This window comes from Microcoleus sp. Pol1C5, from assembly GCF_036701115.1.
Classification (GTDB): Bacteria; Cyanobacteriota; Cyanobacteriia; order Cyanobacteriales; family Microcoleaceae; genus Microcoleus.
This window is the reverse complement of record NZ_JAUBQE010000020.1, coordinates 57,672-112,818: the sequence shown is the minus strand read 5'-3', so window position 1 is coordinate 112,818 and position 55,147 is coordinate 57,672. Positions and strand designations below refer to the sequence as shown.

At 45.1% G+C, this 55,147-nt stretch carries 52 protein-coding genes and 1 tRNA gene (1 of these 53 running past the window's edge); 28 read left to right on the top strand and 25 right to left on the bottom strand.

What is annotated here, in order from left to right; genetic code table 11:
- Window positions 1-108: 108 nt before the first annotated feature.
- The 4 genes from QUA23_RS13440 to QUA23_RS13425 all read right to left on the bottom strand — a co-directional run bounded on the left by QUA23_RS13440 (window position 109) and on the right by QUA23_RS13425 (window position 4,518).
- Window positions 109-1,233 (bottom strand): site-specific integrase, encoded by a 1,125-nt coding sequence (locus tag QUA23_RS13440; RefSeq protein ID WP_333079680.1) that lies wholly within the window; start codon window positions 1,231-1,233, stop codon window positions 109-111.
- Window positions 1,234-1,315: 82 nt separating this feature from the next.
- Window positions 1,316-1,389 (bottom strand) — tRNA-Asp (locus QUA23_RS13435).
- A gap of 56 nt (window positions 1,390-1,445) precedes the next feature.
- Window positions 1,446-2,573, bottom strand: coding sequence for an esterase-like activity of phytase family protein (locus QUA23_RS13430; RefSeq protein ID WP_333093877.1), 1,128 nt, complete (start codon window positions 2,571-2,573; stop codon window positions 1,446-1,448).
- 85 nt (window positions 2,574-2,658) lie between these two features.
- A complete protein-coding gene (locus tag QUA23_RS13425) occupies window positions 2,659-4,518 on the bottom strand; it encodes a TM0106 family RecB-like putative nuclease (protein ID WP_333076443.1) in 1,860 nt (619 codons plus the stop codon).
- Between the two features lie 95 nt (window positions 4,519-4,613).
- On the opposite strand from QUA23_RS13425, the gene QUA23_RS13420 reads away from it, so the two are divergent.
- The 3 genes from QUA23_RS13420 to QUA23_RS13410 all read left to right on the top strand — a co-directional run bounded on the left by QUA23_RS13420 (window position 4,614) and on the right by QUA23_RS13410 (window position 6,638).
- Window positions 4,614-5,771, top strand: coding sequence for an aminotransferase class V-fold PLP-dependent enzyme (locus QUA23_RS13420; RefSeq protein WP_333076442.1), 1,158 nt, complete (start codon window positions 4,614-4,616; stop codon window positions 5,769-5,771).
- A 238-nt stretch (window positions 5,772-6,009) separates the two neighbouring features.
- Window positions 6,010-6,234, top strand: coding sequence for a DUF2281 domain-containing protein (locus QUA23_RS13415; protein WP_333076441.1), 225 nt, complete (start codon window positions 6,010-6,012; stop codon window positions 6,232-6,234).
- Window positions 6,234-6,638 carry a type II toxin-antitoxin system VapC family toxin gene (locus QUA23_RS13410; protein WP_333076440.1) on the top strand — a complete coding sequence of 135 codons (405 nt, stop codon included), beginning with the start codon at window positions 6,234-6,236 and terminating at the stop codon, window positions 6,636-6,638. The genes QUA23_RS13415 and QUA23_RS13410 overlap by 1 nt, the downstream gene beginning before the upstream one ends.
- Before the next feature lie 120 nt (window positions 6,639-6,758).
- Here QUA23_RS13410 and QUA23_RS13405 read toward each other — a convergent pair whose 3' ends face one another.
- The 4 genes from QUA23_RS13405 to QUA23_RS13390 all read right to left on the bottom strand — a co-directional run bounded on the left by QUA23_RS13405 (window position 6,759) and on the right by QUA23_RS13390 (window position 10,461).
- Entirely contained in the window at window positions 6,759-7,127 is a 369-nt protein-coding gene (locus QUA23_RS13405) for a DUF433 domain-containing protein (RefSeq protein WP_333076439.1), read from the bottom strand.
- A gap of 12 nt (window positions 7,128-7,139) precedes the next feature.
- Entirely contained in the window at window positions 7,140-7,697 is a 558-nt protein-coding gene (locus tag QUA23_RS13400) for a hypothetical protein (protein ID WP_333076438.1), read from the bottom strand.
- 9 nt (window positions 7,698-7,706) lie between these two features.
- Window positions 7,707-9,098 carry an AAA family ATPase gene (locus tag QUA23_RS13395; RefSeq protein WP_333076437.1) on the bottom strand — a complete coding sequence of 464 codons (1,392 nt, stop codon included), beginning with the start codon at window positions 9,096-9,098 and terminating at the stop codon, window positions 7,707-7,709.
- A 121-nt stretch (window positions 9,099-9,219) separates the two neighbouring features.
- Window positions 9,220-10,461 carry a ferrochelatase gene (locus tag QUA23_RS13390; RefSeq protein ID WP_333076436.1) on the bottom strand — a complete coding sequence of 414 codons (1,242 nt, stop codon included), beginning with the start codon at window positions 10,459-10,461 and terminating at the stop codon, window positions 9,220-9,222.
- Window positions 10,462-10,515: 54 nt separating this feature from the next.
- Between QUA23_RS13390 and QUA23_RS13385 the strand changes: the two genes are divergently transcribed.
- The 3 genes from QUA23_RS13385 (at window position 10,516) to QUA23_RS13375 (ending at window position 12,343) form a co-directional block, all read left to right on the top strand.
- Window positions 10,516-10,659: a hypothetical protein gene (locus QUA23_RS13385; RefSeq protein WP_333093876.1), complete on the top strand. Its 144-nt coding sequence runs from the start codon at window positions 10,516-10,518 to the stop codon at window positions 10,657-10,659.
- A 381-nt stretch (window positions 10,660-11,040) separates the two neighbouring features.
- The gene (locus tag QUA23_RS13380) at window positions 11,041-11,625 is read left to right on the top strand and encodes a hypothetical protein (RefSeq protein WP_333076435.1); all 585 of its coding nucleotides are present in this window, start codon (window positions 11,041-11,043) and stop codon (window positions 11,623-11,625) included.
- The gene (locus tag QUA23_RS13375) at window positions 11,618-12,343 is read left to right on the top strand and encodes a DUF3120 domain-containing protein (RefSeq protein WP_333076434.1); all 726 of its coding nucleotides are present in this window, start codon (window positions 11,618-11,620) and stop codon (window positions 12,341-12,343) included. Before QUA23_RS13380 ends, QUA23_RS13375 begins: the two co-directional genes overlap by 8 nt.
- A gap of 80 nt (window positions 12,344-12,423) precedes the next feature.
- On the opposite strand, the gene QUA23_RS13370 is transcribed toward QUA23_RS13375, so the two are convergent.
- Window positions 12,424-12,894: an aspartyl protease family protein gene (locus tag QUA23_RS13370; RefSeq protein ID WP_333076433.1), complete on the bottom strand. Its 471-nt coding sequence runs from the start codon at window positions 12,892-12,894 to the stop codon at window positions 12,424-12,426.
- A gap of 123 nt (window positions 12,895-13,017) precedes the next feature.
- Between QUA23_RS13370 and QUA23_RS13365 the strand changes: the two genes are divergently transcribed.
- The gene (locus QUA23_RS13365; protein ID WP_333076432.1) at window positions 13,018-13,866 is read left to right on the top strand and encodes an alpha/beta hydrolase; all 849 of its coding nucleotides are present in this window, start codon (window positions 13,018-13,020) and stop codon (window positions 13,864-13,866) included.
- Between the two features lie 108 nt (window positions 13,867-13,974).
- Complete coding sequence (locus QUA23_RS13360; protein ID WP_333110393.1) at window positions 13,975-15,186, top strand: pentapeptide repeat-containing protein; 1,212 nt, start codon at window positions 13,975-13,977, stop codon at window positions 15,184-15,186.
- Window positions 15,187-15,534: 348 nt separating this feature from the next.
- Here QUA23_RS13360 and QUA23_RS13355 read toward each other — a convergent pair whose 3' ends face one another.
- The 3 genes from QUA23_RS13355 to ggt form a co-directional block, all read right to left on the bottom strand.
- Complete coding sequence (locus QUA23_RS13355; RefSeq protein ID WP_333076430.1) at window positions 15,535-15,669, bottom strand: hypothetical protein; 135 nt, start codon at window positions 15,667-15,669, stop codon at window positions 15,535-15,537.
- Window positions 15,653-16,531: a choice-of-anchor L family PEP-CTERM protein gene (locus tag QUA23_RS13350; RefSeq protein ID WP_333076429.1), complete on the bottom strand. Its 879-nt coding sequence runs from the start codon at window positions 16,529-16,531 to the stop codon at window positions 15,653-15,655. Before QUA23_RS13350 ends, QUA23_RS13355 begins: the two co-directional genes overlap by 17 nt.
- Before the next feature lie 498 nt (window positions 16,532-17,029).
- Window positions 17,030-18,760: a gamma-glutamyltransferase gene (ggt, locus tag QUA23_RS13345; RefSeq protein WP_333076428.1), complete on the bottom strand. Its 1,731-nt coding sequence runs from the start codon at window positions 18,758-18,760 to the stop codon at window positions 17,030-17,032.
- 906 nt (window positions 18,761-19,666) lie between these two features.
- Between ggt and QUA23_RS13340 the strand changes: the two genes are divergently transcribed.
- Entirely contained in the window at window positions 19,667-20,758 is a 1,092-nt protein-coding gene (locus QUA23_RS13340; protein ID WP_333076427.1) for a glycosyltransferase family 2 protein, read from the top strand.
- Window positions 20,759-21,256: 498 nt separating this feature from the next.
- Window positions 21,257-22,024: a DUF1350 family protein gene (locus QUA23_RS13335; protein ID WP_333076426.1), complete on the top strand. Its 768-nt coding sequence runs from the start codon at window positions 21,257-21,259 to the stop codon at window positions 22,022-22,024.
- A 15-nt stretch (window positions 22,025-22,039) separates the two neighbouring features.
- Here QUA23_RS13335 and QUA23_RS13330 read toward each other — a convergent pair whose 3' ends face one another.
- Window positions 22,040-22,558, bottom strand: coding sequence for an anti-sigma regulatory factor (locus tag QUA23_RS13330; protein ID WP_333076425.1), 519 nt, complete (start codon window positions 22,556-22,558; stop codon window positions 22,040-22,042).
- 431 nt (window positions 22,559-22,989) lie between these two features.
- Here QUA23_RS13330 and QUA23_RS13325 point away from each other — a divergent pair, with 431 nt between their 5' ends.
- Entirely contained in the window at window positions 22,990-24,126 is a 1,137-nt protein-coding gene (locus QUA23_RS13325; protein WP_006632014.1) for a PP2C family protein-serine/threonine phosphatase, read from the top strand.
- 56 nt (window positions 24,127-24,182) lie between these two features.
- Here the strand turns inward: QUA23_RS13325 and QUA23_RS13320 are convergent, their stop codons facing one another.
- The 4 genes from QUA23_RS13320 to QUA23_RS13305 all read right to left on the bottom strand — a co-directional run bounded on the left by QUA23_RS13320 (window position 24,183) and on the right by QUA23_RS13305 (window position 26,403).
- On the bottom strand, window positions 24,183-24,509 hold the full coding sequence (locus QUA23_RS13320; RefSeq protein WP_041623653.1) for an STAS domain-containing protein: 327 nt from the start codon (window positions 24,507-24,509) through the stop codon (window positions 24,183-24,185).
- A 240-nt stretch (window positions 24,510-24,749) separates the two neighbouring features.
- A complete protein-coding gene (locus QUA23_RS13315; protein WP_333076424.1) occupies window positions 24,750-25,454 on the bottom strand; it encodes a helix-turn-helix domain-containing protein in 705 nt (234 codons plus the stop codon).
- Between the two features lie 44 nt (window positions 25,455-25,498).
- On the bottom strand, window positions 25,499-26,047 hold the full coding sequence (dps, locus tag QUA23_RS13310; protein WP_333076423.1) for a DNA starvation/stationary phase protection protein Dps: 549 nt from the start codon (window positions 26,045-26,047) through the stop codon (window positions 25,499-25,501).
- Between the two features lie 95 nt (window positions 26,048-26,142).
- Window positions 26,143-26,403, bottom strand: coding sequence for a sulfiredoxin (locus QUA23_RS13305; RefSeq protein ID WP_333076422.1), 261 nt, complete (start codon window positions 26,401-26,403; stop codon window positions 26,143-26,145).
- A 344-nt stretch (window positions 26,404-26,747) separates the two neighbouring features.
- Here QUA23_RS13305 and QUA23_RS13300 point away from each other — a divergent pair, with 344 nt between their 5' ends.
- The gene (locus QUA23_RS13300; RefSeq protein WP_333076421.1) at window positions 26,748-27,230 is read left to right on the top strand and encodes a type I restriction enzyme HsdR N-terminal domain-containing protein; all 483 of its coding nucleotides are present in this window, start codon (window positions 26,748-26,750) and stop codon (window positions 27,228-27,230) included.
- On the opposite strand, the gene QUA23_RS13295 is transcribed toward QUA23_RS13300, so the two are convergent.
- Both QUA23_RS13295 and QUA23_RS13290 read right to left on the bottom strand, forming a co-directional pair.
- Entirely contained in the window at window positions 27,221-28,213 is a 993-nt protein-coding gene (locus tag QUA23_RS13295) for a restriction endonuclease (protein WP_333076449.1), read from the bottom strand. The genes QUA23_RS13300 and QUA23_RS13295 overlap by 10 nt on opposite strands.
- A 133-nt stretch (window positions 28,214-28,346) precedes the next feature.
- A complete protein-coding gene (locus QUA23_RS13290; protein ID WP_333076420.1) occupies window positions 28,347-29,006 on the bottom strand; it encodes a DUF1345 domain-containing protein in 660 nt (219 codons plus the stop codon).
- A 217-nt stretch (window positions 29,007-29,223) separates the two neighbouring features.
- Here QUA23_RS13290 and QUA23_RS13285 point away from each other — a divergent pair, with 217 nt between their 5' ends.
- A complete protein-coding gene (locus QUA23_RS13285) occupies window positions 29,224-29,478 on the top strand; it encodes a hypothetical protein (protein ID WP_333076419.1) in 255 nt (84 codons plus the stop codon).
- Between the two features lie 82 nt (window positions 29,479-29,560).
- On the top strand, window positions 29,561-30,631 hold the full coding sequence (locus tag QUA23_RS13280; RefSeq protein WP_333076418.1) for an Hpt domain-containing protein: 1,071 nt from the start codon (window positions 29,561-29,563) through the stop codon (window positions 30,629-30,631).
- Here QUA23_RS13280 and QUA23_RS13275 read toward each other — a convergent pair.
- The gene (locus QUA23_RS13275) at window positions 30,615-30,740 is read right to left on the bottom strand and encodes a hypothetical protein (protein ID WP_333069419.1); all 126 of its coding nucleotides are present in this window, start codon (window positions 30,738-30,740) and stop codon (window positions 30,615-30,617) included. The two genes, QUA23_RS13280 and QUA23_RS13275, sit on opposite strands and share 17 nt — an antisense overlap.
- 120 nt (window positions 30,741-30,860) lie before the next feature.
- Here QUA23_RS13275 and QUA23_RS13270 point away from each other — a divergent pair, with 120 nt between their 5' ends.
- From QUA23_RS13270 to QUA23_RS13240, 7 genes are all read left to right on the top strand, one after another.
- Window positions 30,861-31,325, top strand: a complete 465-nt coding sequence (locus tag QUA23_RS13270; protein WP_333069417.1) for a Fur family transcriptional regulator — start codon at window positions 30,861-30,863, stop codon at window positions 31,323-31,325.
- A 152-nt stretch (window positions 31,326-31,477) separates the two neighbouring features.
- Window positions 31,478-31,603, top strand: coding sequence for a hypothetical protein (locus QUA23_RS13265; protein WP_333076417.1), 126 nt, complete (start codon window positions 31,478-31,480; stop codon window positions 31,601-31,603).
- 456 nt (window positions 31,604-32,059) lie between these two features.
- The gene (locus QUA23_RS13260) at window positions 32,060-34,276 is read left to right on the top strand and encodes a hypothetical protein (protein WP_333076416.1); all 2,217 of its coding nucleotides are present in this window, start codon (window positions 32,060-32,062) and stop codon (window positions 34,274-34,276) included.
- A gap of 47 nt (window positions 34,277-34,323) precedes the next feature.
- Entirely contained in the window at window positions 34,324-36,318 is a 1,995-nt protein-coding gene (locus tag QUA23_RS13255) for a DUF3685 domain-containing protein (RefSeq protein ID WP_333076415.1), read from the top strand.
- Between the two features lie 161 nt (window positions 36,319-36,479).
- Complete coding sequence (locus QUA23_RS13250; RefSeq protein ID WP_333076414.1) at window positions 36,480-36,965, top strand: CRR6 family NdhI maturation factor; 486 nt, start codon at window positions 36,480-36,482, stop codon at window positions 36,963-36,965.
- A 303-nt stretch (window positions 36,966-37,268) separates the two neighbouring features.
- Window positions 37,269-38,801 carry an NAD(P)/FAD-dependent oxidoreductase gene (locus QUA23_RS13245; RefSeq protein ID WP_333076413.1) on the top strand — a complete coding sequence of 511 codons (1,533 nt, stop codon included), beginning with the start codon at window positions 37,269-37,271 and terminating at the stop codon, window positions 38,799-38,801.
- A 308-nt stretch (window positions 38,802-39,109) separates the two neighbouring features.
- The gene (locus QUA23_RS13240) at window positions 39,110-40,324 is read left to right on the top strand and encodes an FAD-dependent oxidoreductase (protein ID WP_333076412.1); all 1,215 of its coding nucleotides are present in this window, start codon (window positions 39,110-39,112) and stop codon (window positions 40,322-40,324) included.
- 146 nt (window positions 40,325-40,470) lie between these two features.
- On the opposite strand, the gene QUA23_RS13235 is transcribed toward QUA23_RS13240, so the two are convergent.
- Window positions 40,471-41,343 (bottom strand): pentapeptide repeat-containing protein, encoded by an 873-nt coding sequence (locus QUA23_RS13235; RefSeq protein WP_333076411.1) that lies wholly within the window; start codon window positions 41,341-41,343, stop codon window positions 40,471-40,473.
- A 1,015-nt stretch (window positions 41,344-42,358) separates the two neighbouring features.
- Here QUA23_RS13235 and QUA23_RS13230 point away from each other — a divergent pair.
- The 3 genes from QUA23_RS13230 to QUA23_RS13220 all read left to right on the top strand — a co-directional run bounded on the left by QUA23_RS13230 (window position 42,359) and on the right by QUA23_RS13220 (window position 43,437).
- On the top strand, window positions 42,359-42,622 hold the full coding sequence (locus QUA23_RS13230; protein ID WP_333076410.1) for a helix-turn-helix transcriptional regulator: 264 nt from the start codon (window positions 42,359-42,361) through the stop codon (window positions 42,620-42,622).
- Window positions 42,619-42,921: a hypothetical protein gene (locus tag QUA23_RS13225; protein WP_333076409.1), complete on the top strand. Its 303-nt coding sequence runs from the start codon at window positions 42,619-42,621 to the stop codon at window positions 42,919-42,921. Before QUA23_RS13230 ends, QUA23_RS13225 begins: the two co-directional genes overlap by 4 nt.
- A 132-nt stretch (window positions 42,922-43,053) precedes the next feature.
- Window positions 43,054-43,437, top strand: a complete 384-nt coding sequence (locus QUA23_RS13220; RefSeq protein ID WP_333076408.1) for a hypothetical protein — start codon at window positions 43,054-43,056, stop codon at window positions 43,435-43,437.
- Between the two features lie 88 nt (window positions 43,438-43,525).
- On the opposite strand, the gene QUA23_RS13215 is transcribed toward QUA23_RS13220, so the two are convergent.
- The gene (locus QUA23_RS13215; protein WP_333076448.1) at window positions 43,526-43,738 is read right to left on the bottom strand and encodes a DNA methyltransferase; all 213 of its coding nucleotides are present in this window, start codon (window positions 43,736-43,738) and stop codon (window positions 43,526-43,528) included.
- A gap of 24 nt (window positions 43,739-43,762) precedes the next feature.
- On the bottom strand, window positions 43,763-44,590 hold the full coding sequence (locus QUA23_RS13210) for a site-specific DNA-methyltransferase (RefSeq protein ID WP_333076407.1): 828 nt from the start codon (window positions 44,588-44,590) through the stop codon (window positions 43,763-43,765).
- Window positions 44,591-45,020: 430 nt separating this feature from the next.
- Between QUA23_RS13210 and QUA23_RS13205 the strand changes: the two genes are divergently transcribed.
- Together QUA23_RS13205 and QUA23_RS13200 are read left to right on the top strand one after the other, a co-directional pair.
- Window positions 45,021-45,590, top strand: coding sequence for a heme NO-binding domain-containing protein (locus tag QUA23_RS13205; protein WP_333076406.1), 570 nt, complete (start codon window positions 45,021-45,023; stop codon window positions 45,588-45,590).
- The gene (locus QUA23_RS13200; RefSeq protein WP_333076405.1) at window positions 45,587-46,978 is read left to right on the top strand and encodes an ATP-binding protein; all 1,392 of its coding nucleotides are present in this window, start codon (window positions 45,587-45,589) and stop codon (window positions 46,976-46,978) included. Before QUA23_RS13205 ends, QUA23_RS13200 begins: the two co-directional genes overlap by 4 nt.
- A 151-nt stretch (window positions 46,979-47,129) precedes the next feature.
- Here the strand turns inward: QUA23_RS13200 and surE are convergent, their stop codons facing one another.
- Both surE and ltrA read right to left on the bottom strand, forming a co-directional pair.
- On the bottom strand, window positions 47,130-47,807 hold the full coding sequence (gene surE / locus QUA23_RS13195) for a 5'/3'-nucleotidase SurE (protein ID WP_333076404.1): 678 nt from the start codon (window positions 47,805-47,807) through the stop codon (window positions 47,130-47,132).
- 289 nt (window positions 47,808-48,096) lie between these two features.
- The gene (gene ltrA / locus QUA23_RS13190) at window positions 48,097-49,944 is read right to left on the bottom strand and encodes a group II intron reverse transcriptase/maturase (protein WP_333076403.1); all 1,848 of its coding nucleotides are present in this window, start codon (window positions 49,942-49,944) and stop codon (window positions 48,097-48,099) included.
- Between the two features lie 1,177 nt (window positions 49,945-51,121).
- Here ltrA and QUA23_RS13185 point away from each other — a divergent pair.
- Entirely contained in the window at window positions 51,122-53,215 is a 2,094-nt protein-coding gene (locus QUA23_RS13185) for a carotenoid oxygenase family protein (protein WP_333076402.1), read from the top strand.
- A 145-nt stretch (window positions 53,216-53,360) separates the two neighbouring features.
- Window positions 53,361-55,147, top strand: partial view of a carotenoid oxygenase family protein gene (locus tag QUA23_RS13180; protein WP_333076401.1) — the 5' portion only. Its footprint extends 295 nt past the window's final position; the window shows 1,787 of its 2,082 coding nt (coding positions 1-1,787); its start codon is at window positions 53,361-53,363; its stop codon lies off the right edge, out of view.

Genomic DNA, 55,147 nt, shown 5'->3' with positions numbered 1-55,147 from the left:
TCAATTGCCGGTGAACCCCAGCTCATTGGTGTTAGCTGGGGCGGCAAGCGCGTAGCTTGAGGTAACCCAATGATTCGTAATCGAACGATCGGGTTTTGCGATCGCTTGTTAGTCTGGCAGTTGAACTTGATTTATCACCCTGCCGTAATGTTGCAAAATCATCCGCCCGTCTTTATGACCCGCAATTGCTGCCACTTGTGGAATTGTTGAGCCAGATTCGAGAGCTTTAGATAATAAAGTATGGCGAGTGGCGTAGGGCTTGCGGTAGGGAATTTCCAGTTGTTCGAGTCCTGGCTTCCAATATTTGCAGCGGAAATTACCGTGATCAATCTCGCAACCTTTGGCAGACTTAAAAACTAATTCGTTGTCAAGTTTTTCGCTATCTCCAATTTTTAAAAATAATTCATAAATCCGATCGCTCATTTTGAGAATGCGGCGGGACTGCAAAGTTTTTGGCCGCTTCGCAACTTTTTTATAACCGCCCCGCTCGCGGCTGACGCTTTGCTCGATCGCGACAATGCGCTTTTCTAAATCGATATCCTTCCAGCGCAGTCCGACTGCTTCGCCGGTTCGCACCCCAGAAAAAAGTAAGAATTCTACAAAAGGTCCGTAACTGGGGTGCTTTTGGTAAAAATATTCGATAATTTTCACAACCTCTGCAGAGTTAAAAGGAGCTTTTACGGCTTCTGTCTTTTCCTCTTCTTCCCAAGTCTGCGATCGCGTTTCCACTCCTGCCAGCGGATTTTTAAAAATTATCTTTTGCTCGATCGCCCACGTTACGCATTTTTGCAACATACTTGCGCGGCGGTTGAAAGTTGAAGCGGCTAAATCTGTGCGCTCAATCAGCCAGTCAGTTTCTGACACGTAGGGATTATCTGCTTTTACAATCATTGCCCTCACGCAAGCGTAGTGATCGGCGGCAGTAGCCTTGCTTAGCTTTAACGATGCAACGAAATTGTCCCAAATTTCCAGCCAGCGGAGTTTGCTGGTTTTTATTGATTTTGCTTCGGTCGCGTTGTGGTTGCAAAATTTGTGCCTGTATTTTTCCAAAGTCGGATCGAAAGCGCCAGCCAAAATATCGTTAACAATTTTTGTGCCGATCGCGGCGACTAAATCGCGATCGCGTTTGCTTTCCCATTTTCCACCTTTGAGCGGAGAAAAAGAAAATCGATCGCCCCCTACAGAAAATCGCACGATAATTCCTTGTCTATTTTGTTGCGGTAAAATTTCCATTTTGGCTGCAAGTTGGCTGCAAACTATTATTTTACTAGAATAGTCTACACCCTAAAAACCTCAAACCCTCATGGAGAGAGAACGGGACAGACGGGGCTCGAACCCGCAACTTCCGCCGTGACAGGGCGGTGCTCTAACCAATTGAACTACTGTCCCTCGTTTTGCCGTTTTTTCAGGCACAATTTCTATTATGCCTATAACTTCACCTTTTGTCAAGAGGTTTTTTGAACTTTTATTTGGAAGCCCAAAATTTGAGTCTCTTGCAGGGGACTGAAGTTGTTGTCGCTCACCAAAATCAGACCTCTGCTAGCATCCGCCAGGGCGGGGCCAAATGTCAACCCCTCAATGTTGTCTAGGGGAATTTTCAGCGTTTCCAAATCCAGCAGCAGCCGTTTTTGAGCGGGAGAAACCTCGCTGAGACGGCTTTTGAGGCTTTCGAGTGCTTCAATACGATCGCCCTTTTCCAGAGAAATCTCAAATAGTTTAACAGTTACTCCGGTTTCCAGGGAGAAAGCACGCTCTAAACTCAGCAAGCGGTTATCGTCGATCGCCAACAAATCCACTAAACCGTTGCTAGTTAATTTTCCCACAGGATTCGCACCAGGGGGTAGCGGTTCGGTGATGTAGAGAAACGATGCTTCTGGATTGCCGCTCGCCGCATCGTAGCGCAAAATCCGGCACGGGCTCCCGGTTTCCAGGGAAGCTACGGCGCCATCTTGAACCAAGGCGCTTTCGGTGGCTGTGAATAGGTATTTGCGATCGGGCGTTAAAGTTAAACTTTCAAATGATAGATTGTTGCGGATGCCTTTACTGCCTTTGTCGTCGGGCAAAAATAGGTCAGAAATTGGCAGCGTTTTCAGCAGTTTACCATCGAGGGAGAACTCTTTAATAAAAGGATTTATTTGGCGATCGACATCTCCCTCAGAAGAAACAAACACGCTATTGCCAGTAAAAGCTATCCCTTCCGGATCTAAACTTAATTCAGGAAAACCTTTGCCGTTTTCATCTAATAAAGTAGTGACACCAGTAAAAGTAATTTGCTCTTTTTCGAGTTTGCCAGATTGCAAGTTAATGTTGAGAGTATAGAAGCGCGCCGGAGCCTTGCTGCTGCGGTCATCAGAAATGGCATAATAAACTTGTTTCTCGGCATCATAAGTAATGCCCGAAAGTCCGCCAATTTCCGTTCCCTGAAACGGAGAACCTGTAGGAAATATTGCTCTGCCGATAAAATCTATTTTCGTAACGGCGAAAGATTTGGCTGACTGGTTTACCCAAATAGCAACAGTTGCTGCCATCAAAAAACAGACAATAAATATAGTTGCTTTTCCTAGCTTTCGCATTTTACCAATAAATACATTATTACCTATCTTCCTCTTCCCTTTCTTCCTTCGCGCCGCGACGAAAGCGGTTCATTAAATCAGAAAATCACGGCTCATGATTTAGCAAAAAATTGGTCAACCAATCTTTAACCACATAAGTAGCACGACAGTCGTCCTCATTGTAGCGGACGATCGCCTCCAAGAGCGATCGATCGCCAGTTTTGAGCCAATCGTCGTACCAGCAGACGCACTGAGCACCATTAGCCTTAGCATCTCGCCAGTCAAAACCCAGCCAGCGGGCAATGGGTTTGAGTGCGTAACTTTCCACCGGCATAATCGCCTTTTGCGTCACTTGTTTGTGAATATCTACAAACCGTTTCAGCACAGGTTTCCACAAATAAGCTGGAGTATTGTAAAGTTTAGCCAGCCGCTTAAAAGTCTTGACTTCGTAGTCGCAAAAATGGAAAATCGGAGCAATGGGATAAGTCCACATTAATTCTAAAAATTGCTCCCAGATTGCACCTTCCTCTGCTGCTGATTCTGCTAAAAAGCCGTGGAATTTTTCCGTATTGTTGGATCGGTCAACAACTAAGACTCCGTGGAGGTAATCTAAGTTTAACTCGGGTTCCGCTTCAATGTCAAAGTAGAGTTCGATTGGGGCGATCGGCAAAAAGACAGATTGGGAATACGGAATTGGTTTCTTGCGGAGAATTGGTGCAGGTATAGAAGATGTGGCAGGTTTATTTTCTGTAGTGTTTCCCAGTACAAGATTAACTGTTGCTAAACTCTTCTCGGCAACTTCTGGTATGGTTATAAATTGATTAACTTCTGGCTCTTCTCTTATTCTTTCTTTCCTCACACCTCCATCCGTTAAATTTGTTAAATCCCGTACAGTGTTCGCTGCCGAACTTCTATCCGTTACATCCCCTACATTGCTCGTTGCCGAACTTCTATCCGTTACATCCGTTACAAAATCCGTTGCCGAACTTCCTTCTTCCCGCAACAGCGGTTGATTTAGCAAATGCGATTTAGCTTGCTGCACCACATCAAAAGCAACTCTGTCGGGGAATTCTGGATACTCAGCTAGCAGTTCGGAACTAGCATTAGCGAGAGCTTCTACATCAGTAATTTCGAGAGTTTTTAGTCTAGCATAGCGACTGGCAGTAACTCCCGGCAATAAGGAAAGATGTTTAATAGATTCGGCTTCGGCGTGACAGAGAGTATACCAACCGCAAAGATTGCACTTTTGCCGGGAAATGAACACCTCGGGTTTATCCCGATTTTCTATCATCTGAATGCAGTTGTCTAAAATCTCGAACATCTGAGGAGTTCGTTGGTCGAGATTCACCTGCCACCACCCTTTTTTTCGCAGCATCAGCCACGCAGTCTCGGGCCTTGTTTCCTGTACGGAAGCTAAAACTTGGGCGTGAAAAGCTGCGATAATTTGATACTCTTGTTTTGGTCGCTTGCTAAGCCAAATATCCGCAGTAATATAACTCCAATCGCCAAATTTTGATTGTCCCGGCTGTTTGATTAATAAATGGGGGCGGCCGATCAGGGTAATGTTTGAAGAGTGAAGATTGGAGGATGAAAGATGAACGGGAGTTTCGGGGATTTCGCCAAATTCGGGGAAATATTGACTGTCAATTCCTACCATAGAAGTTGTTGCGGCGTTGGTTTGGCCGAATTCGCCCTGGATCAGAACTCCTCGGTAAATGCGATCGACCCCTTGCTGCATTAAACTCAATGTAGCGGCCGCGCCGGCTTCCCAATCCCCTCTAGGATAATATGGTTGTTGATAAGTCTCGTTTTCCAAAGCTTGCTGCTGGTATGCCGCGCTGTCGCGCATCAGTTTCAGCAAAAAGTCGCTGGGGGGATCTAGTTGTTTCCAGTCTCCGCAGGTGTCTAAAAATGCTCGGAGATGGCATCGCTGATAGGAAAGTAGCAGTTTGTCAGTTATTAACATTTAGTATTCGCAAGGCATAGAGTATCAGGCAAAAGGTATAAAATTCACAGCATTAGTTATTCAATATTAACGCTATCAATAATTCCCCAAAAAAAATGACAAAGGACAATCACCGGCAACAATTCCCAGCTTTGGCCAATAAAGCTTATTTTAACTACGGCGGACAAGGGCCGCTGCCTGAGCCTGCTTTAGAGGTGATTTATGAGGCTTACAAACGGGTGCAGCTTGGGGGGCCGTTTTCGGGGGAGGTGGGGGCTTGGGTGGTTCAGGAGGCGATGCTGACGCGACGTGCGATCGCATCTGAGTTGACGGTACCTCCTGAAACCATTGCCCTAACTGAAGATGTCACCGTCGGCTGCAATATTGCGCTGTGGGGCATTGACTGGAAAGCAGGCGACCATTTGCTGCTTTCTGATTGCGAACACCCCGGCATTGTAGCTAGTGTAATGGAACTTCAGCGCCGTTTCAACATTGAGGTTTCGTTTTGTCCGTTGGCGGCTACTTTGAATGAAGGTGATCCGGTGGCGGTGATTGCTGATAGTTTGCGGCAAAATACTCGCTTGTTGGTTATCAGTCACATTTTGTGGAATACTGGCCAAGTTTTGCCTCTGGCTGAGATTGTGAAAGTATGTCATCAAACCGGAGTCAAAGTGTTAGTTGATGCGGCTCAATCAGTGGGGGTTTTGCCTTTAAATTTGATTGAAGCTGGGGTTGACTTTTATGCTTTTACTGGTCACAAATGGTGGTGCGGCCCGGAAGGTTTGGGGGGGCTTTATGTGAGTGCAGAAGGTTTGGCCGATTTGCATCCGGTGTTTATCGGTTGGCGGGGAATTGTGACGGATGCTAATGCTAAAGTCCTTGGGTGGAAGTCTGGAGCGCAGCGCTATGAAATTGCGACTTCGGCTTATCCTTTGTATGCGGGTTTGCGGAGTGCGATCGCCCTGCAACATGAATGGGGTAAGATCGAGGAAAGGTATGCAGAAATTTGCCGTTTGAGTAAGTATCTCTGGAAGCGTTTGTCGGAACTTCCCGATGTGGAATGTTTGCGGACATCTGCGCCGGAAGCGGGTTTGGTTTCGTTTCGATTAACGAATGGGATGCCGCACAAAAAGCTTGTCGATTTGTTGGAGAAACAGGGAATTATGGTGCGGACAATTCTTAATCCTGATTGTGTGCGGGCTTGTGTTCACTATTTGACCACTGAGGCGGAGATTGATAAGTTGGTTGGGGCGATCGCCATTCAATTAGTATAGCCGGAGCTGGTTTATCTATAGTCCTGGACGCACGGGTAGTCATAAACCTGGTTTTTGCGATAATACTTGGTTACAGCCATTTAACCGGGCAAAAAACCCGGTTTATGCAGGTTGTGATGCGGAAGTTTCGTTACATTTACTTAAACAGTGATGCTAGCCTAGATTTCGCAGGCGACTGAGCTTTATACTAAAAGCAGACCGTATTCGGATACCACTAAATTAAGGAGGAAAACAAACAATGAATTTAGAGCAAGCTGTTTTAGATAAGTTGCGGACATTGCCCCCGGATAAGCAGCAAGAAGTTTTAGATTTTGCTGAATTTCTTCAAAAAAAAATTCAGCCTAAACGACCGCTAAAGAGTGTCAAAGGGTTGTGTGCCGACTTAAAAGTAGATATTACGGAAGAAGACATCGCCCAAGCCAGACAAGAAATGTGGGGAAATTTTCCCAGGGAGATTGTTTGATGCCCTCAGTCGTAGCAGATACCCATACCCTAATTTGGTACATTTTTGAACTGCCAAGATTGTCGCCAGCAGCATTAATAGCATTAGAACAAGCGGTTAACGAGGGAAATTTTATCTACTTTTCCGCAATTACAATTGTAGAAATTGCTTACTTGATTGAGCGAGGGCGTTTGGCAGGCGAGGTGCTGACACGAGTTTTAAATGCTGCGGACGATCCAAATGTGGGGATTATGCTAGCACCTTTAGATCGCAATATCTCGGCAACTATTCAACAAATTGACAGGGCAACGGTTCCTGATATGCCAGACAGGATTATTGCGGCTACTGCTTTATCTTTGAGTCTTCCGTTAGTTACTCGCGACGCAAAAATTCAAGCGTTAACCACTATTCAAACAATTTGGTGAGTATAACAGGAAACTTTTTTCGTTCCCTACAGTAATACCTTCGGGTGCGTCGCTCCCCGTAGCTATTTCAACTAGCAGGAAAATCTCACAGCAAGGCACCATACAAATAGCAATATTGTGTCACCACACTTCGTTCCCCATAGCAACTCCACTGTCAATCTCATTATGAAGATTCTCAGGCGCGATCGCCTCAACCAACTCCTCAAGGGAATAACGCCGACGAGTTAAGGGTTCGATAATTTGCTCAGCGTCAATAGAGGCATCTATTTCCGGAGAGTGGGCGGCATAAAAAGCGAGAACATCGTTCACTTGAGCTTCACTTAAGTCATACTCAGCGGCAATTTGGTTTGGGGAAAAACCCCATTTCTGGGCTGCGATGACTACTGTTTGCGCCCGCAAGCGAGTGCCGCGCAAAACGGGTACGAGTTCGCCATTAGCGCCGCGCACATAGGTGATTTCAGGAAAAGCGCGATCGTCATTCTGTTTCATGGAAAATTGGTATTAATTAACGGTTAAATAATCGGAAACCAGGGGAATTTTTGCTTTCCCAATTCCACATTTTAAAGTAGTCAAAAAGTTTAGGCTTATAGGCTTCTTTGTCTTCCTGTATTCCATGATAGCCTTGGCAGCTTTTAAGGGATCAACCTGGCCAAAACTAGGCTGTTGAGCTTTGATGCGCTCTAGTGCTTCCTGTATTTCTTGCTCGGAAGCGACAACGATGTTAGTTGCTACTGTAGGCGGAGTAATAACCAGCCCAGCTTCTATTTGTACCTGTGCCAGCATTGACTCATCAACAATGATACACCAGACGAAATCCTTTTTAGCTAAACGGGCTCCATCTAATATCTGAGTATTAAAAACAGATTGGTAGTTGTCTTGCTCTAATAGCTTAACTACAACAGGCAAAATGTTTTTTTCAGTTTTACTCAACTGCTCTGCTATGGCTTCGATTTGTTTGGTAGCTACATTTGACTTACCCTGAATAAACTTACACGGTAATTGCAAAACTTGTCCCAGTGGAATGTCAGTTGAGAATTCTTCTTCTTGAAAAATTGCCATAATTACCTGCTAATTATCGATAAAGTTGTGTTCGAGAAATACCTCTTGGGCGAGGTTTTTGTATAGTTTAGTAATGGGGGATTTGTGCCAGCAAATTACTGGTGCTTGTGAAAATTCTGCAACTTTAGCCTGAGCGTAAATTTTTAACTCAGTCTTGTATGGCTTTCCGGTAAAGTTTAGTTGTGTGATTGTATTGTCGATGTGTGTCTGGAGAATGCTGCCCTTTTCAGCCGGACAATTGCTGAACACTAGACCAAGGTTCCAGGGAGAAACAGGGAATTTCCCATTCTGACCACTCAAATTTCTCAATTTAGGAATTAACCTGTCAACTCCTGCTGCATGATGCAGTGATTTTTTGTCATAATCCACAGGGATTAAAATAGTATCGCAAGAAGCGAGCATCCCCGCTGACAAGACATCTGGTGTAGGGGAGGCATCAATGAATATGTAGTCATATTCGTCACTCAGCAGATTAATAATTGTCTTGATACATAACCTTTTGAGCGAGTCGGGAAAGTTAGTGTTATCTCGAAAACCTTTTAAGTCGTCTGTCTCTCCCGGCAGAACTGACAAGGAAAAAGGCTTGCTGTCAGTGGTAGGGAAATTGCGGACTTGGACGGCACTGCTCAAAATATCCTTGGCGATTTTTTCCTCTCTAAATTGAATTTTATTACTGGAATCTTTCAAATAGTTCTTAACTAGAATCTTGGCTTTCAGCCCTCGGGTTAAATCAGTTTGCGGATCTAAGTCAATCAGCAAAACTTTCTTGCCTTCTGTAGCCAGTGCGGCGCCTATATTGATAGTATTAGTTGTCTTTGCTACGCCTCCTTTCTGATTCCAAATTGCTGTTACTAAAGCCCGCTGAGTAGTCAAGCAATACTCTAATTGATGCAAAAGCTTAGGAAAAGTTGCTGCTGTCACTTTGAGGACGGGAGTTAAAGGAAAAACTAGCCCGTCAACTCGCCGCCAAACTTGAAAGAAATCACCATTAAATACCCATCCGTAAGGAGCTAGAGACTGAGACTGCACTACTTTTGTCTTGTCGAGGTACTGCTTAATGCCATTATTCCTTGCGCTAATGGGGTAGCCTACTGCCTCTTTATAAAGGTTTTGCTGCTGGCAAAAATCGGAAAATCCTTGCTCTGGAGCGTTATAAAATAATTGAGTACGCTTTTTAATTTCAACGACTATTCTAGGTGGCTCGTTTAATTTGTTATATATTAAGTAATCTGGTTTTAAGCCTGTTCCAGAACCTAAACTTCTAGTTGTTATCTGGTCGAAATTAAGACCTATAGCATCCCAGATCAAGGGCATTAAGTTCATTGCCAGATTGGCTTCTGAGTAGTTACTCGGTAGAGATTGCCAGCGATTTATTACTAGGTCAGTAAGACTGCTTCCCATTTTTCTCTAACCCCAACAAGATTGTGGCTGCCATTATTAAGTTTTACAGTACCATAAATAAGCAAAAAATCGCCCTTGCTCTAAAAAAAGCAAAGGGCGATCGACTTTTTAACTCAACTAATTAATGACTGTGCCCGTGCCCGTGAGAATGGCCGTGCCCGCCATGAGAATGACCGTGTTCACCATGAGAATGTCCACCGTGAGAATGACCATGATCTCCATGAGAATGCCCGTGTCCTTCATGAGAATGACTGTGTTCGCGCTGCGCCGAAGCCAAACTCGGATTAACAGCAACCGCAGTCTCACTCAACAACGCTTCAATCTGCGGATTTGCCCACTCTGCCGCCATTTTCAGAAACTCTGGATGGTCATTTACGCAAGGTAATTTGCGGTAAGTAACTCCTTGACGCTGTTTCTGCAAAGACTCAATAATGTGGTCAACATCTAACAATGTTTCGTGATTTTCTGTCGCAAATCCGATCGGCATAAAGACGATCGCAGTTGCACCCAAATCGATCAAATTCTTCGCAGCCAACGTCGCATCCGGCTGCGTCCATTCAATCAGCGGTGTGTCGTGATTCAGCCAACCCACCGAAATCAAAGGATAGCGATACATCAAACGTTCCCGCACGCGATCGTACAAAGCTTGACTTTCCACAATACCCGAAGTAAAGCCCTTCGCCTTGTGCGGACAACCGTGATTCATCAGCACAATCCCAATCTGAGAAGGCAAATGCGCTACAGCTAAATCGTTCTTAATTTCCTCTTCAACCAAACGCGCCATCAAATCGATGTAAGCAGGTTCATCGTAAAAAGAAGGAATGTAGCGCTGTCCTTTTACCCAATGTTCCTTACCATCAAAGGTTTGTGCTAAAGCTTTATTCACCTGTTCGACTGCAATGCCGCTGGTAAAAACAGAATCAACAACCAACAGCGGATAAATCAGAATTTTGTCAAATCCTTCTGCTTGAATTTGAGGGATTACTTGTTCCGGCAAAAACGGCGCGCAAAAGTTAAAAGCTTTGAACACTTTTACTTTATCGCCCCATTTCTCCTGTAAATTCTTTTCAATCCCGGCGCGCTGCTGTTCAAAAATTGCATTGTGCGGCGAAACGAATTGACCGTGTTGGTGACTCCACTCGTGCAAGTCAAAGATTGCTAAAATCTTCGCCAGCGGCGGATAAATCCAAAGCGGTACTGGCGCAAACTTTGCCGTCAGTAAGTTTAAAGCTTGTTCGTTGTAGTTGGCAAAATCGTCGTAGCTTTCAACTTCGCCGTAACCCATCAGCAATACAGCAACCCGATCGTTACTTGCGGGTGCTGCAGATGTTTTGGACTCAATTTTTTCTGGAGAAGCAACCACTTTGTATTCCTCAATTTTATTTATTCTAAGATATCCAGGCAGGATGAAGGGTGAATGGGAAATTTTTCATTGTTTGCGATCGCACGACTGACGTGCGCGGGGCTGATTCCCGGTTTCTTGGCCCATACTTCCCGGTCAAACCTCTTATTTATCCTAGAAACCGGATTGATGAGCATCAGTCCTAAGTCGGTTTTTTGACCCTGACCCGAAATTCGTAGGGCAGCTAAGCTGGCAGGCCTCTAATTTTCACAATCCTGTTTCTTTAAACTTTTGTGGGGTCGGCTTCGACGCCGCCAGAAAAGTTGAATCTAAATACAGAACTGCTTAAAACTAGAATCAGGCTTTGCTAAGCTTGACAGGGAATGGGGCTGGGGGGGGTAAGTTTTATGTTTTCTTAAGACTCCCTGACCTTGCCTCAGATTAATGCGGTTTGGAGCGTTCCCAGCTTTTAACTTGGGGGGATACTCTTCAAACTTGACTCTATTATAAGTTTAACACCCTATCCCCAGGGGTAGTATATGATATAGTAGGCATATGATAAAGTTATGTTGCGAACTATATTAACTTTCTTGACGAACTATGAGACTGGTAATTTGCCCCGGAGTCCACGAACCAAAGCTAACCGACTGTTTCCTGGCAGGACTTTCGGGGCTTTGGGGACTGGCAGCCGATCGCCAAAACCAGCAAATAGTCGATCGTGTCAAGATTTTTCCCGCTCATAAATATCCGCCTTTTTCAGCTCTAGACATATTGCACTTTTTGTGCATCGAAGAGTTAGCAGGAGAAAGTCTAGTATTTGTCAGCTTTTCGGCAGGAGTAGCCGGGGCGATCGGGGCGGCTTGGATGTGGCAGCAACTCGGCGGCAAAGTCGGGGCTTTTTTTGCCTTAGACGGTTGGGGAGTACCCCTGGGGGCCAATTTTCCCATCCACCGAATCAGCCACGATCGCTTTACGCACTGGAGTTCGGCAATTCTCGGTGGCGGTGGAGAAAGCTTTTATGCAGATCCGGCGATCGAACATTTGGATTTATGGCGAGCTCCCCAAACGGCAAAAGGCTGGCACGTCAGCCAAACCGCCGCCGGCATTGAGACTGTCGCACCCACAACCGCAGCAAAATTTTTAGTCCACCTATTGAAACAATACGGAGTCCAATCAGTTGTTTAATCTTAATTTAGTATCATCCGCGATCGCACCTATTGCCACCATTGCCCGCCTCGACAATTCTGTCACTTCAGGCACAACAAACAGCATCAAACAGTGGTTGATATTTAGCGCCTCTGCATTTTTAGTCTCAATTCCAGTCTTCGTGCAAGCACCGTTAGTTCGCTTGTATCCAACCATCAGTTTGCTGTCAACTATCCCCTGGTTCGTTCTGAGTTTAATTCTCATTTTCCGCCCCAAAACCCAACTTTGGGGAGATTTATTATTAGGATTTGCCGGATGCTGGCTGGCAGGTTCTATCTATTGGGGGTGGTTTAGATGGGAACCAATTTTACATCTACCTATAGAAGCAATTGGCTTGCCTTTTGCTATTTGGTGCTTGGGCAAATCTTGGGGAAAAGTGGGCGGCTATTTTTATTTAGGTTCGCTCTTGGGCACTGCGATTACTGATTTATATTTTTATTTAACTGGGTTGATGCCCTACTGGCGGCAAGTGATGCACGCGGAACCGGAATTAGCTATGCCGATTTTTCAAAGTGCGATCTGTCAAATCGAAACTCCTTGGGGCATAGGTTGGGCTCTCGTTTTAATCGCTGTGTTGCTAACAGTCGGTTTGCTGAGTTTGCGCGGCACGCAACTGCACTGGCGCGCGTTTAGCGGCGCGGTGTTAAGCACGCTTTTGGTAGATGGTTTATTTTGGCTGGCTGCTTCTGCTGCTTAATATTTATGATTAGTTTCTATATTTGTCTCATTTTTTGAGATTCCCGACTTCTTTAAGAAGTTGGGAATCTGGGTCTTTTTTTAGCAGCCGCCTGTTAACTTGATATAAGTCACTGAATAATTAGGATTAGTAGGATTCCCGATTAACCGCTGATTCCTACAATCGACAAGCAAATCTAACTTCTCCAAAACCACCTGACCAATCAACACTTCATCACCTGTTACCAGAGCATCCTCGGTAGTCCTACGCCCCTGAATTTCAATTAATATAGCCTCGGTTACTCCTAGGGTTTCCTGACGACCATCAGCATACTTAACAAGCTGCTGTCCTATAATTGGTAAACCTAGTTGCTGTACCATCTCTGCTGAAATTACTAGGTAAACCGATCCTGTATCTACTAGAGCTTCTGTTTCACACTCAGGCAACAGCCGAGGCGCGAGCAACCCCCGACTAATTAGAGCTTCATCTATGGCATTGGTCAGCTTTACCTGAGTCTTAACTGCCCCCATGTTCTTAATTCCATCCAATTCTAATTTATTTAATTCTTTCATATTAAATTTCCTTTTAATCTTTTGCTGCTTACATTATACGACTTCGGCTAACTGAGACGCGATCGCCCCTCATTCCTATATGATTTAAAATTATCATCACTCAAAACTCAAAACTACTTAATCATGGCTTTCATTTCAATTCGCGGTGTAGAACATTATTACGAGTGGATAACGGCAGATAACACGGCCCAACCTAGCGGGAAACCAGTGATGGTATTTCTGCACGGCTGGGCGGGCTCAGCGCGCTACTGGGAAAGCACGGCACGAGCTATTGCTGATGATTTTGATTGTTTGCTTTACGATATGAGAGGTTTTGGTCGATCGCCCTTGCCAAAAGAGCATCCTGAGTCAAGCTACGAACTCGAAACCTACGCCCGCGACTTAGCGGAATTATTAGAATCTCTGAATTTAAGCCGCGTCTTTCTCAATGCTCACTCCACAGGTGCCTCAATTGCTACTTTATTTCTCAACCTTTACCCCGAAAAAGTAGAAAAAGCAATTCTCACTTGCAGCGGGATTTTTGAATACGATGAAAAAGCCTTTACAACTTTTCACAAATTCGGTGGATATGTGGTAAAATTTAGACCGTCTTGGTTGGCATCGATCCCCTTTGCCGATCGGCTATTTATGGCCCGGTTTTTGCGCCGTTCCCTGCCCACAGAGGTCAGTCTGGCGTTTCTCAAGGATTTTTTAATGGCAGACGAGCAAGCTGCTATAGGTACAATGATGACGGCCGTCAGCAAAAGAGCAGCCGAGGAAATGCCCCAAGAATTTGCGCGGCTGACTGTTCCCACACTGCTTGTGGCCGGAGAATTCGACCAAATTATCCCCGCCGTCATGGGAGAGCAAGCAGCCTCTCTCAGCAAAAAAGTAGAATTTGTTATAATTCCGAATACGGCTCACTTTCCGATGCTGGAGGATGCCGCAACATACTTGCAGCGAATTCGAGAATTTTTGCCAGCAGCGGCTTAGCTGAGTTATTGTTCATCTAATGTACGATCGGACAAGCAAGCTTTGAGAACGGCTTTTGCTCCGATCTTAATTTTTAATTCCTAATTTCTTAAAGCGAAAGGTGGTACAATGAACGACCTCGACCAATACTATAAAGTGCTGGGACTGTTGCCGGGAGCTTCCAGAGAAGAAATTAGCCAAGCCTACAAGGATTTAGCGTTCATTTGGCACCCCGATCGCATCCCCAAAGACAATCCCAGACTACTACAGAAAGCTGAAGAAAAGATTAAGGAAATTAATCAAGCTCGCGAACAATTGCGATCGATTCAACCAAGAGGTCAGAATCAGAACGTTCAGCAAAAACATACTCAGCACAAACACACCCAGCACCAAAACACCCAGCACAAACACGCCCAGCACCAAAACACCCAGCAACAAAACGCTCAGTACAGAAACACTCAGCAACAAAACACCCAGCAACAAAATACTCAGTACAGAAACACCCAGCAACAAAATACCCAGCAACAAAATACTCAGCAACAAAATACTCAGTACAGAAACACCCAGCAACAAAATACCCAGCAACAAAATACTCAGTACAGAAACACTCAGCAACAAAATACCCAGCAACAAAATACTCAGCAACCCAATACTCAGTACCAAAACACTCAGTACCAAAACACTCAGCAACCCAATACTCAGTACCAAAACACTCAGCAACCCAATACTCAGTACCAAAACACTCAGCAACCCAATACTCAGTACAGAAATACTCAGTATCCAAACACCCAGCCACCGCCGGCCACCCCAAAAGAACCCCGCTACTCTTCTGAACCCTCTTCAGGAAAATATGCTGGAAATTATGGAGGAAACTATGGGGGAAACCCTGCAGGGCCCTATTCAGAGGCGTCCCGCTACCAATCGCAGCCACCGCCATCTCAGTCATCTCAGTCTTACCGCCAAGCTGGGCCGCAAGCTCCCGATTTGAGCGGTTCCAACTTCAAAGGAGCTTCCTTAAAAGAAAAGGATTTTTCAGGAAGAAACTTGAGCAATGCAAACCTGAGTGAAGCCGACTTAAGCGATACTTTTCTACACAACGTCAACCTCACAGGCGCGAATTTGCACAAAGCAAACTTGTTCAGGGCCAATTTGTTAGGAGCTTGTTTGATCAATGCCGACTTGAGAGAAAGCAACTTAATAGGAGCCGATTTGAGCGGTGCTGACTTGAGCGGTGCTGACTTAACAGGAGCAAAAATCGGTTACGGCGATCGAGTTATGGTCAAACTTACCCGGACTACATTAACAGGTACAATCTTACCCGATGGTACTGTTCATAGCTAAATTATTTAGTTTTTAGTCAGTGGTTGTAGACGCGGGTTTTACGCGCAATATTTGCTGCAACTCCAAATACAAAAAAATCCGCCCTTTGCGAATTTGGGATAAAAACTTATATTATGTCCGCTAGAAAAACCGCCAGAAAATTGGTTCGTAGTGAGGGCATTCGTCGTCATAGTTTTATGAGGACTTGCATTCCTCGCTGCGTACCCATAATGGTTAAATTACTTGACATGATATTACGCGATCGCGATCGCACAAACCGAGTTTTTTACCCGGTTTAAGAACTACAACGAGGTCTTTTCGTTCATCAAACCCCGTTTCTGTCTCCAACACGGCTAATCGAGATTCATATTACAGCAACCGCCAAAATGGTTCCTGTTCTGTTTCTTCCTTCTTCCTTCTTCCTTCTTCCTTCTTCCTTCTTCCTTCTTCCTTCTTCCTTCTTCCTTCTTCCTTCTTCCTTCCGTTATTAATTAATTCCGCCACGGCGATTGCGTAACTTTCGTCCAGCAGCCAGCATAGCGCCTCCCGCCATCAAACCTCCCACAGTCATAGGTTCGGGAACCGGCTCAGGTTCAACCGTCCCCACAGAACCGCCTTTAATAAATACAGCAGAATCTAACTTGCCGTCGCCCACATCTTTAATGCGAATGCTCAGAACATTCGTCTGATTTTGCTTGAGCAAACCCTCAAAACCTAAAACTTTAGTAAAACCGTCCAGCTTAATGATGTTAGCAGCAATACCTGTGAAACTTGGGTTGTCAATATAGTCGGGGTGATCTTTAGAGCGATTATATGGATCGGGAACAAGATTATTAATCGTAACTGTTTTTCCGTCGCTCAATTTTGCCAAATTAATGCCGTTCAGCAGCAGTTCAAAATCGTCATTATATTTAGAACCGCCGAACTCAGGAAACTCCTCAGAAGCAAATACATATTGAAAGAACAACTTTTCAACCGTGCTATTAGCAAAAAAGCTGAGGTTTAGCTGAGTCAGATCCCCCTTTTCACCATTAGGACCAAAGTCCGTGCTTAAATCGCTGTCCTGTGTCGTGAAGTTATCTTTCCGATTCTGACCTGGTATATCGGCGACTCTACCAGTGCTCAGAACAACACCTGATGTCAAACCGAATGGGTCATTAGTGAAAGTACCAAAAGCAGCCGGATTACCCGTGATTGAAACAGAGAAATTACTCAACCCGGCTGTATTAGCCCCCAATAAATTATTTTTTAAAGTCTCAGTGTTATTAGTTGCGCCTACCGAAAATGCCATTGCTGGCGCTGCCAACAAACTCAGAGCAGTAGTTAATGTAGCTGTTAAGGCAGCAATTTTGTGAGTAATTATCATAAATTTTTCCTGGAAGATACAAAACTGATCCTATCCACAACTTAATTTTTACATTATATAACTATTAATGTCTAGTGCCTTTACCATAACTTTACACGTAAGTAAATATACGCTTTTGGTGATTATTTGTTTTGGTAAATGTTGGCAGTTAGTCACCCAATAAACCTCAGCGCAAAAATAGGGATGCAAAAATAAACGTACATAGACGAATAATTTCAGGACTTACGCACTGGAGACAAAAGAAACCGGGTTTTAATACCGTTTGCGAGATCCCAAATGACTAATGACTAATGACTAATAGCTAATGAGTCAGGAAAGATGACCTCGCCCAAAAAACGTATATAAGCGCCCGATTCCTGTCCTAGAGATATCAAAATTTTTGACCCTAGTTCAACATTTCAGATTCATCTTTGGAGTAAATCTCAAATCGTTGAGTCACCGAAGTCTCGCTCCCCTCTAAAATCTAAAATCTAAAATCTAAAATCGACCGACTGTTGACTAAAATCCCCTTGCTTCTCCTTCCCCGCGCCGATCGGCAGCCCCTTCCAACCAACCGTCTGCAGTCAGGACGATCGCATTGGCATTGCCCCAGTCGTCACGTTCGACAATCTGGTGTCCCCGCCGCCGCAACTCCGAAAGCGTCGCAGCCTCAAAACCTCCCCGTTCCACCATCAGGCGATCGGGCTGCCACTGGTGGTGTACCCGAGGTGCAGACACAGCATCGCCGACATTCATGTCGTAAACCAATACGTTCAGTACAATTTGCAACACCGTGGTAATAATCGTGCTGCCTCCGGGAGCCCCAGCAGCCAGACGGAATTGGCCATTTTCGGTCACGATAATCGGCGTCATGCTCGATAAAGGAGTTTTGTCAGGGGCGATCGAATTTGCCTCCCCGCTCACCAAACCAGACGACAAATTCGGCACTCCCGGCGCCGCTGCAAAATCATCCATCTCGTTGTTGAGCAAAATTCCCGTACCCGCGGCCACGGCTCCAGCCCCAAAACCCCCATTCACCGTAAACGTTAAGCTTACTACGTTGCGCTCTTCGTCAACTACCGTGAGGTGGGTAGTTTCGGGAGACTCCCACACAAAGCGGCTCAAAGTTTCAGCGTCAACAGCCTTTACCTCGCTGGAGGGTCTGGCTTTTGACATTTGGATTTGCGGTCGTCTCAATTTGGCATAATTGCTGCTAGTCAAAGCTTTGACCGGTACACTCACAAAATCCGGGTCGCCCAGATACTCAGCCCGGTCAGCATAAGCAATCCTCATGCTCTCCGCCAGCAAGTGCAAAGTATCTGGACTTTGCCTTCCCAACCTCTTGAGATCCGAATCTCCCAGAATATTTAAGATTTGCAACAAATGAACGCCGCCGGAAGAAGGAGGGGACATCGCGCAAATTTCGTAAGTGCGAAAGTTGCCACAAACCGGATTTCTCCAAATCGGCGTATAGTTTTTCAAATCTTCGAGAGTGATAATGCCGCCGTTTTTAGCCATATCGGCGGCGATCGCCCGCGCAATGTCCCCGGTATAAAAACTCTGCGGATTTTGTGCAATCTGCCGCAAAGTCCGCGCCAAATCCCGCTGCACCAAAAGCTCACCCGGCTGGTATAAAATGCCACCACGAGTAAAAACCTCCCGCGCCGCCCGGTTTTTTTTGAACACATCCTGTCGTCGCCCGGTAGCCGTGGTAAACCGCGAACTTACCGGAAAGCCTTTTTCAGCCAGGGCGATCGCTGGGGCCACCACCTGGGCCCAAGGCAACTTACCATACTCGCGGTGCACCGTATAAAGTCCAGCAACAGTACCCGGAATACCAGCCGCCAAATGCCCGTCGCGACTTGCCCTTGGGCGCACCTTACCTTGCTTGTCGAGATACATATCCCGCGCCGCCCGTTTCGGAGCTCGTTCCCGGAAATCCAGCGCTTGCACAGTCCCCGTTTCGGCCCGCCGCAGGAGCAAAAAACCCCCGCCACCGATACCCGCCGAAAAAGGCTCCACCACCGAAATCGCCAAAGCCGTAGCAGCCGCCGCATCCACTGCATTGCCTCCCTGTTGTAGCACGGCCAGCCCCGCAGCGCTCGCCAGAGGGTGAGCTGAAACTGCCATGCCCTGTTTGCTGCGCTGCTGCAGCAAGGTTGGGTGTAGCTGTTGCTGGCAGCCGCCCAACACCAAGACTGTTAGGCAACAAGTATAAATTTGCACTTTGCTCAAGAACTTTGGCAACATTTTTTACGGATGAGGCGAGGATTTTTTATACTATACTTTTAGAAGCATCTTCCCTAAAATCTAGCGGTACTGAGTTCAACCGCAAATAAATTACCTGTGATGGCAGATGGGGAAACCATTTGACCCTGGGAACCTGTCGCGGTACAAGAGGAAGAGAAAAATCAGGGACAGCTTATGGCAATTTAATAATTAAACAAGTTGAAAAAAGCATCTTTTTTGAAAAGCTAGTGATTTCAAAAAAGCTGATAATCGGCTATAAACTGCATTGCTGATTTACGATAGGAAATGCTAAAGAGGCAAATTAGAGAAACCAATATTCACAAATATTATGAATTTTCAAATTATTTTTTTTCCTAGCCTAATTAAGCATTGCCAGTAAATGAAACCTCAAAAATAATTAACTCACACTTTTAGGTGATTGCTATGGTAATGCCACACATAGCAGACTTAGCAGATCAATTTTTTGGAAGTTGTTCGAGTGATGAATTAATCAATAAAATAGGTTTGTAGTCAGGACTTTGACCTCAGTCGCACGCCAGGGGGGTCGGACAAAAAATTTTACGCTCGCCGATTAACTGGCATCGATCTGAGTCAGAAAGTAGGTTTTTTAGTAGATATCTAATTCTCAAGCCAATAATTTTGGGTGAGGCCCAGTTTTTCTGGGTAAGCGGTATTAAAGCAAAAAAATGCGATCGACTTTAGGAAAATTCCAATCCGCCTACCAAACCCTAAATGCCTAGCAACCGAGGTCTGTGTCAGAAAAATTGCCTCCCAAATAGTCTGCACTCCGTCTTTTAACGGCTTTCCCCCCTTATGGTAGATAACACTGACCTCGGTAAACCTGTTATATTGGCAGTATGTAGGCAAGTTTCCTGGCTACAGGTACTTGCACGTAAATGAGCTAGAGTGTCTGCTGAGAGACTATACTTCGGCGAACAACTACCAAACCACACCTTAATGCAAGTTATGAACAGCCAAAAAGTTAGTGTAATCATTCCTGCATTCAATGCTGCCGACACTCTGGCCGAGACAGTTGCCTCCGTACTCAATAACACCCACAAGAATCTCGAAATTTTAATTGTTGATGACTTTTCTACTGATGCTACTGACAAAGTTGCTGCTAAGCTAGTCGAGCAAGATTCTAGAATTCAATACTTCAGGAATCCCCAAAATTACGGGGTTTCTAAGTCGAGAAATTTAATGATAGATCGCGCCACAGGCGAATATGTAGCGTTTATCGACAGCGACGATACCTGGGAACCCAATAAGTTAGAAGTTTGTTTGAAGATGCTCGCAGACAATCCCGAAGTCAAAGCTGTGGCTCACGCTTTGCGATATTTAGACAAGCACGGTAATAAGTTGAGTTATATTCCAACCTATCCTACAACTAAAGCAGAAATGCAGGCGATTAAGGAGACAGGCGAAAGCCCTTGGGTTTTCCCGTCTTCTGTTGTAGTCGATCGCTCCATTATTCTCAAGGAAGGCGGGTTTGCAGAAGATTGGCAGGTAGGAGAAGATACAGAGTTATTTACCAAACTTGCTCAAAAGTATGGCTTGCTAGCGGCGACAGAACCGTTGGGAAATTATCGAATTAGAGGGAACTCTCTCACAGATAAGCATTGGCTGAAAAAGCGTATAGCTTCTGATTGTGTCAAGGAAAACCAACTGCGGCGCTTGCGGGGAGAAAAAGAGTTATCACTCCACGAGTACGAACAGTTATGTTTTAATAATTTGCCGCTTTTGCAAAGGCTTAACAAATTTCGAGAAGTTTTGGCACTGCACTACATGAGAAAGTTGGGACAAAGTTGGTTAAATCGGGAGGTTTTGCCGACTCTTGTTTACGGCGTGGCTACCACAGTGCTAAATCCTCAAGCTACTGTGCACAAGTGGAAATGGATGAAGGCTCACGAAAAGTTGAGTCATCAAACGGCAGAAGGTATGGGTCATTCGCCAGAATTAAACCCCCAGCGATCTTCTGAAATCGGGGGGCTGTCCTAAAGGATGGGGGCTGTCCTAAAGGATGTTATAGTTGTATGCGGGTTTAGTGAAGAAATTAGGTGCTGCCAATAAAGCCGAATCGAAGCCGAGCTCCCAGGGGCTGGTTAATACGCGATATTGGGGTTTTGAGCCGTATTTGACTGTTAACATTCTGTCCGAGCAATTACCCGCACTACTAATTACAAGCGCTTGCAGCCTTGCGCTGAGAGACGATATAAAAATTTTTAAAGTCGCCAGCCGATGTCAGCCTTGATTTATTCTGCCACTAGCTTCAAGCCTATACAGGGCGCTAATAGTAGCGTTCCCGCACCGTGCTACCTTGCTGCGAAAACAGTTACACTAAATATAATAATATAAGTAAAGAGCAAAGTTTTTTGAATGAGAAAATGGGTAGCAAACCCCTTTTTGAAGCAGAAAATAACAGCAAAAATTTAGCAAAAATTATGCTTTCTACCTTCAGAGGACGATCGCCTTTTTATTGGGAATTAGATTGAATTTATGGACTGGCAAGAAGTTTCTGGCAACTGGGTATTAATTCCTTCAAGACCGATCGCGATCGTACATTTTCTCGGCGGTGCATTTGTGGCGACAGCACCGCAACTCACCTATCGCTGGCTGTTAGAAGCTTTGGGGAATCAAGGATATGTTGTAGTAGCAACGCCGTTTGTCAATACTTTGGATCATATTGCGATCGCCCGCGATGTCCTCAACAAATTTGAAAATGCCCTCGATCGCCTGCGCGCCACTAAATTGCTCAAATCTTCCTATCTCCCCATCTACGGCATGGGACACAGCATGGGATGCAAACTCCACCTCCTCATCGGTTCTGTGTTTGACGTAGAAAGGGCAGGCAATATTCTGATTTCTTTCAACAATTATGCGGCATCAGAAGCAATCCCGATCGTGGAGCAAATTTCCCCCGTCTTTAACGTCGAGTTTACCCCTTCCCCACAAGAGACTAATCGCCTCGTCCAAGATAGCTATCAAATCCGGCGCAATCTTTTAGTCAAATTTAACGGCGACAACATCGACCAAACCCTGCTGTTGACCAAACTGCTAAAAGCACGATTTTCCGACATGATTACAGTTCAGACTCTGACTGGCAACCATCAAACGCCCTTGGGGCAAGATGTTAGCTGGCCTGTGGGTCAAATTTTTACACCCTTCGATGCGATCGGGCAGTGGGTCAAACAAGAAGTGTATCGAGAATTAAATGAATTAAAACGGACAATTCTGCTGTGGCTGAATCCGATGTCCCGCGTTTAAAACCCGATGAACCCATTAATCAGAAATTTCCTCTACCGCTTCCAAAATATCATCTTCATTGTTGGGCCTTGAGACAGGAGTATAATTTTTGACAATCGACAAACAATTCCGTCCATCAGCCTTTCTCTCGTAACTAATACTGTCTGCGATGTCTTTAATCAATTTTAGGCCCCGCCCGCCCGGAGAGTGAATATCGACTTTTTCCGAAATATCTTTGATTTTTTTCTCTAAATCAAACGGATCGCCCGAGTCCCAAATTTTAATCTCTAAAGATTCAGCGAACACAGCCACCTGAATGTCAACAGGCAAATCCGCTGGTTTGCCCTTGTGGGCGTGACGCACCGCATTCGTAAAGCCCTCAGCCAAAGCCAACTGACACCTTATCCACACACTTGTAGGAATTCGCGAGTCGTACAATTGTGCAAACCACGACAAAACCCAGCTTAATCCATTCAGACCTGTATTGACTTGAAGATCCGCTTTTTTTAGCATCGGCAACTTTTCAGAACCCTTTAATTCAATCACGCTCACCACACAAGTTCTTCATCGGCCGGTGGGCAAAATACAACGAGACAAAATACAACCAGATAAAATACAACGAGACAAAGTATAACGGCGGCAAAATTGAATGGTAGTTTGAGGATACTAGCTCTGGTGGGCCGTGGATCAATGTCTAATCGAATAATCGGTGAATCACTTTACCATAAATAGCACTTCCATGTCAACTAGCGCCGGTGGCAAATAAAAGTCTATAAAATTTTATATTCTGAGTATAAACTGAGTGAAGTTCGATCGCGCCAAATTTCCATCAAATTTTAACGTAAATTGAACTCAACGACCCGCCGTCAAAAGCAATTACCTCAAAGCGATGTCAATAAACTATACTCAATCTCAGACAAGGGCGCTGACAGGATATATTTTAAATGACCCCCAGACCTTGAAAAACTTGTAGTACCTAAGTGCCCATGTTTCAAATTCTGGTTATTGACGATGATACGGCTGTTCAGGAACTGCTGAGAAGAACCCTGAAAAAACAGGGTTACGAAGTAACAGTAGCAAGTAATGGCGAAGACGGTGTAGCCCAGGCGCAAAAATTGCGTCCGGCCCTGATAATTTGCGATTGGATCATGCCGCGCTTGACGGGCATAGATGTCTGTCGTCGAGTTAAGGCAGATCCGGATCTGTCAACTACACAATTCTTTTTGTTGACTTCTTTGGGTTCGATCGCCGATCGAGTCAAAGGCCTCGACGCCGGTGCCGACGATTTTATCTCGAAGCCGATCGAACTGAACGAATTACAGGCGAGAGTACGCGCCGGATTGCGGCTGCACCAACTCAGCCGAGATTTGAAAATTGCCAAGCAAAGTCTGGAAGCAGAGTTAGCCGAGGCCGCCGAGTACGTGCAATCGCTGCTGCCAGATCCGATGACGGAACCTTTCAGCATCGAAGCAAAATTCATTCCCTCCCGGCAGTTGGGGGGAGATTGCTTCGACTACAACTGGCTAGATGCCGATTATTTGGCGATTTACTTGCTCGACGTAGCCGGTCACGGTTTGCGGGCTGCGCTGCCTTCGGTGGCCGTGCTGAATTTGCTGCGATCGCGCACGCTCCCCAACATAGACTACTACAAACCCAGCGACGTTTTGCGCGCCCTGAACACCACCTTCCAGATGAGCTACCAAAATGACAAGTATTTCACCATCTGGTATGGCGTTTACAACCGCATTTCTCGCCAGTTAGTGTATGCCAGCGCCGGCCATCCACCGGCCGTGTTGATTTCCCAGTCCCCTGCGAGCACCGCTAAAATCCAGCGATTAAAAACCCCCGGAATGCCTGTTGGGATGTTCCCCGACGCCCCCTATGTCGATAATTGCTGCGATGTCGAGGATTTGAGCACTCTCTACATCTTTAGCGACGGGGTATACGAGATCCACCAACCTGACGGCAATATCTGGGGGCTTGACCCTTTCGTAGATTTGTTAGCAGCTTACAACGGTGCAAGTGCCGACCAGTTAGAGCTGGTTTTGAACTACATTCAAAAGTTGAACGCTAAAGCAGTTTTTGATGATGATTGGTCTTTACTCAAGGTAAACTTTGGCTAGCTGACTTCTTGCATTGCATCTGCGACCAAATAGCAAGAAGGCAGCAGTCCAAAGATTTAGTTAGTTGAGAGAATTTTGCTATTAAAAGCATCGCGGGTCTGAAATATCTCGAAAACTCGATCCATGCTGGTGAGTTCAAATAAGATGCGGATTTGCTCGTTGATAGAACAGACAACTAATTGACTCCCAGCGGCCCGGACTGTTTTGAGCGCTAAGACTAAAGCGCCCAAACCAGAACTATCCATAAATGTCACATCAGTGAAGTCTATCAATACCACATCGGCTCCCGCTTCCACTAGGTCGCTAATCTCTTGGCGGAATTGACTTGCCTTGGTGCCGTCTAAAATGCCAGAGGGCTGAATAATTTTAACTACAGGACTCATATTTTGCGGTGGGAATGTCAGAATTTCTAGCCAGACTAGGCTAGTATAGCTGCGAGATGGACTCAGAGCCAAATAAGAGAGGAGGAAAGCCTCAAAGCCTAAGAGCAGGAGAATAGTTTTGAGTGCAAGAGATGGTGCTCGTCGCGGATCGTAACGCCGCTCAGAGTCGCAGCGCTTAGCCAGGAGTGAATTTGGAGATAGGGACAATCTTTGTTCTGCCGAATGCCCTTCTGGTATTAATCAAACTCGGCTAACTTTGGCGCGGTAGAGGAGTTTGTCGCCTTGTCTGTACCCTGTGTAGCGCACTTTGACGGGTTCTCCGGGTTCGGCTGTTCCTTCCATGAGCTGGTGCTGTTGGGGGTTGTAGGGAATCTGGACTCCGACTGGGGCGATCGACTCCACTCCCCAATGCTCCAATAACTGCTCAACTGGCCGCAGCAACGGCAGTAGTTTCTGAGCCCGCAAGTTGTGATTTTCCTGAGCTTTGCTCGCAGCAGTGGGCCACTGCAACATCCAAGATTCTAAAATTTGCACGCTAGATAGCTGGAATTCCTGCATCAAAGATTCTCGCTGCTGTTCGATCGAAGCTTGCAGGCGCTGATATTCTTGTTCTAGGGCTGTCGGTGGTGCCTGTTCTAACTCTACATAGTTTGGCGCCAAGGTTGCGAGCAGTTCCGTTAAGGAAATTTGCAAAGCTTGACTGATTTTGAGCAGGATGTCGGCTCGGGTTTGCAAAGCTAAGCCGCGACGCAGGCGACTTAGCTGGATCTCGGAAACTCCTGCTTTTTGGCTGAGTTCTCGATCGCTCGAAAGCCCCGCCTGTTCGATGAGGCGTTGCAGTTGAGGAGCATAATCTGGAATATTGGCAGTCACGAAAAACTCATCCAAATTAATAAATGGACATATTCTCGATCGTAAACTGTCACGAGCCTTAAGGAAATACATCTGTGGGGCGGGCTCCCGCGCCCACCCCACAACTTTTTTTGTGGCTATTTGACGGCTACTTTTTCGGCGGCGACTGTTGCAGTTGTCGCAGAACCTTGCAAATGCGCTTCTAGGAACCACAAACGCTTGTCAATTGCCCGCGAAATTTCGGTGTACAGATCCGCTGTATCGGCATCGCCGAGTTCGCCAGTTTTGTCGATGGCGACTCGCAGGTGTTTGGCGTAGGGTGCGTAGCGATCGGCCAAAGCCGTCACATATTCTTTCCCATCTAAAATGTCGAAAGGAAACTCTGGCAGGATTGAATCTGCCGCGGCTGTGCGGGCTGTTCCTACAGCCAAACCGCCCAAAGCTGTGACCCGTTCGGCAACCAAATCGATGTATTCTTCGAGTTCTGTTGCCATTTCGTCAAACAGCAAGTGCAACTGGTAGAAGTCCATGCCTTTGACGTTCCAGTGAGCTTGCTTGACTTGAGTTTTTAAGTCCAGAGTCGTTGCCAGCGTGGCGTTGAGCAGCCCGACTACTTGAGAGCGGGTGGCTGCTGACATATCTATGCGGGTGGGGTAAAGATGTTGTTTGTGATTGTTGGTAGTCATAGGTTTTTAGGTTGTTATTAGTGATTGTCGATCGAACTTCTTAGAAAGCTTTGGGCGATCGAATGTTTGCCTGTCGTGAATTTCTATTGAGAGGCTCAGGCTAAGTGCATCTGCAACACGGCACGGGGAGCTCGGCGTACATTACAGCGGATAGTTTCTAAACCGAGACGCTGGCAAGCTTCGTACCGGTGGCAGCCGGAAAATCCGTAATACTGACCATCTACTTCTAGCACGTCGATGGGTTCGTTTAAACCTACCTCGCGGATGGATTCCATGAGGGCGGCTACTTTGGTTTGGTCGTTGACTCGCGGCAGGGGGCGGCGAATCTGGTTGAGGGGTATTTCTTCGATCCTCATGGCGTGGGTCTTTTTTGCTTCTTGTTAAATCATACTCGTAATGACTTCGTTTTAGCAACAAAAATGTCAGGAAATTTTGAGATTGGCAGAACGGGGGCGTGCGATCGCCCGTTTGCTGTAGTGTTTCTGTAGTGTGGGGGATGGAGGGCTAGAGGCTGTGGGTGAAGAAATCAGCATTAAAATTGCTGTCCCATCAACATCAACTTAGTAGATCAATTGATTGTCCGTGTCTTGACGTTTAAATGACCTAATTTGAATGCCCTCAAGTTATAATTTTGTTACGCAAAGCTTAGGCTAGTCGTTGATTTACTGCATCGCCAATAAATTTGCTGCGATATAATGCCATGATAAAAACATCCCAACCAGATATTGTTGTGACAAGCCAAGATGGGGAATATCTGATGATCGTTGAGGTAAAGCCCAAAGACATCAGTATCAACGCTCAACTTATTGCACAGCTTAAAAACAATATGGCATCTATTGGTTGTTCAGTTGGACTTGTCGTAACTGGAGAGCGCGTAATTCTGCTCCGCGACTCCTTAGAAAAGTATAATGGTGAGTCAATTGATGTAGTTGGTGAAGCGAAACTTCCAGATTATTTGCTACCACCGGCAGATGAGCAATGGAAAGGACAACATGGTGTTGAGTTTGAATCACGAGTTCAGCGATGGCTTGAGAAACTGAAACTGACTGCTAGTATGGACAACCTCCCAAATGATTTAAGAAACCTACTTGGCGAACCAATAATTAGCCTTCTCCGAATTGGCGAAGTGAGGGCTGCTGGCCCTAGATGGAGTAAGGTTGCAAACAGAAAAACTTACTGTTGATTTAATTTATCGACAATTAGATTACCAGAATTTAGTACCATCGGAACTATCTCTTTCAATTTCCTCAATTTCATGTAATGTCTTTTCTTGCTATTGAGAAGTGCTATTTCATCTGCCTCTGTGAAATATTTCTCAGTCCAGGCTGGTAGAGGGATAGTGTCTAATCTGAGAATCCCGTTTTCGTACTTAGGTTTTGATTCAAAGGTTTGAGCTTTTGATTTCAGCGCAAGTAAATCTTTGCAGTTCTCCTCGATACTGTCTAAGTGCTTATAAAAATTATGAATATGCCGCATCAATTCATCGCCACTCTGACTTAGAAGTATTCGACACGATATATCTTTCCATACACCACGATTTTGGCTGAGGCATGATTGCCACTTGTTAGATAAATAACCTTCCTCGTTGTGAGCGATAATTTCCTGAAGCAACTCGCAGTCTCGCTGTATCTCTAAACTAAGAAGATATCGAATTGATGCAACTTTCTGTCCCTCTTCTTTTTGCGGGTTTGCAAAGATATGCTCCCATACGCCATAATGCTTAGTGAGCAAATCATAATTATCTGGGTGTGCTAAGTAGCTACAGAGATCCTCCCAAAAAACTACATGAACAGTAAACTTATTTTGTAAGTGACGTTTATTATTTAGATTCCGAATATCATCTTGAATTTTTATGTTTCTTGATACTGTAGTTGCAATCAAATACTCGCTAATTTTAGAGGAAAATGACTCGGCTTTTTTAACCTCGGCTGCGATTGTTTCTACATTGAGCTTATTGTCCCCATAGCATTTACATTGAACGGCAACATAATTATTAGAGCTATTTTGTTGACCGTATATGTCAATACCCTTCTGAGCTTGTCCAGTTCTACCGTACCTTTTAGCATTGGGATCTTTCCATTTTCGTGTGTAAATATCCCACACAATATCTTCAAACTCATCCCAAGACTTAGGTTTAGGCAGATCGCTTGTCGAAGGTGTAGGCATAGCCAATTATGAGTATTTTAAGTGAGGATATAACTATAGTAATACAAGTGTCCTACTGATGGATATAAAATACTTCAAAAAAAATAGGAAGTACGATCCTACCGATAACCTCAACATATGGAACTGAATCCTATCAACTCAATCCAGCAATAATATTGACACTCATAGCCAGAATAGCGGTGTTAAAAAAGAACGACAGCACGCTGTGAAAAAGCACGAGATACCTCGTGGAACGAGAAGTTATCTGCACGTCTGCAACTTGGCAAGTCATGCCAATACCAAAGGAGAAATATAAAAAATCTTTGTAATCTGGTTCCTCGTCGCCCGGAAAATCCAAACCCCCCGCCTGTAAGTAACTGCCGTGCTGCTTGCTGCGGTTTTTGTAGTAGCTGCGAGCATAGTGCATCGTGAAGATAGTGTGTACCTGCATCCAAGACCCAACAATTGTTAGGACAGAAAGCCCCAAGTGCAGAAATAGCAAATTCGGTGACAGACCTTTGGTATCGCGCAGCAGGAAGAAAATGGCTAACAAACTAGCAAAAGCGGCTGCCACGATCGTACTTAAGATTGTTAAGCGGCCAGCATCCAACTGCTGAGCGTGGTGGCGCATCATTTCGGGAGTGCCTTGCAGCATCAGCATCCAAGTTAAAATCAGGAAACTGACCGCGCCCGCGTTCCAGATGCACAGCGTCCGAGTCAGGGGGAGATAGTCAGGTGGCAGCAACACAGCAACTGCCATAGCAAAGAGAAAAGACACAAACACGCGGTGCCGGACGCTCCAGACCCAGTGCATTTTAGATTGGGAAACATTTTTCACAATAATCTACTGTAATTTAGGCACAGTCTGGGTTAGAAAATCTCAACTACTGCCATCTTCGCAGGAACTCCCAAAAAATAGGTATGAATTGGTAACACGCAGCACAGGCAGGATTTTTCATGCCTTTCGATAGATCGATCGACCTCAACCTTCTAGGTAGAGTGGGAGAAAAGATAAATTGTGGCTTGAAATTATGGCATCCTCCCAACCCCTCAAAGGCATTGAATTGATCGACTGCGCCAAAGCTAACGCTCAACAAGGAATCGCCACAGCCGCGAAGCTTTGTGGCTACGGAGGCGACCTCAACACCTTCGAGCGGGAACTGAAACAGGCTTGCCAAGACATCGGCGTCGAAGTCAAGGAGTTAAGCGACTTGATTACGGCTCAGCAGATGATGAAACAAGGAATGGGTATTGAAGTCGCTCCAGATACTCCCTCAGAACTCTAGGCTCAATCTCCACCGCACCAGTTTTAGAGCTAAGATTGCCCCGACACCAGTATTTTGAGTCTGCTAGCTGAGGCAGGCTAGAATGTTTTGCATGGGAGCTTCCGACTCTGGGCAGGAGTCGTGTTTTCTCCCGCGAAGAGGGTGCTTTCTGGAGGGTGCTGAGATTGTTAGGAGGACTGTCGTGTCAGATCAGCAAGACCGAATTATGCGTTTGTTTATAGAGGAGGCTAAGGAGCACCTCGATACTCTAGAAAATGGTTTAGTGGATTTAAAGTCCACTATGAAAGACCCCGAAAGCGTCCAAGAGATGTTTCGAGCCGCCCATTCCGTGAAAGGAGGGGCGGCTATGCTTGGCTTAGATAGTATTAAAACAACCGCTCACCGCTTGGAAGATTGTTTTAAGGTGCTCAAGGACGGGCCCGTCAAGCAGGTTGACCAAACGGCAGAATCCCTATTTTTAAAGGGAGTTGATACGCTTAAGGACTTGCTGGGGCGACTGGAGGGGCCTTTCGGCTTGAGGAATGAAGAGGGAGAAAAACTCGTGCAGCAGGTGATGCCTGTTTTTGCTCAACTGGAAACTCATCTCGATAAATTGGCGTCGGGCAAAGTGCAAGCTGCTGCTGGGTCTGGTACGCCCGCCGCTCCAACAGCGGGCGCTGTGCCGGCGAATTTTGCTGTTGAAGTGATGAGTTTACTCAAAGAAATGTTGCAGGTGTTCAAGCAGAAAGAATCGGCTGCTAGTCGCTCTGAGTTGACGGCTGTGTGCGTTCGCCTCTATAAGTTGGGAGGTAAAATAGAGACTTGGCAAAATTTAGTAAAAACCGCTAGAGCAGCGATCGTTAATCCCAAAAACTCTTATAAAGTCTTAGCTCCGCTGATTATCAAAGAACTCAAGGAAGCTGGCGATTTAGTACAAGTGGGGAAAGTCAAGACGATCGTTCCGAGTAAAAATTTGCTACTTTTGGCAGCAAGCCCAAAACCAGCAGAGGCAAGCGCCCCAGCAGCCGCAGCAGCCCCAGTAGCCGCGTCGAAGCAAGTCGCACTTCCAGCCGAACCGAAGGCGGTAGTCAAGCTTTTGCTCAAAACTTTCAACAAAAAGCAACTCTCGGAAATCGCCAAGTTACTGGTTAACGCCATCAAATCCTCGAACTAGGAGGTGTTGCAGTAGAAGATAGAGTCAAAGCAATATTTGTGAGGCGGATAATTTTCTGGTGGGTGCTGACAGCCGCTCGTTGAGCAGCAACTCGAAAAAATTCACTCATTCGAAATTTTTGACCTCTACCTTCTACTGTTGGGCAAGCCTGCGTTAGAATTAGTGGATATGTAGGCGTGCAATATTGTACCAGAATTAAAAATCGAGCAGGCTTTATAAGGCGGTAGCTGTGAAACCAATTCGTTCATTAGAAGATGCTTTAAACCGCTGTCAGGCGATGGGAATGCGCTTGAGCCGCCAGCGTCGATTTATTCTAGAACTTTTGTGGGAGGCAAAAGAACACCTCTCCGCTCGCGAAATTTACGATCGCCTCAACCAAAAAGCGCATTCGATCGGTCATACTTCGGTTTATCAAAATCTAGAAGCTTTGTCGAGAGAAGGGATTATTGAGTGCATAGAACGCTCGGAGGGACGCTTGTACGGCAATGTCAGCGACTCTCACTCTCACGTCAATTGTATTGATACGGCTCAGATTCTGGACGTTCATGTGGAATTGCCGCTCGACTTAATCGAGCAAATCCAACAGCAAACTGGTGTCAGAATTGTAGACTACCGGATAGATTTCTACGGGTATCGATCGGCAGAGTCCGCCACCCAGGCATCGAGTGTCAGCGATACGCCAAAGGCTTCGTAACGGATAAAGTCGCGGCTGTTGGAAGCAAAACCGAGCTTTGTGCGGGGCCGGTCGGTCGTATAAAATGATTTAAGTATTTTGCTGGGTGCGATCGTTTTTTTTGCCGTCGCCAGCCGGAATTCGGCACAATAGAAAAAAAGGAAAACAAAAAAATGAAACTCGATCGGCAAGTTTGGCGATCGGGAATAAAATTTACGATTAAACCGAAAAAATTAGTTCTAGTCGCTACACCTCAAAGTGTAGAGCAAATCCGGCTTTACTGCCCCTTTATTTTTTAATCCGCTTGGAGTGGAGGATAGTTTGTGTAGGATTGGTTTCAACCGCTGAGTCTGATAAAGGGATTTCTGATCCGGATTTAATATTAGACCTTAGTTTAATCCCTCCCCTACTTCATCTGCAGAGTGAAATCTAAAATCTAAAATCTAAAATCTAAAATCTAAAATTGATGGACTGACGGGGCTTTACACTGTTTTTTCTGCTAAACAGCCCCCGGATCTGTCAATAACTGTGTGATAACTGGTATGATTTACGTGCTTCGAGAGCCTAAAATACTCGGAAGCAACCAGTGGGGCTGGACACGAACCTCACTATAAAACGCCGTAGAGGGAAAGATGACCAGTACCTTGAAGGAAGTTCTCGATCTCCTTAACAGGAGTCAGAAGCCGACATCATAATCTATAGATTTGATGTGGGAGTGTCGCATTCTAGTGCGCATTACAGGACAGGCTGAAGTAATGGCGAGACGACAATCTGACCAATTCCACACACCACCGCAATACAACCCATCCCCTAAACCGACGGCACAGTTCAGTGCAGAGGTGACAGGTGATGCGAGTTCCTCAGTAACGGCGCTGCCGACCGAGGGAAAAAGAACTTTTTGGCAGTGGCAGCTTATCTGGCTGAGTCTCCTGGTGGGATTTGGAGTAACCGGTGCCGCTGCATTTCTGTGGTTGCTGACGATGCCGCCACCGCCGAATTGCCAGCAACTGTCGCCGCTGGCGGCGGACGGAGAGCGACTTTACTGCGCTCAGCAAGCGGCTAAGTCGGGCAAGCTAGAACAGCTAGAATCGGCAATGGCGCTGGTGCAGGCTTGGCCGAAAGAACATCCGCTATACTCGCAGGGTCAACATTTGATAGGGGAATGGTCGAAAGCCATTCTAGGATTTGCCAGAGCAAAAATAGAGAGGGGCGATTTGAAGGGTGCTCTGGAGATTGTGGCGAAAATTCCGAAAACCAGTCCGTCTTACCCAGAGGTACAGGAGGCGGTTACTGCTTGGGAAAAAAATTGGCAGGAGGGCCAAAAACTCTACGATACAGCCCTAGCAGCTTTGAAAAGTGAGGATTTAAGGAAAGCCTGGGATTATGCTCAAGCTCTATTTAAGCTGGAAAATATTTTCTGGAGTCAGAAGCGTTACAACGAGCTGATCCAGCAGATTTCTTTGGAAAGAAACGGCTGGCAGCGCTTGCAAGAGGCTAGAGATTTGGCGAAGGACGGAACTCCGCAAAAGTTCGCTGAGGCGATCGTCCTGGCTCGTAAAATAGACTCGCAGCTTTTTGCCCGCGCTAAAGCTGAGAAGGAAATTGAGGGCTGGAGTCGGACTTTGCTGGCAATGGCTACTAAGCAGTTAGGGGCGAAAGACCTGCCGGGAGCGATCGAGGCTGCTTCAGTGGTGCCGCAGGATTCGCCGCTGTTTGCGGAAGCTCAAGATTTGATGCAGTTGGGTAGGGCTCAGGCAGTGACATGGAACCAGTCGATATCAACTCCGCTGCCGCAACACATTTTTAGCTTGCTGGAAGGGCAGGGGGCTGCTAGCCAAATTGCTCCGGGTCGCCCTCTTTACAAGCAAGCTCAAGTTCAAATTGAAAATTTGCAGGTGCAGTTTCAAGATTTGCTGCGTCTGCAAGTGGCGAGCTCGATCGCTAGTTTCGGTCAGATAGGGACGTTTGCACTCGCGATCGAGCAAGCGCAAACCATCGGACTTAAGCAGCCACGGCGGGTTCACGCTCAAACTTTGGTGGCTACTTGGCGCCGGGAAATTCAGCGGATCGAAGACCAATCTTTTCTGACTCTGGCGAAGCAGTTGGCAGAACCGCAAACGGTTGAAGGACTCAAGGGCGGCATGGCTCAGCTACTCCTGATCGCTCAAAACCGCCCCCGCAGGATAGAGGCGCAAACTCTCTTGGCTCAGTGGACGAAACGCATAGAAGTTATTCAAGATCAGCCTTTTTTGGATGAAGCGATCGCCCTGGCGAAGCAAGGAAAACTTAGCGCTGCTATTGAAAAAGCTTCGGCAATTAAGAGCGGTAGGACTTTGTATGCGAAAGCTCAGGATAATGTCTATCAGTGGGTGAGCGAACTGCAAGTTGCTCAAGACAGACCGATTCTCGATCGAGCTGCGGAATTGGCATCTCAAGGCAGTCTAGGAGCGGCGATCGAGACGGCTTCCCAAATCGGTTACGGTAGGGCCCTGTATTCAGAGGCTGCAGGTGCGATCGGGCGCTGGAGTGCTGAACTTAGAGCCAACAGTGCACCGCCGCCGGAACCCGCTCGCGATTACGCGCCGGCTCCGCAACAGGAGTACGCGCCGGCTCCGCAACAGGAGGAGTACGCGCCTCCTCCCCGACAAGAGGAATACGCACCTCCTCCCGAGCAGGCTCCAGCTCCCGAGCCTTACTATCCCCCCGCGAGCCAAGAGGCCCCGGCTCCCGAACCGGAACCTTACAATCCCCCCGCAAGGGAACCGGAACCTTACTATCCGCCCGCAAGGGAACCGGAACCGGAACCTTACAATCCCCCCGCGAGAGAGCCGGAACCTTACTATCCGCCCGCGAGAGAAGAGGCTCCGGCTCCGGCTCCGGAACCTGCTCCTCCGGCTCCGGCTCCGGAACCCGCGCCGCCCTCGATTCCTGAATCGGCTGGGCCTCCTGATGCTAATTTGATCCCCGAGTAATTGGGTTTTCGCGCGATCGAGCTCTAAAATCTCCAATCTAAAATCAAGTGAGTAATTTCCAAGTGCTGACGATCGATGGCGACCCCATTTTCCGGCTGGGGCTGCGAGTCGCTTGCGAGCAGTATCCAGACTTGCAAGTTGTCGCAGAGGTTTCAACGGAAACCGAGGCTTTGCGGGTTCTAGAAGCTCGCTCGATCGCCTCTGGAGCAGCCAAGAATCCCGCTGATTTGGTAATTTTGGCTGTTGAGACCCTAAATTTGCGATCGGGTCAAACAGAGGCGGTGGCATTTTGTCGCGAACTCAAAAGTTTGTACCCCAACCTGCCCCTCTTGCTGCTAGGCGGGCCGCTGACAGCGGGGCTGTTGGCGGAGTTACAGGCGACAGGCGCGAATGGTTATTGTCCTAAAGGTAGAGATATTTCTCTGACAATCGAAGCTATTCGCGCTGTGGCATCTGGTCACACTTATTGGGCGACGGATGCGGCAGCTAACTCGGAAATAGAACTAAATGCAGCGGTGGTTCAAACAGTAGAAAAGTCCGCAGCAATTGCAGATAAAAATGCAGATAATTCGGCAGTTGATACGCCAGTACACCAAAAAATGCTGGCTTATTTTTGTCTTTCTGGACTACGGGAAATAGATGCAACTTTGGCGGTTGTCCAAGCTGATTTGCAAGAGATCAGAGCCGCAGCTCCGACAGATTTGCCCTCTATTTTAGATGGGGTTGTACTCAGCGGGCGCCGCAGAGAATTGCTCGCAGCTCGTTGGATTGTCAGTCAGTTATTATTTAAAGGAACACGGGAGAAGGCAGAAGGCCCTTCGACTTCGCTCAGGGTAAAAATCAGGAAGAAGGCAGAAGGAATAGGGGAGAGGGGAGAAGGCAGAAGGCAGAGGGGAGAAGGCAGAGGGGAGAAAGAAGAAATTAGAGGCGAGAATTTGTTAAAAAATTCTCAATTGCAATTAGCGAATTCCCAAGTTTCGGCTGAATATTTGGTGGTTGCAACTAATTGGCAAGGTAGCTTGTTTGACTCGGTGGCAGCTAAATTGCAGTTGGATTTGGTGAATTTGACTGGCTTGCCTTTGGAAATCGATATTTTGCGATCGCCCAAAAAGCGTGAATTGATGAGTTCCATCCTGCGGAAGTTAAAGGATTTGCTGGAAGAATTGCGCTTTTCGCAAGTGCAGCAAACTCAATTGTCGCAAAAAATGCCTGCTATTTTACGGAATTTGTGGGAGGCGACAATCATAGATTTTTTTGGCAGATACTATACACTGCAAACGGAAGAAAACCTGGTTTTTGAGGGCAATCAAGCAAGCTTAAAACTGGGAGAAAGCCAAGGGGGAAGCGCTGCTTATCTCTTGGCAGGCAGCGGCGTAGAAGTTGTACCGATGCTGCTGGCAGATGCTGATGTAGTTGCAGCAGAAATCCTTGACAAAATACCGATGACTGTTGATTTTTTTGCACATTTGCTATTTGAAGTTCCTCTAACAGTTGACAATATTTCTTGTGTTGCTGGCAGCCCGCAAGCGATGCAGCGAGCTGAAGCTTTGTTGGAAAATTTGGCAATTCAAGTGGCTAGCGGAGTGGTACAGCCTCTGCTAAATAATTTGGCAAATCTGGAAGAAATTAAGCAAATTTTTTACGATGGTAAGTTGATTTCGACGCGAGAAATTGAGCGGTTTCGGAATGATTTGTCGTGGAGATATAGCTGGGATAGATATTTTGTGGAACCGAAAGCTATTTTTGAAAGCAGGTTTTGGCTGTTTGTTTTGGGCGATTCTGGAATTAAGAAAATTTATATTTATGCTCCTAGAAATCAGGAGTTAGCACAGCTTTCTGGGTGGCAGTTAGCCTTGACTTTGCTGCTGGAAACCAGGGATGCGATCGCACCTAGAGTTCGCGCGGTTATTTCTCTGTTGGGTGCTGGCGTTGTTTACGTTTTGACTCAGGTTATAGGGCGGGGAATTGGTTTGATCGGGCGGGGAATTATCCAAGGGATTGGTAATTCTTTGCAAGATAGCAAGTTTGGAAAAAATGGGTAATATAGTCATTAGTCATTAGTTGGTAGTCATGAGTTAGCTAAAATATTTATAGCTGGTGGTATGATAAATAAATGGTATACAGTTGACCAAAAGCAATTGGGTACTGGGATCCCGGATTCATCTGTGGAATTAATCTAAAATTTAAAATGGGTTGACTTTTTATGAGTATTATGATAGCGATAGATGCCGATCGCATAAACAGTTTAGATTTGTCTCCGGTGCGGACTGTGATTGAAAAGTGGCTGGCCGAAGGAGCGATCGCCCAAAATGAACAACAGCTACAATTTGAAATTGAGTATCCGCGCGAAGAGTTAGATCCGCGAGAAATTTCAGAAATTCCCGAAGTGCGGCTGTGGTTTATTCGCTTGGATGCTTGTTACCCTTGGCTGCCATTTTTGCTGGATTGGAAAGCGGGAGAATTGGCGCGCTATGCCGCGATGTTGGTGCCGCACCAGTTTCACCGCACCCAAGGTATTCAGTACAATCCTGAAGCTTTGGAAATGTTTTTGATGAGCAAAATTTTTGTGTTGACTGATTGGTTGAATCAGCAGGGAATCCCCAGTAAATCGAAGTTGATGGCCATGTCGCAGATGTTTGGTTATGATTTGGATGATGCTTTTTTTGATGTGATTGTGCCGCACAAATAAGCGATTGGACTCTAATTAACATACTCCTAATTAGGTAGGCTACTCTATACCTTAAGACTAAGAACAAAGGTATAAACCCGATTTCTTCCCTTATGGGGCGGGCTTTCCAGTCCGCCTCCGCAGCTATAAGTTCTATCCACAACAGCTTAATTAAGCTTAACAGCAGCCGTACTCAGACTTTAAGACAATCCTTAAACCAGCGCGCCTCAAAAAATTGTTGCTGGACTTCAGAATTTTCTCAGAATTGATAGTTAGTTTAAATAGACAACGATCGCCCCATTCAATCGATCGAGGAAATTTACCATGAAAACAGATTACCTCATCGTCGGCAGTGGTTTATCAGCACTGGTTTTCGGAGCTTTGATGGCAAACTCCGGCAAAACCGTACACATCCTCGAAGCTCACGAGCATCCCGGAGGCTTTGGTCACACCTTTACGATGGCCAACAAATACACCTTTAATGCCCAATTCCACTACGTTTGGGACTGCGGCGAAGGACATACAGTCAATCGAGTTCTCAAAAAACTCGGTCTCGATCGAGATGTCACTTTTGAACGGTACGATCCCAATGGCTACGACCACATGAGGATGCCTGGGTATGCGCTCGATATTCCCTCGGAACCAGAGGAACTGATCCGGCGATTGTCAGCGCTGTTTCCCGAAGCGGGCGAGAGAATTCGCCAATTCGTCAACGAAGTCGAGAAAACCGGCGAAGGACTCAGAAAACTCGCTCCTCCCGTCAAACCAATTGAATTGCTCAAAAATTTCGGTGACGTATTCTGTGCCGTCCAACACCTCAACAGTACACTTCAAGACGTTTTCGACAAGTTCCAACTCCCGCAAGCCACCCAAACCTTATTAGCCTTGCAATGGCCGGACTTTTTGCTGCCTCCAAATCAGCTTTCTTTCTATGCTTGGATTGCCTTGTTTAGAGGCTATCAAGAAGGTGCATTTTACCCGACGCAGCATTTTGAAGATGTCATCAATTCTTTAGTTAATGTCATTGAATCCAACGGTGGGAAAGTTCGATTAAACCATGAAGTCACGAATTTTAGGGTGAAAGATAGAACAGTGACGGGAGTTGAAGCGATGGATTTGACCACGCATCAAACCCATGAATTTACGGGCGACACGGTGATTTGCAACCTTGACCCGAAAAGAGCGGCCAAGATGATTGGAGAGGAACTGTTCTCTAAAAAAGTGCGGCGGAAACTCAACTATGAGTATTCTGCATCTAACTACATGGTGTACTGCGTTGTCAAAGATATCGATCTCCGAGACTATGGATTTGGCAAGTGGAATACGTTTCATACGGAACACTTGGATCTAAATGAAGCGTTTGCTCAAATGTATGACCACAATGATTTTTCTCGTCCGAGCTTTGCAATTACAACGCCAACTTTACTGACCCAAGCGCGGCGGGATTGTCCAGAAGATTGTCAAATTGTCGAATTTCTGACTGTTGCTAATTACAGCTATTTTAAACAGCTTTGGGAGAGCGATCGCAAAGCTTACAGACAGAAGAAACAAGAAATTCTGGACTCGATTTTAGATGTTGTGGAAAAACACTATGTTCCGAATTTCCGCAAACACATGGTGTTTCATATTACCGGAAGTCCGACGACTAACGAGCGCTTCTGTTGGTGTCCTAACGGTAATTCCTACGGTTCCAGCCTGACGCCGCGCAACATGGGGGTCGATCGACTAAATCATGAAACATCCCTCAACAATTTCTATTTCTGCAACGCCTCATCGGGCTATCCAGGCTTTGCGCCGACATTTTGGACGGGGGCGCTGCTTTATCAACGTTTATCCGGCGATGCGATTTTAGGCTAAGGAAAATTAGCAATTGGTTATTTTCCTGTTTCTCTCGTTCCTTGGCAAAGCCAAGGAATAAATTTCACTCTTGCTCTGCCTGCTCTTAAAAATCTCTCGTTTCTGCTCTCATTATCTCGTTCCTTGGCTCTGCCAAGGAATGAATTTCTGGAGGCTCTGCCTCCTCTTAAAAATGACGAGGCACAGCAAGACTGAAATGCGTTTTCCGGTTCTACCTGGGAACTAAAATTTCTTCCATCTTCCATCTTCCATCTTCCATCTTCCATCTTCCATCTTCCATCTTCCTTCTATCAATCTAGGAGTGAACTATGAGAATTGCAATTGTTGGGGGCGGAGCGAGCGGTATGGCAGCAGCCTATTGGCTCGATAAACAGGGGCATCATGTCACTGTGTTGGAAAGGCAGCCGATTTTAGGCGGACACATTCGGACGCTGAACAAAAATGTTGCACCCAATCAATCTGAGTGCAATGAAATATTAGAAAATGGGGTGCTAGAATTTCCCACTGTGTTTTACAATTTCGTAGCTTTTATGCAGGAGCTAGGCGTTGAATTAGAACCTGTGCAGATTGGTTCAGCGCTGTTTTTTAAAGATGGCACCCACTTTTTATCGGCGGTGTCTATCCGAAAGAATTTCACCGGAATCCAACGCCTAATCGAATATTTGCGGCTTGATAGTCTCTACGCTCGTTCGGCTGGATTTATTTTAAAAATGCGGTTTGCTAAACAGCACGATTTCTACGATGTACCCCTTTTTGAGTCTTTAAAAAGCTCGTGCGTCCGCAATTATTGGCTGAAGTTGCTGACGATGTACAGCTACTCGATACCGTTTGAATTGCTCGACAATTTTCCGGCGGAATTAGCGATGCCTGTTCTACGCGAATATGCCTCGGTCAACTGGGTGAGGATTAAAGGCGGTGTGTATTCTTACATTGAAAAGATTTTGGAGCGATTTAAGGGCGATATACGGCTAAATGTGGAGATTGCCAATATTTTTAGAAGTGCGGATGCTGTAAAAATTGTGCTTTCTGATGGGGAAATCCAGGAATTTGATAAGGTGGTTTTTGCGATGCCACCAGATCAAGTTATGAGGCTATTGTCTGATCCGACGGAGGCGGAAACGAAGCGGTTTTCGGCGTGGAAAGCCAATTATGCAACCACTGTACTGCATTCGGATACATCAATGTACGATCGCTACGGTATCCGCAAGTTATCAGAATTTGATTTTTTCGAGACTGACAAAGGGTGGGGCTATAATGCGAGCTTGAATCAGCTTTGCGGCATCTCCTCGCCACGAGAGTACAGTTTAGCTTTTCAACTGCAGGAGTCGATCGCCCAAAAGCACATTATTCACATTCAGAAACATCACACGCCACTGTACACTGTCGAGTCTTTTCGATATCGAGATGAAGTTATCGAGACTAATGGCGAAAACAACACTTATCATGCGGGAGCTTATTTGGGGGATGGTTTGCACGAAGGAGCCATTACCTCTGCTTTGCGAGTCGCGAAATTAATCGGGTGAACTCAATTGTGAAGCTACAAACTCTCGCAAATATTAGTAAAGTTCTTGCCGGTGCAACACTCTCACAAAAGTAATGATGTCTGCATCAAAAGTTAAACTAATGCGAGAGTCGTCCACTCGGATGAGAAATTAATTTTTGGCCTTGCCTAAGCTGCGACACCACGTGCTGCAGTTAAGTAGACATCATTGCTCAAAGATGGGGGCATTGTTGATCCGGCTAACTGAGTACCCTCAAAGTTGGTTCCCGTGAACGTTGCCCCGCTCAAGTCGGCTTCGCTCAAGTCTGCATAGCACAGCCTCGCCCAATCGAGGTTTGCCTGCACCAAAGAAACTCCCACCAGATTTGCCCTGGTTAAATCTGCTCCCATCAACTGGACGCCCCGCAACTGAGCCCCGCTGAGATTGGCAGCTAACAAGTTCGAGCCTTCCAAGTTTACCCCGTTCAGTTTGGCTCCGCTCAGGTTTACGCCATTGAGATCCGTCCTGCTCAAGTCGATCCCATTGATGTAAGCTTTGCTGAGATAGATGCCTGTTAGTTGAGCGCCAAAAAGCTTTGCACCGCTGAGTTTTGCCCCTCCGCAGTTGGCCCAGTTGAGGTTGGCTCCCGTGAGGTTGGCACCCCGCAGATTGATAAATTGCAGGTCGGCTGTACATAAATTGGCGTTCCAGAGGATGGCGCTCCGCAGGTTGCTACCGATGAGTTGGGCGCCACTCAACTTTGCTCTGGGCAGTTTTGCTTTGACGAGGAAAGCTCCGCTGAGATTGGCTTTGGTAAGCTCTGCGTCGGCTAGTCTGGCTTGGCCCATTTTGGCAAAACTGAGATTTGCCCTGTAAAGGTTTGCTTCGTTTAGTTCTGCTTTGGTCAGATGCGCCCGACTCAGGTTAGCTCCCGACAGGTTAGCCCTCGAAAGGTTTACCCCTACCAACATAGCTCCGCTGAGGTTTGCTCCGCTTAGGTTTACGTCAGCAAAGTCTCTGTTTCCATTTTCGTACTCTTTGAGCAGCTCGGTTACTTCCATACGGGTCACATTCCTAATAGCGGAAATTTATCTAGAAATAAACACTCTTTATAAGTATTTTATCTCAAAGAGAGCGGACGCGATCGCACTTTCAAGAAAGCTGACAATTAACTTTATATTTATACATATACTTTGTACTTTTTCCAGAGTCCCGACCGTTTTGAGGTCATAGTCTGAAACCCTTGATTTATCGTGGGTCTCTAGTGTGCTTTGGCAAGCGTTGCGATCGTACTGAGATCCGTGAAACCGTTATTCTCAGTAGGTAAGCCATCAAACACTTTCCGAATTGTTAATCAATAGTAAAATAATATTCTTGTTGTCCACTGTGACTAACAGCTTTTTTAAACGGAGACTGCAAATTTGTTAGTTGTGTTTGCTTCAGGTGTCGCGAAGGCTGGCATGGTCATATCTCCATATTTTGATCTACTGTCATTTTTCAGGAAAATTAGATGTAAAACAACAGCTTAATCAGCGAGAATTTTTCTCGGTTGTCTCGCAGCAGTTATACGATCGCGCTTTTCAATATTTCCTTTAGTCGATCGGGGTTAAAAGTAATTTCACACATTGTACTTCTGAGGAATTTATCGATATGCCTAACGGTAGAGGGTATTCGTTCAAAACTTAGCGGATAATATATTGCAGATTGTACAAAACTAACAGCGAGTAATATCTGTATAGGATCACCCCCTCTACTGGCAGTTAGGCAAATGTGTCAATCTATGTTATGCTGAGTCAAAATTGAGGAAAGATCATGTCAAAAGAAAGAAAAAGCAACAAAGAAGTCAAAAAGCCAAAGAAACAACCTGATGGTGTTGCTAAGCCGAAGGATGACAAAAAAAATTATGGTAGCACCGACGGCCGCAAGTAGAGATAGCTGCCACTCTTGGAATTGCGATTAATTTTGTTCAATTGTCATTACTATCCATTTTTAACAGATTTAAATATCCTCTTTTGGGATTATCCGAAAACAGGTTTATTATATCTAGGGAATATGCAGTGCTAAACCCAAAGTATAATGAAATCTGTTTTTAGCCATGAATATGAAACCTTCCGTTGCTGTATGATTGCTGCTCGTAAAGAAGCGCAACTAACTCAGGAGTCTGTTGCTAAATCTCTTAAAAAGCCCCAGTCTTTCGTAGCCAAATATGAAAACGGTGAACGTCGGTTAGATGTAATTGAGTTTCTGTTAGTTGCTCGTGTAATTGGTGTAGATCCTTGCGATATTATTAGGAAAATTTCACAAAAAATATCTGAAGCATCTTGTGAGAGCGAGATATGAATACCCAAGATGTAATCAGCCTTGACTCCCAATATCTATATCGCTTATCGGGTAAAACTTTCGACGTTTTAGATGTCTCTAAACCTGTTACCGTAGATGCAGCGGTGAACCTGTCTAAAGTGATCTCAAAGCTTTCGTCCTTAGTCGGAAATTTAATCGAATTTAACACCTTTGAATTCTTGAATCAACAAAATGAGTTCGCTGAATTTGGAAAGTGGCATAGGCAAGATCCTGGCTTTCCAAATACTATTTTCCTCGGCATAGTTCAACCAACGCCAGGATTAGAAATTAAAGCGTGATTCCCACTAGCAACAGAGATAACAGCACGTTTCAAAGATAGTCAGAATCACTTTAGGTTCGATCGGACCTACGTTGCTATCCTGGCATGGCTACCCGATAAAATCATCTATGGCAAGCATCGGATTCTTGATGTGTGCGTGGTCTCTGGTTTATCGGTAGCTGTAGCGAGATATACCCACTATCACAATCCGCCGGATTATCTTATTTTAGAGCCGGAAGATACAACTCAAAGAACAGCAAATTTGCAACAAACAAACACCAGTGGATATAAATTCCAAGGCTCTGCTGAGGAGTTTTTAGAAGCTAAGAAAATAGTTGATTCATGGGGTACTCAAGGAAAAGTCTACAAACCCACTAGAGAGTATCAGCGCCTTCTGCGGGAGCTACGGATACGCTATGAATATAGACTAGATACAAATTTTGCAAAGATGGACAGAATTGTACATCCAGGCATTGAGGAATTTAAGCCACGTGTCTACAATACTGAAGTTTCCGCTATGACCGTTGGTCGGTAGAATAAGCTTTTATCAAGTCGCCTAGAAGACAGAATCAAGAAATCCCTACAATATTATCTACAGATTAGAGAAGAGAGTATTGATGAAATTATTGATTAAATCTCTGTACACCATAGTAGAAATAGTCTGGGTCTATCTCGCAAGAAAAGGCTTTCATTTTGAGTTTACGTGCTGACAAAGCTGCACTGAAAAGTCCACCAAAAGGTTCCCATATAACATCGTTTTCATCGCTCGATGCCTCAACAATAATGTTCATCATATCCAGAGGTTTTTGGTTGAAATTTAATGCTTTTCCAGAGATAGTTTTAACTCTCTCATCGCCCCGTCAAGCTTGACGCTCCCAAACGTTTGTAAAACCGTGAGAGCATCTAAACTTCGATCGCATATTGCTCCATTCTTGTCCCGTTAAAGACTGATTACCATCCAGAGAAAAGTAGGGTTTTCCTTGAGGATTACCATACTCATTTGCATAGTTGACTAACTTTTCAAATATCTCTGTCGTAGGAAAATATCGCAAATGCCCTTGATCGAAGTATTTCCTGGTTGCTGCATCCACTACCCCGCAAGCATCGTTTGCCCGTCGTAACGGCAATCCTGAGCGTTTCCATTCTCGTAATAACCATGTTTTTAAGGTAAGTTCATTAACTGTTACTTCTCTGACGTATTGAACGCAGACTTCTGTAACGACGGGGAACCTGCGAATTTTTTGTGTGTTAACATTCCCTGCGATATGACCTTTTCCCTTGTTCCAAATATTGGAATTAACATAGCGCCAACCATACTTTTCTAGAAGTGGATGCACAACAGTCCCACCAATCTCTGAATTCCAAAACCAGAGTGTTGTGCATGGCATGGCTGCTTTTGACCATGCTTCGATATGAGGTTGATACCAATTAGGTAAATCAATGCGATCGGACGTGTCTCCTTCAAACCCAAGAATACCGTAAGCTCCATCTGAAACGATGACAGTAGGTCGCTCCCAATTGTCGTAGTGATGGAGACTATCGCCCAGATATAAAGCAACGTATTCGTCACTCCATGCAGAAAAATTCAAGTTGGTATTGAGATTAGCTTTTTTTCCACGACCAACAGTGCTAGTAGCCTTGCTTTTTAAGATGGTGGGAGAATTCGCTTCAGGGTTACATCGACTCATTTGTTGATTTACGTGGTTCTAAAAATTCAGTAACTAATACCTTATCCTATTTTGGGATATCTGGTTGGCAAGACCCGTACAGTGTCGAACCCTAAGAGACGACAGCCTCAGTGTTTCAATCCCTAATAGGGATTTATTGTGATTGTGGTAAAAAAGAGGTAAGAGCTCGCTCAACCCAACAAATCTTCAAAGGTAACTCTGGTCGCTCTACCCAGCTTACAAAAATTTTATATTTAAGTGCAAATACTTAACTTTACTAAATATGTAGGTAAAAGCACAAAATGATGACTAACTATCTATCACACAGAAAATTGTGATATGATACACAAAATTTCGATCGGTGTCAATTCTACAGTCAAGAAACTGACTCGATATCAATTTTTTTATGATTGATAAAAGTAAATTAGCAGTATAACTGGAGGCAGTTGAAATGTATGGTTTAGTTAATCGTGGGATTCAAGACATGGTATGCGATCGTTTTGATGAAGCTACTTGGGAAAAAATTAAGCAGAAAGCGCAAGTCCTAGACGAGCAATTTCTCATTTTAGAAGCTTATCCTGATGATTTGACTCACCGTCTAGTTAAATCTGCCAGTGAAGTGCTTGGCTTGTCGGGTGCAGAAATTATGCAGGCATTTGGCGAATACTGGGTTAAATTTACTGCGACTGCGGGTTATCAAGAAATACTAGATATGGCTGGAGATACATTACCCGAATTTCTAGAAAATCTAGATGATTTACATATTCGGATTGGGGTGCAATTCCCTAAGTTGCGACCACCATCTTTTGAATGTACAGAAGTTGCCAGAGATGCGATCGAGCTGCATTATCGCTCTACACGGGAAGGTTTCGCACCAATGGTAGTCGGGTTAGTTAAAGGTTTGGGCGATCGCTTCGAGACAGCAGTTGAGATCGCACACACTCAATCCCGTGAAGCAGGATTCGAGCATGACATATTTCGGATTGAGTACAGATCGGAAGAGATTGTAAATGATTCATGACTAAGCCGCTATATACACTGAATCCCCAGATGTTTTGCGATATATTTCCATTTCATATAGGATTTAATCAAAATCTGGAGATCGTCCAAGTTGGCGAAGTATTGCAACGGACTCATCAAATACCATTATTAGGCGAAAAGATAGATCGACATTTTCAAATTCATCAGCCAGCGATCGCATTTAACTTTTTGACTATTCAGCAAAAACTCAAATCATTATTTATTCTGGAATCCCGACATAACTCTCTACGATTAAAGGGGCAAATGGTCGCTCTGAAAGAGGAGCGGGTGCTCCTCTTTATCTGCTCTGTGTGGACTCCCGACTCAAGCCTACTCTCGAAATTAGCGGTTAAGTTGAAAGACTTTGCAATCCACGATCTGACTCCCGATTTTTTGTTTTTGCAACAAACTAGCCAAACAGCAATTCGGGAAGTTCAAAGCCTTACAGAAGAATTAACTAAGCAGAAAAATCAGCTTCAAGCATCACTAGAGGTTCAGAAAGAACTGACTTCTTTATCCCAAATTCAAGCACAACATTTAAAGCAGGCATTGAGTGAACTTCAACAAACGCAATCACACCTAATTCAAGCAGAGAAAATGTCTAGTTTAGGCCAGTTAGTTGCAGGAATTGCCCATGAAATTAATAATCCGGTCAACTTTATTCATGGTAACTTGAAATATCTGCAAGAGGATGTCCAAAACCTAATAAATTTATTACACCTTTATCAGAAATACTATCCGCAGCCACCATCTGAAATTGAAGAAGAAGCCGCCATAATCGATCTCATTTTTTTAGAACACGATCTTCCTAAAATTCTTAATTCTATCAAAATTGGCAGTGAACGCATTCGCAAAATAGTTAATTCTCTCAGAAACTTCTCCCGCCACGATGAAGCGGCAATCAAACCTGTAGATATTCATTCTGGAATTGAGAGCACTTTGTTGATTTTGCAGCATCGGCTAAAATCTAATGGTGAAGCTCTAGAGATTCAAGTGATTAAACAATATGGTGAATTGCCTTTAGTCCAGTGCTACGCATCGGCAATTAATCAGGTATTTATGAATATTATCAGTAATGGCATAGATGCTTTGCGAGATGCACAGAAAAATTGTGCTGACTGGAACAAAGAACCCACCATTATTATTCGGACTTTAGTTAATGATTCTCAGAATTTGGTAGTCAGCATTGCTGACAATGGTTTGGGTATGGAACAGTCGGTAATCAATAAGATATTCGATCCATTTTTTACGACGAAGCCGGTGGGAAGTGGTACGGGTTTGGGATTGTCAATTAGTTATTCGATTGTGGTGGAAAAGCACGGGGGTAAGTTAAGCTGTATTTCTGCACCGGGAGAAGGAGCAGAATTTGCGATCGAGATTCCGCTCTAAATTCAAACCTGTAAGTTGAAACTCAAGCGGGCTGAAGCCGCTGAGATTCTTAAGAAATTGCTTCCTATCCTAAGTTTTGATGAGCCGATCCCTTGACGCTTTTTTGGGCAAACAATGCAAAAAATATAGTTTGATCCCATCGCCGAAATGATCAAAGCGATATCTCAGTAACCGCAATATTACCCTCAAAACACACGTCAACATCAGTCCCCGCCGCCCGATCGCGCGCTCCGTACTCTCCGGCATAATAAAAGTATTCTCCCTCCATCCGGTACACCACAGGCAGCGGCTGGGTCGAAGGTTGGCAAAACACAATTTCCGGTTCCGCACTTCCGGGCGCTAAATGCGGTAAATTCACATTCCAGAAACACCCAGACTTTGGTTCCCGCTTCAGCAAATCCGCCAACACCCGCGATGTCCAACGAGTAGCGACATCCCAGTCAATTTCGAGCGGCCTTTTAATCCGGTGGGAAATTGCGATGCCCGGAATACCGTGCATGGCAGCTTCGCGCACAGCCGCAACCGTACCCGAAATATACACGTCAACCCCCAAATTGCCACCCGCGTTAATACCCGAAAGCACCAAATCCGGCTTCGCACAAACGTGATGAAGAGCAATACGCACGCAATCGGCCGGTGTTCCCCCTACAGCATACTCAAATTCCGATCGCCGATCGACATGAATCGGACTGTGAGCAGTCACTTGATGCCCGCAGCCCGACAATTGCCCCTGCGGAGCCACCATAATTGCTTTGCCGCTGACAGCCTGCAAAAGTGCCTGAATCCCTGGAGCATCGATGCCGTCGTCGTTGGTTAAAATTATCGTCATTATGTGTCGGTTTTATAGAACCGATTTGAGAGCGCAGAGGCTGGCAACCTTCTGATAGTTCTAGCCCAAATTGGTTGTTGATTGGTGGCGATCGTCAGTATGAGCATTGCCACACATTTATATCATGGCATTAATTGAACAGTTGCCCCAGAAATGTGGCGCGCCACATTTTAGCCCAGTCGCACCTTGATATGACAGCTAAAGCGACTTGTTAGGTAGGGTCGAGAGAAGATGTTACCATCTTCTCCCTCCCATTCGGAACCGTGCTTGCCACTTTCATGGCACACGGCTACTCGGGTGTACTCTTGTCATTTGAGGGCTTCCCCTTCTTCTGACTTGTTTGAGGTTTCTTTCCTGAAGATACGAGTTCCAGGTTATGTTTCCTGATTAATTCCAAGTCGGTTTTAGTTTTGACATCGTGGCAATGCCGATGCAATAGTTGAAGATTTTTGTATTCATCCTTACCTCCAATGGCTCTGGGGACGATGTGGTCAACTTCCATTACATCTTCATTTCTGAAAATAAATTCGCAATGAGAACATTTACCCTTCTGCTTTTTTAAGAGCAGTGCCAATCGACTTGACAATTCAGGGTTTTTTCCCATTCTTGAACTCCAATAAACTAGGTCGCCATCGTAAGGACTTTTATCCCCTTTAACTTTCACATAGTCGGTGCTGCTACACTCGAATTCACTATGCTTTAGTAACCGAAGGGGGTTCACTCCCTCTTCTCTGGTTGAGAATGCCCAGTTATCACCGCCAATGGTATGCCAATACAGTCGATGTCCTGCATTGATGTTTACACAACGGCGTTTTGCCCAACGTCGAAGTTTCAGGTATATGAGGTCATCTTGTTTAGAGAGTTCTCCAACGGTTTTAGCGTCAGAGTTTGTATAAAAAGAAGTCCATCCCCTTATTACAGGGTTTAAGTCTCTAATTAACGCTGACTGTGGCGATGACCTATGTTTTTTGATGATTCTTCCGATTTCCTCTTGGTGAGCCTTACTTGACTTCTTATTTGGGGTGATGAGTGTGTTAAAACCTAATATCTCACCGTGCGTACTTAAACTGCTCCGATGTTTTCCAGCAGGGTATTGCTGGATGTGATGACCTAAAAAGTCAAAACCAGCTTTACCATCCTCACTTAATTCATCGTTGAAAGTGTGAGTTAGCCTCGTCTTCTCAGGCTTTAATTCTAAACCCATGCCAACTAACCATTCCGAGATTATCTCTCGGCATCTTTGAACTACGAGCTTATCTTTGTGTAATACCACGAAATCATCAGCGTATCTGATGAAGCTCAGGGACGCTACTTTCATTTGCCAGCTAGCTTGATTACCACGACTATCTTTCATGTCTATGGTTCTGGCATATTCCGTGAGTGTATTTTCAAGCCCGTGGAGGGCAATATTTGCCAATAACGGAGAAATGACCCCGCCTTGTGGCGTACCCTCAGATGTTGCAGTGAATACTCCATCGTCAATTACTCCAGATTTTAACCAGGATTTTACTTGTCTCCTGACTTTGCCTTTTATGTTCAACTTTTGGAGTAGTTCATAATGGTTGATGCGGTCAAAACATTTGGCTATGTCTGCATCTAATACAAACTTCGCTTTATGTTGAATACAGTTTTTAATCTGCTTAATCGCATCGTGGCATGACCTGCCAGGTCTAAACCCATAGCTGTTTGGCTCAAAGATTGCCTCCCATTCCGGCTCAAGTGCGGCTTTTACTACGGCTTGTAAGGCTCTGTCGTACATTACAGGTATTCCCAGTGGGCGTTTTTCATTACTTCCTGGTTTTGGTATCCAGACTCTTCTAGTCGGTTTGGATCTGCCAGTTAACTTTAATTCCCTTGCCAGTTCTAGACGAGCTGCTGGGGATAAGCTTTTCAACCCGTCCACTCCTGCCGTCTTTTTTCCCTGGTTGTCCTGAGTCACCCTTCTTACTGACAAAATCCTATTAGACCAAGACCTCATCAACGTCTTTTGAAGTTTACGAACTTTCTTGACATCTCCACAACGGGAAGCAGCGAAAATGCGTTTTTGCAACTTGAAAACATATCTTTCGGCTTGACGCCAATTAATAGCTTTCCATCCCTCTGTATTTGTTTCCAAATCAGAATTAGGTTTGTTCATTACTAATTACACCTTTTCACTTAATCACCTTCGCGGTTTACGTCTGCGTATCCTGGGAGTTACCCCATCCCTTTTTCGGCATTACCTGTTATTTCAGGTTAGGCATTAGCTTCTTAAACCATCCCAGCCTTTCGTAGCTTGTAGCCTGACAGCCTACCTCAACAATTGATTTGATGGGGAGCATACAAAAGGATTACTTCGTTCCTACTGCTCATTGATTAAATCCGTTAGGGTTTGTCTTTCCGCCGGGGTTCTAGGTGGTGCGCTATCTCGGTAAACGAATCCTGATAGTCCTTACCCTTGTCAGATATTCCTGACCCAGAAGCTCAGATTTTTTCTGAGAGAGCTTATATCCTCTGGTACTTGGGTTACGACGGTTGTATCGACAATTTGTTAGCTTGCGCTTCTACCCCACGACTTCATTACTTTCGTAATGATTCGGTTATAGGATTTTTGCTTGCGGTGTCGGTATTCAGCTATCCCGATTGCCCGCGTTCACCCTCGCTTTACACCAAGGTTGTCAATCTTTGTGTAGAGGAAACCAAATTTAACTTTGGTTCTCTGTGTGCTTTCAATCACGCACCATGATGTCAGGACTTGGTTTATTTTGGATTTTGGTTATGATGTTGGTTTTCACCTTCATCTTTCCCGCTTTCCCCTAGTTGTCTTAGCTTGATGCTCGACTAGGTTTCCTCACCTGCATGAGTAGTAAGTTGTCATCGGTGAGGGATTAAAGTGCGAACTCCAACCCTGATTGGGTTTACCCCACCGTTGCTAGTCATCCCCCCTTTCGGGTTTCGACTAAACGAATCGCACCGCTTGCCCCAGTGCAGCATTCATGACATCAGTGTCGATGCAAACATCTAATCACATCATTTTTTCCTCGGCTCTCCCCGATGCTTGGTGTTAAAAGTAGCAGATGATACTAAGTATCTGACGACTGAACGTTGAAACCCTCGATCGTGCTAAATTATTAGCTTGCGTTATCACCATAAATACTAGAGAGTCGATAATAAGTTAATGTAGATTCCCATCGGGCTTTGACGCAGGGGATGGGAGAATAGATATCAAATCTTTATCAAAGATAGTATCTAAGTTACAGTCCTCATTTCCCATTCATAAATCAAATACTTATCTACACTGTTACCATTATTACATTTTAAATCAGGAGAGCCACATGAGCGAACCCACTCAACACATGACTGAAGCTGTAACTCAAGGCTACTGTAAATTCCCAGAATCTAGTATGAAGGCAAGTCGGGATGAACTCGATGACCTCAAACTAAAGATTGAAGGGAACTTACCAGAAGACATCCAAGGTCACGTATTTATCGTTGCGCCAGTCGGTTCTGTTAACTCTGGCGGCCTCCCCTATCCAGACGGAGACTCACTGTTAAATGGCGACGGGATGATTTACCGATTTGACTTCGATCGCCAGGGTGAGGTGAGGGTAAAAACTCGTCTTGTTAAGCCACCAGATTACTACGCCGATAAGGCAACACAGCCGGGAACAAAGTATGGTGGATATCTATTTAGCAATTATGGCATAGCTCGGTTTTCTCTCTCGCTTGGCCTCCGTAATCAACTAAATACGGACTTTTTGAAAATGAAATTTGCTCAGGACTCACAGGAGCGTCTGCTAGTTACCTACGATGCAGGTCGTCCTTATGAAATTGATACAGACACCCTGGAAGTGGTAACACCAGTTGGCTCAAATCAAGAGTGGCGTGGACAACTTGATAAGGTAAACTTTCCGATTAATGCAAAAAAGTTTCCCTTCAAAAGTATTCTTAGCACTGCTCATCCTGCCTTTGATGCTTACGAAAGTAAAATGTTTACGGTTAATTATGGGAAATCAGCAAAGACTTTCATAGAAGACATAGCTTGGCTCAACAATCTAAATAAATTTTATGAAAAAGCTGAGCCATTTAGGTTAATGAAATCTGTGACTGAGTTGATCTCAGATGTATTTCAGAAAAAAGAGCTTCGTTTTTTGATTTTATTTACAAATAAATTAAAAAAGCTGGTAAATTTGCTTGAAAATATAATTAAGATAGAAATGGAAGATTTCACTTATCTGATTTGCTGGGATGGTGTCGGTGAACTCAAACGATGGAAGCTGATACTGCCTGATGGTTCACCAGTCAAGATTGAACAAACCATTCATCAAATAGGAGTAACTAAAGATTATGTAGTCTTGATGGATACGGCTTTTACAGCTGGACTGTCACAAGTGACAAACAGTTACTTTACAGATAATAAAGAACTAGAAACACTTTTGAGGCACTTACTCGAACGTCCGGCTTGTCCAGATTCTAAGTTCTACATTGTGCGTCGAGCAGACCTGAAAGCAAAACAAACTCCAGCATCGAGCCAGAAAGAAGTTGAAGTTGTTGTGCGACAAGTGGTGATTCCACTCCAAGCTGCTCACTTTCTAGTTGATTATGATAATCCCCAGGGAGAGATTATACTTCACGTAGCACATATTTGTGCAATGCAAGTTTCTGCATGGCTCAGGAAGTATGATGTTTCGGCCTACAAACCCCATGATCCTGTACCATCTTACCTGCATGGTATGGAACACGATGAAATGGATATCAGCCGTATGGGACGTTATGTAATTAACGGAGATACAGGAAAGCTGATTGAGTCAAAAGTTATCTGGGACTTTAGGTGTACTTGGGGTGTAGATCTCTACTCATATCTCGATCGACTGCCTACGGGCTTGCCTCCAGGACAGATGGAAAACATCTACTGGAGTTCTTTTGGACTTTGGCCACAACTAATGACAAAATTCATTTTTGATTTACACAAGGATTATAAGTATCAAGTAATTCCCAGATCAAAAGTTCTCAACCTCGCTAAGAAGGGCATACCACCTTGCTTGTTTCGATTGCATACAAAGTCAATGCTCATCGCCGATCGCTATGAGTTTCCTTGTGGGTACATGATGCTCTCACCACAGTTTGTACCGCGTGGAAATGGCGACAGTTCGACGAACGGTTACATCGTGTGTGCCGTTTGTTTTGAAGACAAAAATGAAATCTGGATTTTCGATGCTAACAATCTAGTAAAGGGATCTCTCTGTCGATTACATCATCCCGACCTCAAGTTTGGGTTTACGTTGCACACAACATGGTTGCGACAGGTTGCCAGCCGCCAAGCTAATTACAAGATCCCAGTAGAGCAGGATTACCAGGATCTAGTAGATAAGAACGATCCAGAGATTAAAAAGTTGTTTGAAGATGAGGTGTACCCCCACTTTGCTTGATAAATTCCCTATTAGACCTCTCCCATAACTTTTGTGGGGTGGGCGTCTAGCCTGCCTTATTCTCTATTTTCTGGAGAGGTCTATTAGCGATCGCTCAATACAAGGTTATTCAACAAGACGATCTTACGTTGTCATAAGGAGTAATATGAACCAATCAACTCAAAACCCAACTCCAGCAGTAACAGACGGCTGTCCCCCAGTTCCCGAATCGCTTGTCAAAGCTAAACGGGATGAACTCACCGACATCAAACTAAATATTACCAAGATGGGTGAGAAAGACTTACCAGATGACTTACAGGGTCATGTCTTTATCATTGCACCAGTCGGAACCATTGAATCAGGAGGTCTTCCCTTTACAAATGGAGACTCATTCTTAAGCGGCGACGGTATGATTTACCGACTGGACTTCCAGCAAAAGGGTGAAGTTTTATTAACTACACGGATTATCAGGCCACCAGATTACTATGCGGATGAAGCAACCCAGCCTGGTGAAAAATATGCTAAGTATCAATTCCGCAATCATGGCATCATCAGGTTTTCTTGGTGTCTTGGTTCTCGCAACGATTTAAGTATTGCTTTCCTGCCAATGAAATTTGCTGGGGACTCCCAAGAACGCCTGCTAGTTGCCTATGATGCGGGTCGTCATTACGAAATTGATACGGAAACTCTTGAGGTGGCAACTCCTATAGGCTGGAACAAAGAGTGGCGAGGAGAAATTGAGCTGAATTTTCCCTTGCAGTGCCTGAATTTTCCTTTTTCACCCGTGCTTAGCACTGCCCACCCCGTATTTGACGTTCGCAAAAGCGAAATGTTCACGGTCAATTATGGTATGTCATTAAAAACTTTTCTCGGCATCGTAACTAATACGGCAAATAAACTAGCGAAACAAGTAAAGAAAGTTTTTCCACCAGCTAAAACTTATGTGGAAAAATTTAAGCTTCCAGAAGATTTTATTTATCTAATTCGCTGGGATGGTAAAGGAGAACTAGAGCGATGGCAGCTAGTCTTGCCTGATGGTTCGCCCGTAAAAATTAAGCAAAGCATTCACCAAATTGGATTTTCTAAAGATTACGTGATAATTGTGGATACCTCTTTCAGGACAGGGATAGAGCAGATAATTAACAACCCTTTTCCGAAAAACAAAAGGTTAGAAGAATGCTTGCGAAAAAAACTGGATGTCATGGAGTTAGCAACAACTCCTGTATATCTCGTACCTCGCGATCGCTTAACCAAAGGCCAAAAATCTGGAGTTAGCGATCGCAAGGAGGACGTACCGACGGTGACTGTCCAAAAAGTAGAAATTCCCCTAGAGGTTACCCACTTTCTCGTAGATTACGACAATCCCGAACAACTGATTACCCTTCATGCAGCACATACTTGTGCCTGGGATGTGTCTGAATGGATACGTGCCTATGATGACTCTCCTTATTTCGACGATCCTAAGTTACCTCGCCCACACGGAATGGAACAGAGCGAGATGGACATCAGTCGCGTCGGACGCTACGTCATTAACGGAAAAACTGGAGAAATCGTTGAACAGAAGGTGATTCCAGAGAAATTCATCCTTGACGCCGAAGAATGCAAGTGTACCTGGGGAGTAGCACTTTATGCTTACCTTGACCGACTTCCTTCGGCTCTCTATCCCACCATGCCGCCAGGGAAGCTTGATAATATCTACTGGATCTCTTTGGGACTCTGGAAGGATCTAGTCAGTAAGTTCATGGTTGATTTCTTTAAAGACTATCCATCCAGAGAAGTGCCACTAGAGGAATTGCTCAAAATTGCCAAAACAGAAGGCAGACCAAGTAGCTTGTTCCGTATGGATACTTCTTCAACTGAATCGATGAAGATTGCCGATTCCTATGAATTTCCTCCTGGTTGTATCGGTCTTTCGCCCCAGTTTATACCGCGCGGTGATGGTAACAGTTCAAC

Excerpts from the sequence above, each read along its gene's own strand:
- QUA23_RS13325 (WP_006632014.1), top strand. The coding sequence starts at position 22,990 with ATGTTTCAAATTCTGGTTATTGACGATGATACGGCTGTTCAGGAACTG.
- QUA23_RS13380 (WP_333076435.1), top strand. The coding sequence starts at position 11,041 with ATGAGACTGGTAATTTGCCCCGGAGTCCACGAACCAAAGCTAACCGAC.
- QUA23_RS13200 (WP_333076405.1), top strand. The coding sequence starts at position 45,587 with ATGACTAAGCCGCTATATACACTGAATCCCCAGATGTTTTGCGATATA.
- QUA23_RS13230 (WP_333076410.1), top strand. The coding sequence starts at position 42,359 with ATGAAATCTGTTTTTAGCCATGAATATGAAACCTTCCGTTGCTGTATG.
- QUA23_RS13400 (WP_333076438.1), bottom strand. The coding sequence starts at position 7,697 with ATGGCAATTTTTCAAGAAGAAGAATTCTCAACTGACATTCCACTGGGA.
- QUA23_RS13235 (WP_333076411.1), bottom strand. The coding sequence starts at position 41,343 with ATGGAAGTAACCGAGCTGCTCAAAGAGTACGAAAATGGAAACAGAGAC.
- QUA23_RS13370 (WP_333076433.1), bottom strand. The coding sequence starts at position 12,894 with ATGAAAGAATTAAATAAATTAGAATTGGATGGAATTAAGAACATGGGG.
- QUA23_RS13225 (WP_333076409.1), top strand. The coding sequence starts at position 42,619 with ATGAATACCCAAGATGTAATCAGCCTTGACTCCCAATATCTATATCGC.
- QUA23_RS13250 (WP_333076414.1), top strand. The coding sequence starts at position 36,480 with ATGAGTATTATGATAGCGATAGATGCCGATCGCATAAACAGTTTAGAT.
- QUA23_RS13205 (WP_333076406.1), top strand. The coding sequence starts at position 45,021 with ATGTATGGTTTAGTTAATCGTGGGATTCAAGACATGGTATGCGATCGT.
- QUA23_RS13245 (WP_333076413.1), top strand. The coding sequence starts at position 37,269 with ATGAAAACAGATTACCTCATCGTCGGCAGTGGTTTATCAGCACTGGTT.
- QUA23_RS13275 (WP_333069419.1), bottom strand. The coding sequence starts at position 30,740 with ATGAGTGAATTTTTTCGAGTTGCTGCTCAACGAGCGGCTGTCAGCACC.
- QUA23_RS13335 (WP_333076426.1), top strand. The coding sequence starts at position 21,257 with ATGGACTGGCAAGAAGTTTCTGGCAACTGGGTATTAATTCCTTCAAGA.
- QUA23_RS13415 (WP_333076441.1), top strand. The coding sequence starts at position 6,010 with ATGAATTTAGAGCAAGCTGTTTTAGATAAGTTGCGGACATTGCCCCCG.
- QUA23_RS13365 (WP_333076432.1), top strand. The coding sequence starts at position 13,018 with ATGGCTTTCATTTCAATTCGCGGTGTAGAACATTATTACGAGTGGATA.
- QUA23_RS13405 (WP_333076439.1), bottom strand. The coding sequence starts at position 7,127 with ATGAAACAGAATGACGATCGCGCTTTTCCTGAAATCACCTATGTGCGC.
- QUA23_RS13305 (WP_333076422.1), bottom strand. The coding sequence starts at position 26,403 with ATGAGGATCGAAGAAATACCCCTCAACCAGATTCGCCGCCCCCTGCCG.
- QUA23_RS13425 (WP_333076443.1), bottom strand. The coding sequence starts at position 4,518 with ATGTTAATAACTGACAAACTGCTACTTTCCTATCAGCGATGCCATCTC.
- QUA23_RS13440 (WP_333079680.1), bottom strand. The coding sequence starts at position 1,233 with ATGGAAATTTTACCGCAACAAAATAGACAAGGAATTATCGTGCGATTT.
- QUA23_RS13350 (WP_333076429.1), bottom strand. The coding sequence starts at position 16,531 with ATGATAATTACTCACAAAATTGCTGCCTTAACAGCTACATTAACTACT.
- QUA23_RS13315 (WP_333076424.1), bottom strand. The coding sequence starts at position 25,454 with ATGTATTTCCTTAAGGCTCGTGACAGTTTACGATCGAGAATATGTCCA.
- ggt (WP_333076428.1), bottom strand. The coding sequence starts at position 18,760 with ATGTTGCCAAAGTTCTTGAGCAAAGTGCAAATTTATACTTGTTGCCTA.
- QUA23_RS13290 (WP_333076420.1), bottom strand. The coding sequence starts at position 29,006 with ATGCACTGGGTCTGGAGCGTCCGGCACCGCGTGTTTGTGTCTTTTCTC.
- QUA23_RS13285 (WP_333076419.1), top strand. The coding sequence starts at position 29,224 with ATGGCATCCTCCCAACCCCTCAAAGGCATTGAATTGATCGACTGCGCC.
- QUA23_RS13300 (WP_333076421.1), top strand. The coding sequence starts at position 26,748 with ATGATAAAAACATCCCAACCAGATATTGTTGTGACAAGCCAAGATGGG.
- QUA23_RS13280 (WP_333076418.1), top strand. The coding sequence starts at position 29,561 with ATGTTTTGCATGGGAGCTTCCGACTCTGGGCAGGAGTCGTGTTTTCTC.
- ltrA (WP_333076403.1), bottom strand. The coding sequence starts at position 49,944 with ATGAACAAACCTAATTCTGATTTGGAAACAAATACAGAGGGATGGAAA.
- QUA23_RS13395 (WP_333076437.1), bottom strand. The coding sequence starts at position 9,098 with ATGGGAAGCAGTCTTACTGACCTAGTAATAAATCGCTGGCAATCTCTA.
- dps (WP_333076423.1), bottom strand. The coding sequence starts at position 26,047 with ATGACTACCAACAATCACAAACAACATCTTTACCCCACCCGCATAGAT.
- QUA23_RS13295 (WP_333076449.1), bottom strand. The coding sequence starts at position 28,213 with ATGCCTACACCTTCGACAAGCGATCTGCCTAAACCTAAGTCTTGGGAT.
- QUA23_RS13420 (WP_333076442.1), top strand. The coding sequence starts at position 4,614 with ATGACAAAGGACAATCACCGGCAACAATTCCCAGCTTTGGCCAATAAA.
- QUA23_RS13385 (WP_333093876.1), top strand. The coding sequence starts at position 10,516 with ATGGGAAATTTTTCATTGTTTGCGATCGCACGACTGACGTGCGCGGGG.
- QUA23_RS13240 (WP_333076412.1), top strand. The coding sequence starts at position 39,110 with ATGAGAATTGCAATTGTTGGGGGCGGAGCGAGCGGTATGGCAGCAGCC.
- QUA23_RS13260 (WP_333076416.1), top strand. The coding sequence starts at position 32,060 with ATGGCGAGACGACAATCTGACCAATTCCACACACCACCGCAATACAAC.
- QUA23_RS13210 (WP_333076407.1), bottom strand. The coding sequence starts at position 44,590 with ATGAGTCGATGTAACCCTGAAGCGAATTCTCCCACCATCTTAAAAAGC.
- QUA23_RS13430 (WP_333093877.1), bottom strand. The coding sequence starts at position 2,573 with ATGCGAAAGCTAGGAAAAGCAACTATATTTATTGTCTGTTTTTTGATG.
- QUA23_RS13320 (WP_041623653.1), bottom strand. The coding sequence starts at position 24,509 with ATGAGTCCTGTAGTTAAAATTATTCAGCCCTCTGGCATTTTAGACGGC.
- QUA23_RS13185 (WP_333076402.1), top strand. The coding sequence starts at position 51,122 with ATGAGCGAACCCACTCAACACATGACTGAAGCTGTAACTCAAGGCTAC.
- QUA23_RS13265 (WP_333076417.1), top strand. The coding sequence starts at position 31,478 with ATGAAACTCGATCGGCAAGTTTGGCGATCGGGAATAAAATTTACGATT.
- QUA23_RS13410 (WP_333076440.1), top strand. The coding sequence starts at position 6,234 with ATGCCCTCAGTCGTAGCAGATACCCATACCCTAATTTGGTACATTTTT.
- surE (WP_333076404.1), bottom strand. The coding sequence starts at position 47,807 with ATGACGATAATTTTAACCAACGACGACGGCATCGATGCTCCAGGGATT.
- QUA23_RS13360 (WP_333110393.1), top strand. The coding sequence starts at position 13,975 with ATGAACGACCTCGACCAATACTATAAAGTGCTGGGACTGTTGCCGGGA.